The sequence below is a fragment of the Nostoc sp. genome, assembly GCF_036919895.1.
GTDB lineage: Bacteria > Cyanobacteriota > Cyanobacteriia > Cyanobacteriales > Nostocaceae > Nostoc.
The window spans coordinates 57,672-115,342 of sequence record NZ_JBALBW010000004.1; the positions used below are offsets into that span (position 1 = coordinate 57,672).

General features: G+C 42.2%; 39 protein-coding genes and 1 pseudogene. 12 read left to right on the plus strand and 28 right to left on the minus strand.

Annotation, left to right across the window (positions count from 1 at the left end):
- Positions 1–1,231: 1,231 nt before the first annotated feature.
- The 3 genes from V7K55_RS00425 to V7K55_RS00435 all read right to left on the minus strand — a co-directional run bounded on the left by V7K55_RS00425 (position 1,232) and on the right by V7K55_RS00435 (position 3,893).
- Entirely contained in the window at positions 1,232–1,465 is a 234-nt protein-coding gene (locus V7K55_RS00425; RefSeq protein ID WP_334827055.1) for a hypothetical protein, read from the minus strand.
- A 150-nt stretch (positions 1,466–1,615) separates the two neighbouring features.
- Positions 1,616–2,434 carry a type 1 glutamine amidotransferase gene (locus tag V7K55_RS00430; protein WP_334827057.1) on the minus strand — a complete coding sequence of 273 codons (819 nt, stop codon included), beginning with the start codon at positions 2,432–2,434 and terminating at the stop codon, positions 1,616–1,618.
- A 121-nt stretch (positions 2,435–2,555) separates the two neighbouring features.
- Positions 2,556–3,893, minus strand: a complete 1,338-nt coding sequence (locus V7K55_RS00435) for a Mur ligase family protein (RefSeq protein WP_334827059.1) — start codon at positions 3,891–3,893, stop codon at positions 2,556–2,558.
- Between the two features lie 322 nt (positions 3,894–4,215).
- Between V7K55_RS00435 and V7K55_RS00440 the strand changes: the two genes are divergently transcribed.
- Together V7K55_RS00440 and V7K55_RS00445 are read left to right on the plus strand one after the other, a co-directional pair.
- The gene (locus V7K55_RS00440) at positions 4,216–4,803 is read left to right on the plus strand and encodes a thylakoid membrane photosystem I accumulation factor (protein WP_334827061.1); all 588 of its coding nucleotides are present in this window, start codon (positions 4,216–4,218) and stop codon (positions 4,801–4,803) included.
- 197 nt (positions 4,804–5,000) lie between these two features.
- Complete coding sequence (locus V7K55_RS00445; protein WP_334827063.1) at positions 5,001–5,609, plus strand: hypothetical protein; 609 nt, start codon at positions 5,001–5,003, stop codon at positions 5,607–5,609.
- Positions 5,610–5,613: 4 nt separating this feature from the next.
- On the opposite strand, the gene V7K55_RS00450 is transcribed toward V7K55_RS00445, so the two are convergent.
- The 7 genes from V7K55_RS00450 to xseB (V7K55_RS00480) form a co-directional block, all read right to left on the minus strand.
- On the minus strand, positions 5,614–10,668 hold the full coding sequence (locus V7K55_RS00450) for a PAS domain S-box protein (RefSeq protein WP_334827065.1): 5,055 nt from the start codon (positions 10,666–10,668) through the stop codon (positions 5,614–5,616).
- A gap of 350 nt (positions 10,669–11,018) precedes the next feature.
- Positions 11,019–11,165 carry a hypothetical protein gene (locus V7K55_RS00455; RefSeq protein WP_334827067.1) on the minus strand — a complete coding sequence of 49 codons (147 nt, stop codon included), beginning with the start codon at positions 11,163–11,165 and terminating at the stop codon, positions 11,019–11,021.
- A 90-nt stretch (positions 11,166–11,255) separates the two neighbouring features.
- The gene (gene bioF, locus V7K55_RS00460) at positions 11,256–12,425 is read right to left on the minus strand and encodes an 8-amino-7-oxononanoate synthase (RefSeq protein WP_334827069.1); all 1,170 of its coding nucleotides are present in this window, start codon (positions 12,423–12,425) and stop codon (positions 11,256–11,258) included.
- Between the two features lie 57 nt (positions 12,426–12,482).
- Positions 12,483–13,115 (minus strand): Holliday junction branch migration protein RuvA, encoded by a 633-nt coding sequence (gene ruvA / locus V7K55_RS00465; RefSeq protein WP_069069384.1) that lies wholly within the window; start codon positions 13,113–13,115, stop codon positions 12,483–12,485.
- Positions 13,115–13,873 (minus strand): sucrose-phosphate phosphatase, encoded by a 759-nt coding sequence (locus V7K55_RS00470; protein ID WP_334827071.1) that lies wholly within the window; start codon positions 13,871–13,873, stop codon positions 13,115–13,117. The genes ruvA and V7K55_RS00470 overlap by 1 nt, the downstream gene beginning before the upstream one ends.
- A 650-nt stretch (positions 13,874–14,523) precedes the next feature.
- Positions 14,524–18,045, minus strand: coding sequence for a leucine-rich repeat domain-containing protein (locus V7K55_RS00475; RefSeq protein ID WP_334827073.1), 3,522 nt, complete (start codon positions 18,043–18,045; stop codon positions 14,524–14,526).
- Positions 18,046–18,296: 251 nt separating this feature from the next.
- Positions 18,297–18,458: an exodeoxyribonuclease VII small subunit gene (xseB, locus tag V7K55_RS00480; protein WP_334827154.1), complete on the minus strand. Its 162-nt coding sequence runs from the start codon at positions 18,456–18,458 to the stop codon at positions 18,297–18,299.
- A 356-nt stretch (positions 18,459–18,814) separates the two neighbouring features.
- Here xseB (V7K55_RS00480) and V7K55_RS00485 point away from each other — a divergent pair, with 356 nt between their 5' ends.
- Complete coding sequence (locus V7K55_RS00485; protein WP_334827075.1) at positions 18,815–25,480, plus strand: ATP-binding sensor histidine kinase; 6,666 nt, start codon at positions 18,815–18,817, stop codon at positions 25,478–25,480.
- A 287-nt stretch (positions 25,481–25,767) separates the two neighbouring features.
- Here the strand turns inward: V7K55_RS00485 and V7K55_RS00490 are convergent, their stop codons facing one another.
- The 9 genes from V7K55_RS00490 to V7K55_RS00530 all read right to left on the minus strand — a co-directional run bounded on the left by V7K55_RS00490 (position 25,768) and on the right by V7K55_RS00530 (position 38,391).
- Positions 25,768–30,273, minus strand: coding sequence for a PAS domain-containing protein (locus V7K55_RS00490; protein ID WP_334827077.1), 4,506 nt, complete (start codon positions 30,271–30,273; stop codon positions 25,768–25,770).
- 375 nt (positions 30,274–30,648) lie between these two features.
- Entirely contained in the window at positions 30,649–31,122 is a 474-nt protein-coding gene (locus tag V7K55_RS00495) for a response regulator (RefSeq protein ID WP_334827079.1), read from the minus strand.
- Positions 31,119–33,377 (minus strand): ATP-binding protein, encoded by a 2,259-nt coding sequence (locus tag V7K55_RS00500; protein WP_334827081.1) that lies wholly within the window; start codon positions 33,375–33,377, stop codon positions 31,119–31,121. Before V7K55_RS00500 ends, V7K55_RS00495 begins: the two co-directional genes overlap by 4 nt.
- Positions 33,378–33,656: 279 nt before the next feature.
- A complete protein-coding gene (gene xseB / locus V7K55_RS00505) occupies positions 33,657–33,890 on the minus strand; it encodes an exodeoxyribonuclease VII small subunit (RefSeq protein WP_094328767.1) in 234 nt (77 codons plus the stop codon).
- Positions 33,883–35,151, minus strand: a complete 1,269-nt coding sequence (gene xseA, locus V7K55_RS00510; RefSeq protein WP_334827084.1) for an exodeoxyribonuclease VII large subunit — start codon at positions 35,149–35,151, stop codon at positions 33,883–33,885. The genes xseB (V7K55_RS00505) and xseA overlap by 8 nt, the downstream gene beginning before the upstream one ends.
- Positions 35,152–35,268: 117 nt before the next feature.
- Positions 35,269–36,243, minus strand: coding sequence for a hypothetical protein (locus tag V7K55_RS00515; protein WP_334827087.1), 975 nt, complete (start codon positions 36,241–36,243; stop codon positions 35,269–35,271).
- Between the two features lie 430 nt (positions 36,244–36,673).
- Positions 36,674–37,693 (minus strand): aldo/keto reductase, encoded by a 1,020-nt coding sequence (locus V7K55_RS00520; RefSeq protein WP_334827089.1) that lies wholly within the window; start codon positions 37,691–37,693, stop codon positions 36,674–36,676.
- 111 nt (positions 37,694–37,804) lie between these two features.
- Entirely contained in the window at positions 37,805–38,140 is a 336-nt protein-coding gene (gene petJ, locus V7K55_RS00525) for a cytochrome c6 PetJ (protein ID WP_334827091.1), read from the minus strand.
- 26 nt (positions 38,141–38,166) lie between these two features.
- Positions 38,167–38,391 carry a hypothetical protein gene (locus V7K55_RS00530; RefSeq protein ID WP_334827093.1) on the minus strand — a complete coding sequence of 75 codons (225 nt, stop codon included), beginning with the start codon at positions 38,389–38,391 and terminating at the stop codon, positions 38,167–38,169.
- Between the two features lie 199 nt (positions 38,392–38,590).
- Between V7K55_RS00530 and V7K55_RS00535 the strand changes: the two genes are divergently transcribed.
- The gene (locus V7K55_RS00535) at positions 38,591–39,397 is read left to right on the plus strand and encodes a histidine kinase (RefSeq protein ID WP_334827095.1); all 807 of its coding nucleotides are present in this window, start codon (positions 38,591–38,593) and stop codon (positions 39,395–39,397) included.
- A 170-nt stretch (positions 39,398–39,567) separates the two neighbouring features.
- Here V7K55_RS00535 and V7K55_RS00540 read toward each other — a convergent pair whose 3' ends face one another.
- The 4 genes from V7K55_RS00540 to V7K55_RS00555 all read right to left on the minus strand — a co-directional run bounded on the left by V7K55_RS00540 (position 39,568) and on the right by V7K55_RS00555 (position 43,055).
- Positions 39,568–39,759, minus strand: a complete 192-nt coding sequence (locus V7K55_RS00540) for a YqaE/Pmp3 family membrane protein (RefSeq protein WP_094341403.1) — start codon at positions 39,757–39,759, stop codon at positions 39,568–39,570.
- A gap of 127 nt (positions 39,760–39,886) precedes the next feature.
- Positions 39,887–40,285, minus strand: coding sequence for a phage holin family protein (locus tag V7K55_RS00545; protein WP_094328774.1), 399 nt, complete (start codon positions 40,283–40,285; stop codon positions 39,887–39,889).
- A 255-nt stretch (positions 40,286–40,540) separates the two neighbouring features.
- Positions 40,541–40,882, minus strand: coding sequence for a 2Fe-2S iron-sulfur cluster-binding protein (locus V7K55_RS00550; RefSeq protein WP_334827098.1), 342 nt, complete (start codon positions 40,880–40,882; stop codon positions 40,541–40,543).
- A gap of 13 nt (positions 40,883–40,895) precedes the next feature.
- Positions 40,896–43,055 (minus strand): Tex family protein, encoded by a 2,160-nt coding sequence (locus V7K55_RS00555; RefSeq protein WP_334827100.1) that lies wholly within the window; start codon positions 43,053–43,055, stop codon positions 40,896–40,898.
- Between the two features lie 562 nt (positions 43,056–43,617).
- Between V7K55_RS00555 and V7K55_RS00560 the strand changes: the two genes are divergently transcribed.
- The 8 genes from V7K55_RS00560 to V7K55_RS00595 all read left to right on the plus strand — a co-directional run bounded on the left by V7K55_RS00560 (position 43,618) and on the right by V7K55_RS00595 (position 51,560).
- Positions 43,618–43,833: a hypothetical protein gene (locus V7K55_RS00560; RefSeq protein ID WP_334827102.1), complete on the plus strand. Its 216-nt coding sequence runs from the start codon at positions 43,618–43,620 to the stop codon at positions 43,831–43,833.
- Between the two features lie 796 nt (positions 43,834–44,629).
- Positions 44,630–44,935, plus strand: a complete 306-nt coding sequence (locus tag V7K55_RS00565) for a hypothetical protein (protein WP_334827104.1) — start codon at positions 44,630–44,632, stop codon at positions 44,933–44,935.
- A gap of 204 nt (positions 44,936–45,139) precedes the next feature.
- The gene (locus V7K55_RS00570; protein ID WP_334827106.1) at positions 45,140–45,523 is read left to right on the plus strand and encodes an EamA family transporter; all 384 of its coding nucleotides are present in this window, start codon (positions 45,140–45,142) and stop codon (positions 45,521–45,523) included.
- Positions 45,524–45,558: 35 nt separating this feature from the next.
- On the plus strand, positions 45,559–45,915 hold the full coding sequence (locus V7K55_RS00575; protein ID WP_334827108.1) for an EamA family transporter: 357 nt from the start codon (positions 45,559–45,561) through the stop codon (positions 45,913–45,915).
- Positions 45,916–46,006: 91 nt separating this feature from the next.
- On the plus strand, positions 46,007–47,311 hold the full coding sequence (locus V7K55_RS00580) for an NAD(P)/FAD-dependent oxidoreductase (RefSeq protein WP_334827110.1): 1,305 nt from the start codon (positions 46,007–46,009) through the stop codon (positions 47,309–47,311).
- 45 nt (positions 47,312–47,356) lie between these two features.
- Positions 47,357–48,181: a glycosyltransferase family 2 protein gene (locus V7K55_RS00585; RefSeq protein ID WP_334827112.1), complete on the plus strand. Its 825-nt coding sequence runs from the start codon at positions 47,357–47,359 to the stop codon at positions 48,179–48,181.
- Positions 48,182–48,536: 355 nt separating this feature from the next.
- The gene (locus V7K55_RS00590; RefSeq protein WP_334827114.1) at positions 48,537–50,009 is read left to right on the plus strand and encodes a TldD/PmbA family protein; all 1,473 of its coding nucleotides are present in this window, start codon (positions 48,537–48,539) and stop codon (positions 50,007–50,009) included.
- Between the two features lie 210 nt (positions 50,010–50,219).
- A complete protein-coding gene (locus tag V7K55_RS00595; RefSeq protein WP_334827116.1) occupies positions 50,220–51,560 on the plus strand; it encodes a TldD/PmbA family protein in 1,341 nt (446 codons plus the stop codon).
- A gap of 183 nt (positions 51,561–51,743) precedes the next feature.
- Here V7K55_RS00595 and V7K55_RS00600 read toward each other — a convergent pair whose 3' ends face one another.
- From V7K55_RS00600 to V7K55_RS00620, 5 genes and pseudogenes are all read right to left on the minus strand, one after another.
- The gene (locus V7K55_RS00600) at positions 51,744–51,914 is read right to left on the minus strand and encodes a pentapeptide repeat-containing protein (protein ID WP_334827156.1); all 171 of its coding nucleotides are present in this window, start codon (positions 51,912–51,914) and stop codon (positions 51,744–51,746) included.
- Between the two features lie 165 nt (positions 51,915–52,079).
- The gene (locus tag V7K55_RS00605) at positions 52,080–52,286 is read right to left on the minus strand and encodes a phycobilisome linker polypeptide (protein ID WP_179064020.1); all 207 of its coding nucleotides are present in this window, start codon (positions 52,284–52,286) and stop codon (positions 52,080–52,082) included.
- A 224-nt stretch (positions 52,287–52,510) separates the two neighbouring features.
- Positions 52,511–52,999, minus strand: a complete 489-nt coding sequence (gene apcB, locus V7K55_RS00610; protein ID WP_069068902.1) for an allophycocyanin subunit beta — start codon at positions 52,997–52,999, stop codon at positions 52,511–52,513.
- A gap of 65 nt (positions 53,000–53,064) precedes the next feature.
- On the minus strand, positions 53,065–53,553 hold the full coding sequence (apcA, locus tag V7K55_RS00615) for an allophycocyanin subunit alpha (protein ID WP_094341663.1): 489 nt from the start codon (positions 53,551–53,553) through the stop codon (positions 53,065–53,067).
- Between the two features lie 363 nt (positions 53,554–53,916).
- Positions 53,917–57,228 (minus strand): annotated as a pseudogene (locus tag V7K55_RS00620) (phycobilisome rod-core linker polypeptide); the annotation flags it as partial.
- Positions 57,229–57,671 lie beyond the last annotated feature (443 nt).

Here is a 57,671-nt window from a genome sequence, read left to right on the forward strand (position 1 = left end):
AAACGCAAAAGTTTCAAGTCGATTTGCTCCCTCTGATAACTTAGATGCATCCCACCCCTGAATGTTTCTGATTCGGTGTTGTTTTGCTTTTTCTGCCTTTACAACTTTATCCGGATCGGATTACTTGGATCTAGAACACTTAATTGGTAGATGCACCTTGATCTTCAACTCCCCTAGTTGGCTAACACCCACTGGGGGTTTTTTTTGGCCAACAACAGTAACTTTTGATGCAGATATTCTCTACCAGAAAATAGCCCTTAATCCTAGAATACTTGATTAATAGATGGATGTACCTTGATTTTTAACTCCCCTAATTTCAGTTAATATCTACTAGAGTTTTTTTGGCGGATTTTTCTAGTAAATTTATCCTGAGCATGGTAGTTAAACCTAGAACATTTAATTGGTAGATGCACCCTGATAACTAGCTCCCCTGGTTGGCTAACACCCACTGGGGGTTTTTTTATGAAGGAAGGAAGTAAGCAGCAATTGTTTCTGAGGCATCAAATTTTTAAGGCAGCGCACTGGATTGTTTAATTGGTAGATGCACCCTGATAACTAGCTCCCCTAGTTGGCTAACACCCACTGAGGGTTTCTCTGGTAAACGCTAATTTATCCGGTAGATTGCTCTTTAAAAGTCTCTAGCTTTTAATCCTCATGGGGGCTACAACCTTCGGAATCGGCACTAATAGCCCAATGAGGATCGTTTAGAGATAGAACTTGGAAACGAGATTCTTAAGGATTTGAGCTTAAGTTTACACCAATGCCTGATAACTAACCCCTCTGCTTGGCTAACATCCGAGGTTTTTTTTGGTGATAAAACAGCAATAACTTCAACCTCTGTTAATTTATCCGGTAGCTACCCATTTGGTTTAGAAAAGATGATTGGTAGATGCACCCTGATAACTCACTCCCCTGGCAGACTAACATTCTCTGGGGGTTTTTTCTAGTTGCGTAGGCGTAACCCTTCATAGACATCGCCATCAACCCTGATTTTAATCGTTTTTCCCGGAAGATACTGGCTGCCCCTAGAAAAGATTACTGGTAGATGCACCCTGATAACTCACTCCCCTAGTAGACTAACATTCTCTGGGGGTTTTTTATTTTAAAAAATAATTAGCCTTTGTCCAAATTTATCCGGAATAAGGAGTTCAACCTGAGAACAGTTAATTGGTAGATGCACCCTGATAACTAACTCCCCTGGAAGACTAACACTCTCTGGGGGTTTTTTATTTTAAAAAATAATTAGCCTTTGTCCAAATTTATCCGGAATGTGGTGTTCAACCTGAGAACAGTTAATTGGTAGATGCACCCTGATAACTAACTCCCCTGGAAGACTAACATCCTCTGGGGGTTTTTTTTGGCTAAAGTTCAATAGCACTTCCTGCTCGCTCAATCCCTGAATCGCTTTCTTTTTATTGTGAGCTAGAGATGCCACACCAAAATGATTGCTATGATATTTAATCATATTCTTTATTTTTTTTCTATATTTTGGTGTTTTACCAATAAAGGCAGGAGGGAAACTGCCCTTTGTCTCCTAGCACGACCAAACGAGCCTTGGGTTTAAAACCCACTCCAAATCTCTGATTTGGTGTCCTACCCCCTGCTTCCTTCAAGGTTAAGCTCTTGCGGCAGCAACATTTGGTAAACTGACTTTCAACCGCTTAAACATCGCTTCTCGTGCTTGTACAGCAAGATTATCATCTAAGGGCTGCAATGCGATCGCTTCCCCGGACTTGAGCCGTAGTGCTGTTTGAATTAACCAATCGGCGACAAAAGGATTTTTCGGTAACAAAGGGCCGTGAGAATAAGTAGCGATCGCATTCTGATAAAATGCTCCCTCAGTTCCATCCTCTCCATTATTTCCCAAACCGTACACTACGCGCCCTAAAGCTTCCACTTTCCCCAACTTGGTACGTCCGCCGTGATTTTCAAAGCCTACCAAATATGGTGTGCTACCCGTCATCTCTTTTAAATCTTGCGCTAGACGTGAGGCTGTCACTTCAATTACCAAGTTTCCAATACAGCGCTTAGTATTTTCACCAGGATGGACGGAAACTAAATCGAGTATTCCTAAACCTTCAATTCGTTGTCCTAAGCCTGGTTCGTAATAATGTCCTAGTAGTTGCGGTGAACCACAAGTAAATACCCCTGGTGTACCATTTTCGATTTTTTCGCGCATTGCATCAGCTTTCGCACCTTGCAAATCACGCATGACAATTTCTTGCTGACGATCTTGTGCGCCACCACCAACTATGACATCTACAGTTTTAATATCTGCGGCTGTACTATTTTGATCTAGGGGTAAGATTTTAACGTCGTATCCCCGCCATTGAGCGCGACGTTCTATAGTAATTACATTACCGCGATCGCCATAAGTACTCATCAACGTCGGATAAAGCCAACCTATTGTTAATTCCAAATTTTGAGAACTCATATTTTTGGGGAATTGGGAATGGGGAATTGGGGACTGGGGACTGGGGACTGGGGATTGGGAATTGGGGACTGGGGATTGGGAAAACATCGTTACCCAATGACAAATGACAAATTTAAAGAATTTAAAGAATTTTCCGACCAGTCAGAACTTCTCGCACTTCTAGCATGGCTGAGTAGGTAGGTAGAATATGTAGAGTTTCATTCTCTGGTGTATGCTCTAATGCAGTTGCGATCGCTTGTCGCAAATCTTCTTCTACAATTAAATTTATGCTACTCTCAGGGGACTTTTGGCTGTAACGTAGACGTAGTGCTAGATCGTAGACGCGATCGCCACTCACTACTAAAGTCCCGCCGCGTTCGACTAATTTCTCGGTATCCACGTCCCAAATCCAGGATACATCAGTGCCATCGGGTGTGCGATCGTTCAGTACCAGTAGTGTGGTTTTATCTGTGCTTTGAGTTACTACGCGAATGGTTTCATTCGTTCCTACTGGGTTTTTTGATAACAATATCCGCACTCGTTTACCGTTAATTACTAAATCTTCCGCCCGGCCAAAGGCAGCTTGGAAGTTATTAATAGTATCTCTAATTGTTGCTTCATCAACTCCTAACTCAATAGCCGCAGTTGCAGCCGCTAAAGTATTATATTTGTTGTACAAACCAACCAGAATTTGCGACCATTCACTACTTTCTAGAGTTGGTTTACTTTTAGTAAAACCACACTTTGGACAAGTAAAATCTCCCAAATGGGACAAGTAAACACCCTTGTAATCTAGAGAATGTCCGCATTTTGGACAATAGATAGAATCGACAGCGTGAGGAATAGCTTCGAGATAATTTGCTGGTTCATTTAAGCCAAAGAATAACACCCGTTGCGGTAACTGCTGACCAAGGTTAGATAGAGTTGGGTCATCAGCATTGGGAATTACTACCGTTTCTACGGGTAGGGTAGAAATAACTTTTGTCCAACGTTTACTAATTGTATCTACTTCGCCGTACCGATCGAGTTGGTCGCGGAACAAGTTTAAACAGAGAATGATTCGCGGCTGGAGTGGCTTTAATACTCTTGGGACAATATTTTCATCAACTTCTAAAATGGCGTAATCAGTATTTAGCGTACCTAGTAAGTTGGTGCTTTCTAACAGCGCTGTCATCAAGCCATTTTCTAGATTTGCACCTGTAGAATTATGAGTAACGCGATAGCCCTTGCGTTCTAGGATTGTACATAAAAGCAGTGCTGTAGTGGTTTTGCCGTTAGTACCAGCAATTAAAATCACTCCGTTTTTAACTTGCTGACTCAATAATTCTAAAATTCGAGGTTCAATGCGACGAGCAATCGAGCCTGGTAATACACTAGCAGCACCCAGACGGAGCGATCGCACTATAAACGTCACACTTTTTGCCACTGACACCGCGAAACCCAATCGCAGCCTATCTATGAATTGAATTTTGTTTCCCACATCTGTACCCTAGTCTTCTGGCGTTGCTAATTGAAAGTATTTAATTGCAAATTTAATATGCGTGAGTTTAGCGAATCCTAGCTGAAAAAGCCAGCCTCTTAATTTTGAGGCAGGGGGCAGGGGAGGCAGGGGAAGCAGGGGAGAATTAAAATCTCGTTCATCCATATCGGAACTCCGTTCAACTCTATCATCCACTTACGAGAGATAATCTCAGTAGGCGTTATCTTAAAAATATATTGTCTGGGCGTAATTACATATCCAGCCCAGTTTGCCGAATTCAGCACAAACTCACGACAAGTAGTAGCTTGCAAGGTTCCTTTTGATGAATAGCACAAAGTTTCTTTTTTTACATAAACAAATTACTGGCTGGCAAAGGTGGTTGTCTAAATGCCTGTTGTTGCTTGCAAGTCTTTTCATTATAAGTACGCAACCTGCTTATGCTGGTCTCGATAATGATTTATATGATGGCAACATTTTCGTTGTTTATGCTGGTAATGGTTCATTAGTTCCTCCCAGACAGACACTAGCACAGACTTTAGCGGAACATAAACCCGTATTTTTGGCTTTTTATTTGGATGACAGCAGCGATTCTAAAAGATATGCCATTTCTATCTCACGGGTACAGGAATTCTACGGTCAAGTGGCAGAGATTATGCCTATCAATGTAGATACTATCCCATCTAAAAAAACCTACAACCCTACAGAACCAGGATATTACTATTCTGGGAGTGTTCCTCAAGTTGTGGTGTTTAATAAAGCAGGTGAGGTAGTTTTAAATAAAAAAGGTCAAGTACCTTATGAAGAAATAGACGACCAATTTCGCAAAATCTTTGATTTATTACCACGCACCGAAACAGCACAGTTAAAGCGACGAGCTTTTAATGAGTTCAGTAGTGAGTTAGCTAGATAACTTATGGGGTAGACCAAATTGGTCTGCCCTAATTTTTCGTGCTATCTGTTACTACATTTCTGCCGATGCCAAAGCATAATATGGAAATATCTGTGTTTACAGATTAGAAAGTTAATCGATAGTCTCTAGTCCTTGACTAATGACTAATGACTAATGACCAATGACCAATGACCAATGACTAACTAGAGTGGATTCTGATGTCAAAGGTTTACACCACTCAGGAGTTAATTCAAGTTTTGGCAGCCGAACGCCAAGCTTGCCTCAATGGAAAACGCCTAAAGTTAGAGATAACAGCCTCTGGTAATCCCGTAATTGACCAGTTTATTAGAACTGATGGGCTGCAACAATTCACAGCTTATCAAGATTTCAAAGCTGCGATTCACGATTATCAAAAAGAAAATCAAGTTTCAGGTATTATCTGGCGGGAGATGACAGTTAAAGCTAAAAAGTTGAACTATCCCGAAGTAAATACTGATTTAATAGCCCTCCCTAGTGACTTAGAGATATTAAAATCTGCTAAAAATCCCATTGTAGAATTTTGGTATGAAGTCTCGATGGAGATGGATTTATACTTGAGTTTCAATAATAGTAAACAATACCAGCAAATTCTTACATCTGATGTAGAAAGAATTGTTCAAAGAACAGAATGGGCAAGTTTATGTAAGTGGGAAAATTCTAACTTTTTGGAAATGATTTTGCAGCTAGGATGGGGTAAACCAGAAGAAGCTTACTATAAACGAGGAAGACCGGGATCGGGTAGTGAATATATCCATGCAGTTAATCCTGGGAATTGCCCTATTGGATAATTCGTCATTCAGAATTACGAATTATTTTGTCGATTGCTGTCGCTAATTCACTTGGATCTACGGGTTTAGGTAGGTGTTTTTGAAATCCTGCTGCCATTGCTTGGTTGTAATTAATTTCTCCAGCATAAGCTGTCAGTGCGATCGCGGGAATTTGTCCACCTTGCTCTGGTGGTAATTTTCTCACCTCGCGCAACAACATATAACCATCCATTAAGGGCATTCCAATGTCGCTTAGTAGGATATCTGGTTTTGATTGGGCTAATGTTTCCAGGGCTTCGGCTGCTGATTCAACTGCGGTTACAGTCGCGCCATATTGTTCTAGTGCAAAGCTAAAAAATTCTCGCACATCAGCTTGATCGTCTACAAGCAGGATTTGCACTCCCAAAAGCAATGTGTCGTCAGTACTGAGTTCTGCTTGAGAAGCTTCACCACTACTGACTCGCAACTCAGAATTTTTCAGCAAAGGTAGTCTAACTATAAAAGTTGCCCCTCGCCCTTCTCCCAAACTCTCTGCCTGAACTGTACCACCGTGAAGTTCTACTAGATGGCGGACAATTGCCAGTCCTAATCCCAGTCCACCAAATACTCTGGTTGTCTTGGCATCCGCTTGGCGGAAGTAATCAAAGACGTAGGGCAAAAATTCCGGGATGATTCCTTTACCTGTATCAATTACCCGGATTTGAGCATCTAACCCAACTTGATCTAGACGGACTTCTACAAGTCCTTCTGTAGGTGTGAATTTAACGGCATTGGAGAGGAGATTCCACATTACTTGTTGCAAGCGATCGCTATCGCCAAGAACTTTACCGATATCATTACTTAACACCGTTTTAATTTGAATTGATTTGGCTTCTGCTGCTAAACGCACCGTTTCTAGTGCAGATGCGATCGCTATTTTCAAATCCACTGCATAAAGATTTAACCTCACCTTACCTTGTAAAATCCGCGAAACATCAAGTAAATCTCCAATGAGTTGGGTTTGTAATTTGGCATTCCGCTCGATTGTTTCCAATGCCCGAATTTTCGTGGCTTCGTCGAAGTTGCGAGTTCTGAGTAACTTTGCCCACCCTAAAATCGGATTCAAGGGAGTTCGCAGTTCATGGGAAAGGACAGCAAGAAATTCGTCCTTAATGCGGTTGGCTGTCTCAGCTTGGGCCCTAGCAGTCTTTTCAGCTTCGTAAAGTTGAGCGCGAGCGATCGCTTGTGCACACTGCTGTCCCAGTGTCAACATAAATCCCCGGTCTTCTTCGTTAAATATTTGTCCAGTGGTAAAGCTTAATCCTAAAGCTCCAATTACTTTACCTTCTGCTACCAAGGGAATGGAAGCCCAGGCATTATTCCCCATAACAGTCACAACATCTGCTAAGTCGGGATATCTAGCAATCATGGCTGCTAAATTTTCTAAAAAAATCGGCTGCCCAGTTCTGACTGTTTCTGCTATTTGGTTAGGGGCTGTGATGGGGAAAGTTGTCCAAGTATTTACGAGCGTTTGGGGATAGCCAATTGCTTGCACAACTTTTAGGGTAGTATTTCCTTCAGTAAGTAAGACAACGGAACCACCAGTAGCTTCCAAGGCGGCAATCCCTTGGTTCACCACTACATCGGCTACCTGTTGGGGAGTTAAGGCTTCCGAGAAGGCAGCAGTTATTCTTTGTAAAAGGATGGTGCGATTGACAGACCTTTCAGCAGCCTGTTTTGCTTGTTGAGTTTCTTGGTAAAGTCTGGCGTTATCGATGGCTATGGCCGCTCGACGAGCAATATCTTCTGCTAAAGCCAAGTCTGTTTTTTGGTAGTAACGACCTGACTCGGCTGTGAAAAAAGAGATTGCTCCAAATAATTGCCCGCGAGAACGAACTGGAATCACCATTAGAGAACGAATACCCAGGCTTTGCAGCAATTGCAGATGTTCGTTGTCTTCAGACATCTCTAGAAGATGAGAGTCAGATAATTCGGGATAAAAGACAGATATTCCTAGCCTTAGCTGCCGTACAAGCTGTTTGGCTCTGGTTTGGGGTCGATAACGCTGGCGAATTTCGTCTAAAATACTTAGTTTGGTGGCATCGGCAATTGCGATCGCAATTTGTTTACTTGACCAATCTTCCTGGAAGACATCTACAATACACCAATCAGCCAAGGTAGGAACTGCTAGATTAGCCACACTTTCCAAGGCGATTTCATAATCCAACGAGGCGGCTAATAAAGTGCTGGCTTCAACTAAAAACTGTTGTGTTGTTTCAACTCGTTTGCGATCGCTAATATCCTCAATAATGCCTAATGCATACTTTGGTTGTCCGTTGGTATCCCAAACTGCTGACGAAGTTAAGTTTACCCAAACTATAGAACCATCTTTGCGAATATAGCGCTTCTCTAAGGAATAACCACTAATCTCTTCTGCCAAAACTCGCAGAGCATTTTCCCCATCAGTTGCTAAGTCGTCAGGGTGAGTAATTTCTCGGAAGTTCATTTGCATTAATTCTTCATGGCTATACCCAGTAATCTCACAAAAGGCAGGATTTACCTGAATAAATTGCCCATCTAACGCTACCAGAGTAATACCCACAGTTGCTTGGTTGAACATTGCCCGAAACCTTTCTTCGCTTTCCCGCAACGCTACTTCTGTTTGCTTTGCTAATGTCACATCTGCCAAAATAATTCCAATTCCTACCGTTTCACCCATTGCGTTGTTGACTGGGTAATAGTTACCGAGCCAGTAGCCGTAACGTCTAGGTTGTTCCCTTGTATCACCACTGATTTCTACATTCAGCAGGGGTTCTCCTGTATCCAAAACGTGCTGTAACCTTGGCTCCAACTCAGCCGCCATTGCTGGCAACACTTCCCCAAATTTCTGTCCTAAATGTTCTTCTATAGTCAAACCGTTAATGTCAGCAAAAACTTGATTAATTCGGATATATCGCAGTTCCCGATCCAAAAAGCATACAGCAACAGGAGCGGCTTCTAGCAGCGCATCTAGAAGAGATAGAGACTCGGCATAATGGACTAAAGCTTGCTGGATATCTCGATAAAGTCGAGCATTTTCCACTGCTAAGGCTGCACGATGGCTAATATCTGTTGCTAAAGTTAAGTCAGTGCGATTGTAGCGACGGTTTGATTGCGTGCTGATAAAGCTGATAGTGCCGAGGACTCGCCCTTGTGCGATTAACGGCACTATCATCACAGACTTCATGCCCAATTGCCGGACAAGTTCTAAGTGTTCCTGATTCTGAGTTGTCGCTACTAATAGCGAGTCAGATATCTCTGAGATTAATTCGCTTTGCCCGGTTTGTAGGACTCTAGTAATTGCACTTGCACTCCTGTAATCCATAGCATACTCCTGAAGTTGACGCGCTAACTTCGTTTTGGATGGGTCTGCATGGGCAATGGGTAAGCGGCGAATGGAACCATCTTCATTTAAAATATCAACGCTACACCAATCAGCTAGCTTAGGAACTGATATTTTGGAAATTTGTTCTAAGGTTTCTTCGTAATCTAGCGAAGTAGAGAGGACACTACTAATTTGGGCGATATAGTGCAGTCTTTCTTCAGCCTGCTTGCGCTCTGTAATATCGAGAACAAAAAAAGCTCCTCTATCTACAGTCCCTTCAAAATGGCTACCACCTGCCAAAATCGGCAACCGTGAGCCGTCTTTACGGATATATTCTTTTTGATATGGTGGGCAAAAGAAACTATCTTGAAATTGAGTTAGTGCTTCCTTATCGAGTGACACATCCTCTGTAGGAGTTAAGTCTTGCCAGCTAAGTGTTCCAGCAAGTAATTCTGCACGGGTATAACCCAGCATATTGAGCAGGGCATCGTTCGCTTCTGTAATCCTACCGTCTCTATCCCAAAAGCCAATACCAATCATATTTGACTCAACTACGCTGCGAAACTTTGCTTCGCTTTCCCGCAAGGCTTTCTCAGTTTGTTTGAGTTGAGTAATATTAACAAAACTAGTGCCCACTCCTAACAATTGACCATCCGGTAAACACACTGGATAATAGCTAACAAGAGCATAACGATACACCCCAGGCGGATAGGTTTCACCATTGACTTCCTGATTAAGTAAGGGCTGCCTGGTTTGCATCACTTGCTCAAAAACAGGCTCAATTTGTGCTGCCCATTCCGGTAATACTTCCCGAAAGGTGCGGCCAATATGTTGAGTTTGGGGTATACCGTTGATGGCAGCTAGTGCTTCATTAGCATAAATATAGCGAAGTTCTGTATTGAGAAAAGCCAGTGCCACTGGTGAACTGGTAAGGCAAGCATTGAGTAATGCCAGAGATTCATCTTTTTGCTGAACGGCTTGCTGAAGTTCCTGATGTAACCTGGCTTTTTCTAGTTCTGTCTGCTTGCGCTCTGTAATATTCACAGCCGCACAAGTAATACCATGAATACTATTGTCTGGGTCTTTCAGTGGTTCAACCAGCAAATCATAGTAACGATCTTCTCCACAGGTTGTTACATAAACCTCTTCACGGGTTGAAACACCAGTCTCTATTACCTTCAGCTTAATTGCCTTCAATTGCTTTGCTACTACGGCTGAAAACAATTCATCATCAGACTTACCTAACATTTCCTCAGCAGTATTTAGACCTTGAGGATTATGAATCCACTGATATCGCAGATCTCGATCCTGTTGAAAGACTATGATATCCGAACTGCTTAACGCTAATCGAAATCGCTCTTCACTAACTCTTAGCTGTTGTAGATTTCTATCAGCCTGTCTTTTAGCAGTCTTTAATGCCTCACATCCGATACTAAAGAGTAATCCTTGTAATGCAAATAACCCAATTCGCACAGAATTAGATAGGTCAAAACTCAGATCGTAAGCTGGTGGGAGAAAAAAGTAATTGCTGACTAGCGCAGATAAGGAGGTTGCCAATAGCCCTGATTTCAAACCGCCATACCAAGCACTCACCACTACAGCGCTAAAAAACAGCAGGAAAGGAGTTCTACTCATGCTTAACCAGGGGTCTAGTATCAGCATTAGTACTAGTGCGATTATGATAATTAGTACAGTGACACTATAACGTAGTAAGTGAGAAGAATGAATATGAGGCATGAAAATGTTTTGGAACAACCAATACTTATTGCAAAGGCTCTATACAGCCTAAGCTAGTTTGCAAATTTTAGTAATTTATCTCCAGATAGATTTTTACTTAGTTGATAAAACTCCTTTTGTTAGAAGTTAATTACTCGATAATATAGTATTGAAAATAAATAATTTACCATTAATATTCTATATTTATATCCATAGCGTTGGTTTGCCAATCTATATAAATAATAAGTAGGGCGGTGTAATTAAACATAACTAGCTATGGCTGTCATTTGTCCTTTGTCATTTCTTATTAGTAAAGGTTTCAAGCATATTTACGTTTTGTAAGATAGTTTGGTTTATTTCCATCGACTTACTTACTCAATTCCAAAATCTGAAATTTCAAAGTATTTTATCTTACTTTTGCTGCCACACAACGCCCCGTTAGTTAGTTCGGCATCAACAGAACTATAGCGGTTCCCATTCAGATGCGGTACAAGATTAATCGCAAAGTGTAAGGGCACGGCACTGCCGTGCCCCTACGGGTGTACCTTACTCAACCCGCTATATATTCAATTAATCCCCCACCCTAGTGTCATCTATTTAACATTAAATTAGCTGTAATTAACATCTTTCAGGACTGCTACCAATTTTTCAATATGTGCTACTTCATGAGTTGCCATCACGGATATTCTGATCCGACTTGTGGGCACTGTGGGGGGACGAATTGCTGGGGCAAAAATGCCAGCATCTCTTAGCTGTTTTCCAGCTTTGAGGGCATCTGTGGCATTAGGCAATTGAAAACATAATATGGGTGATTCAGAAGGCAGTAATTTTAAGTTAGGTAACTGTTGCAGCAAAGTTTTCAAGTAATGTATATTTCCCCACAATTGGGCACGGCGTTGCGGTTCTTGTTGCACGATCTTGATTGCTGCTAAGGCTGCTGCTGTATCAGCAGGTGAAAGCCCAGTGGTATAAATCCAACTGGGTGCGCGGTTCCGCAAAAAGTCAATTAAGGCGGTACTTCCTGCTACATACCCGCCTAAACTACCTAAAGCTTTACTCAAAGTGCCAACTTGAATTAATTGCTTTCCTGTACACCCAAAATGCTCAACACACCCAGCGCCAGTTTTTCCGAGTACGCCGGTAGCATGAGCTTCATCGACTAGCAGCATACAGTTAAATTCATCAGCGATCGCCAATAGTGCAGTCATTGGACATAAATCGCCATCCATACTGAAGACGCTATCAGTAAGAATCAAACAGCGTCGGTAATTTTGCCGCTGTTGACTCAACTGAGTTTTTAGGACTTCCATATCACAGTGCGGGTATTCCACAAATGCTGCACCGCTGAGAATCGCTCCATTTTTCAGACTGGAATGATTGTATTGGTCAGAGAAAATTAGATCGCGCTTGGCCACAAGGGCGGTAATTGCACCCAAATTAGCTAGATACCCGGAACTAAATACCAAAGCATCTTCTGTTTGTTTGGTAGATGCGATCGCTTCCTCTAACTCCCTGTGTAATTCTCGATGCCCACTGAGTAATCTAGAACCAGTACTACCAGTCCCAAATTTTGCGATCGCAGCCGTCGCCGCTGCCATCAACCTCTCATCTCCAGCTAATCCCAAATAGTCATTGCTGGCAAAATTAATTACCTCTTGCCCAGCTAAAACCACCGTTGCACCCGGACGACCATTGATAGGTTGTACCGAACGATACCAGTCCGCCCGATGAATTGTTGCTAAGGACTGTTTTAGCCAGGCATAAGGATCGGTTGGCATAGAGGCAGGGGGAGAATAAGAAATAACTAATAACTAATGACCAATGACAAATGACAATTAAACTTGTTCGCTGCTGAGATGAGCGATCGCTTGTTTAATCCAATCTTCCACATAAGCATCTTTGGGTAGTCCGATGTCTTCGCTGACCACATGCAGGGCGTGACTGACCTCATGGGCAGTATATCCTAAAGCGAAGAGGGTCATTTGTACCTCTTCGAGAATTCCTGGTGCTGGCCCGCCTGTGGCGACGAAGAACCCGGCTGATTTGCGCCACTCGACTAATTTGCTTTTCAGTTCCAAACAGATGCGCTCTGCGATTTTTTTACCGACACCTGGAGCCTGAATTAAGATTTGTGTATTGCCAGCGATAATTGCTTGGACTAAATCTGGTAGTTCCAGAGTGTCCAAGAGGGCGATCGCTAAAGCTGCACCAATCCCTGTGACAGTCAGCAAGTGGCGAAATAAATCGCGTTCGGATGGCGAAGCAAAGCCATATAAAAACGGCACTTCTTCGCGAATTTGCAAATGGGTAAAAATTTGCGCCACTCCTCCCGACTCTGGTAACTGGTTTGCTAGGCGTTGGGGAACTTGCAAATCATACCCCAAGCCGTTGACTTCCAGAGTCAGAATCACGCGATTAGCGCCAATTGTTTGGATACCAGCGACTATACCTTTTAAATAACTAATCATTACAAGAGACCAAAATAATTTAAGCCTTCAATAATTCCACCTGCACAAAAACATGAAGCCAGGTAGCGGTAGTCAGAGGGATGCTCATTGTGCCATTGGAGTAACTCTTTTCGGGCATTCCCGACAATGATTCCCCGTTCGTTGCCTAGAGCAAATAAAGCAATATCATTACCCGAATCACCACAGACAACTGTTTGTTCTGCTGCAAATTTCCACTTTTGGCGTAAAAACTGCATTGCCTGACCTTTATCGCTGCTATAAGGTACAATGTCAAGGTCTATTCCGCTACTGTAGATTAACTTTACATTTAATTTAGATTTCTGCAACTCTGCTTCAAGTTGTGGTAGAACATTTGCAGATGCATCTTGCTCTAGAAAAAAGCTCACTTTGAAGGCACGCTGTTCTGAATCTGGTTGCCGAACTAACTCACGGTATTTTCGGGTAATAGATAATACAGTTTCCCGTTCCCATCCCGGAGAGAGGATTTCTGACCAATCTGAGTCTGGAGTATCAGTACCATCAAGGTAAATTTCTGTACCTACAGAAAGGACGAGGGCATCTGGTTCTAAGAGATTTTTTTGAGCTTTGAGTTCTTTGTAAAGTACAGGCGATCGCCCGGTAGAATAAACAATTTTAGTGCCGTATTCTTGGCGATGTCTCTTCAGCAGTTGATTTAGTTCTGGTAAAGCGCTGTCATCCCCCACGGTGCGATATACGAGGGTGTCATCTAAGTCAGTTACAAAAAGAAATTTAGCCATAACCACCTCTTTTGTTAGTTTTACCATCAAAAAGTTTATGTCCTTTTTGCACTTATCTAGCAACGCCCCACAACTGCTCATCATATTGATCTGCTCAGTTCTTGCGCTGTAATGCGTCCAATGAAACACGAAAAAGCTCATTTACCTGAAAATAGCTGTAATTGGCTTGTAGTAAGGACTTCAGCTTTTACTACAAACCTTTAATTATTCACGCCTACTTACTTAGTAGGTTGGTTGTATTATTTCGGGGAACCCATTTGTTATTTCGGGGAACTCATTTGTTATTTCGGAGAACCCATTTGTTATTTTGGGGAACCCATTTGTTATTTCGGAGAACCCATTTGTTATTTCGGAGAACCCATTTGTTATTTCGGAGAACCCATTTGTTATTTCGGAGAACCCATTTGTTATTTTGGGGAACCCATTTGTTATTTCGGAGAACCCATTTGTTATTTCGGAGAACCCATTTGTTATTTCGGAGAACCCATTTGTTATTTCGGCGATCGCTAGTTCAATTCTCATCAAATCAAAGGCGGGCATCATTTCAAGCTATGCGAGCGCCTAAAAGTTATCGATGAATAGCGATCGCTTATTTGTTCTTTAATTGTTGTAAAGCTTGAATTTGCGATCGCCCCTAGAGTGAGCAAAGTCTATTTACCAGAGGGAAGCTTTAGTTCTATGCCTAATTTGCTCCCTATTTCCAGAATATTCTTTGTAAAATCTGTCATACTTGCGATCGGGGCAGCGACTAGAGTAGCAGCAGCTAGTAAAGCTACTAGACGCTTTTTGAGTTTGGGTAAATTGCGTTCTTTTTCTGGCTTTTGAATTTCTACTTCTACATCATCAATATCGATGATAATGTCGTCGTGGGTTTCTGGCGGAAATTGGGCAGCACTTTGGCGTAAGTTGCCGATCAGTTGCATTAGTTCTGCTACGCTTGCGCCGCTTGTTTGGTTGAAGTTAGAGGCTTGCTGACTGGCGTTGTCTTTGACTTGGTTGGCAAGGTTGGCGATGTTTGCGCCTTGAAGGTTGTTTGTGAATTGAGGATTTTCTGACATAGCATTTGCCTCGGCTTTATTGTTATTATTAATTTTAATTTCTCTGCTGACAGCTAGTTTAGCAATATCTCGCATATCTTCATAAGCAGTCCTATCATCTAAATCATTATCTGTTTTTTGTGATTTTCGACGCGATTCTACTGATTCATAGCCATCTAAAAGTTGACGCAAATCGAGTTTTAATTTTAGTTTGCCAATGGTGATTGTACTTTCACCCATTGATTCTTGTCCGAGTAGTTCTTGGTAGTCAAGGGGTGGATGTTTGGGATGGTTGGGGACGGGAACCCATTCGGTGATTTCGAGATTGGGGAGACTTTTGTGGATTTTTTGGAAGACATCGCGGAGGATGCCAAGAAATAAGCGGCGGGTTTCTTGGCGTTCGCTAATAGTGATAAAGATTTTTTTGTCTTCGGGATCGGCTTTGATTCGAGCGATGTTGTAGATTTCGTTGTTTTCTTGATATTGCAGCATTACGCCACTGCGCCAATAGATTTGCTTATGAATTTTTTCGTGGGTGTTGACGATGAAGCGGGAGATGATGCTTTCGGGGAGAACTTTGTAATGGTATTGAAATTCAAGGGTTTCGCCTTCTAGTTCTGTTTCGTCTGGTTGGTCTTTGGGCAAAAGTCCTGCAATCAGAAATTGTGGTGGGTTACAATCTAATGCAAAGCAAAGCTCAAATTCTTTCATCAGCCCGATCAGATAGTGGTGGCGCTCGGTGGGGTAACGCTCTGGATTGAGGATGCCGGTGAGATCGGCGGGGGTGAAAATGCCTTTAGTTTTAGTTTTGAGGTTTTCATCGCTTAGGAGCGCGTAAATGCCTTCTGTAACCCAGTTGGGTTTGAGGACGTTAGTATCTTTGAGGATGGGATGATCGCGGAAGTTGAGAACTAAACCGAGTCGATGGAGGAGATCAATAAGTTGATCTTGGTTTTGTTCTTCAGAAATCTTGTTTTCGTGGCAGATACCGATGTAGCGGTTGTAGCTGATGAAGTCTTGGGGCATGGATTCGAGTTGTTGTTTAACCTCAAACCATGTCAGGGGTAAAAGGTCGTAGACTTCTTTGAGGTTGCCAACTTGCTGCAAAATTGCGGTGCGAAGTTCATCAATGCCGATATTTTCTTGGCATGAGGTTTCAATAATCGCTTGGATGTTAGGATATTTTTCGCGTAATGCCTTGCGGTTGATGTCGAGAGGTTGTTCGTCTTTTTTGTTGCCAACGATAATCACGGGGGACTGTCCGCCGAAGCTTTCGATTAGTTTCAGCCAATATTCGATGCGGTTTTCTTCTTCGCTAGTGCGACAATTACAAACTAGTAGATAGAGGCTGCGCTTAGTCAGAAAAAACTGATGGGTGGCATGATAAATTTCCTGTCCGCCAAAGTCCCAAACATTGAGGCGAATGTCTTGGCTATTGATCGGCACGTTCCAAGTTTCTACATTGAGTCCGTCGGTTTGGGATTGATTTTTATCATATTTATTGCGGATTAGTCGCTCGATCAGGGATGTTTTACCGACGCTGCCTTGTCCGATGAGCAATAGTTTGGCTTCATTGAGTTGACGCACTTCACCGCTACGGAGTAATTGCAAGTAATTGAAAATGTCTTTAACTGAACCAACTCTATCAAAAGATCCTAAAATCTCTGGTGAAATATGAAGCGGATTTCCCCGTAAATCTAGTGTTTCCAATTTCGGCAAACTTTCGATCGCCTCTGGAATCTGGGTTATTTGGTTGCTACGGAGGTCAAGCTGCGTCAGATTGGTTAATTGAGCGATCGCCTCTGGTATCTGGGTTATTTGGTTGCTACGGAGGTCAAGCTGCGTCAGATTGGTTAATTGAGCGATCGCCTCTGGAATCTGGGTTATTTGGTTGCTACGGAGGTCAAGCTGCGTCAGATTGGTTAATTTAGCGATCGCCTCTGGTATCTGGGTTATTTGGTTGTCACTGAGGTCAAGCTGCGTCAGATTGGTTAAATTAGCGATCGCCTCTGGAATCTCGGTTATTTGGTTGTTACTGAGCATAAGCTCCGTCAGATTGGTTAAATTCGCAATCGCCTCTGGAATCTCGATGATTTTGTTGTTATAGAGGTAAAGGGTGGTTAGATTGGTTAATTTAGCGATTGCCTCTGGAATCTCTGTTATTTGGTTGGATCTGAGGTCAAGCTCCGTCAGATTGGTCAATTTAGCGATCGTAGCGATTGCCTCTGGAACCTTGGTTATTTGGTTGTGACGGAGGTAAAGGGTAGTCAGATTGGTTAATTTAGCGATCGCCTCTGGAATCTCAGTTATTTTGTTGTCACTGAGGATAAGCTCCGTCAAGTTGGTTAATTTAGCGATCGCCTCTGGAATCTGGGTTATTTGGTTGGAAATCAGGCCAAGCTTAGTCAGATTGCTTAAATTAGTGATCGCCTCTGGAATCTGGGTTACTTGGTTGCCATAGAGTACAAGCTTAGTCAGATTGGTTAAATTAGCGATCGCCTCTGGAATCTCGCTTATTTGGTTGTTACGGAGGTCAAGCCCAGTCAGATTGGTTAAATTAGCGATTGCCTCTGGAACCTTGGTTATTTGGTTGTGACCGAGGTCAAGCCCAGTCAAATTAGTCAAATTAGTGATCGCCTCTGGAATCTCGCTTATTTGGTTGTCACTGAGGTCAAGCTCCGTCAGATTGGTTAATTTAGCGAGCGCCTCTGGAATCTCACTTATTTTGTTGAAACCCAAGTCAAGCTCCGTCAGATTGGTTAATTTAGCGAGCGCATCAGGTATTTCAGTTAGCTCTACTCGAATTAAGATAAGTTCTTCTAAATATAGTATTTGCGTTACCACATCGGGAATGCTCTCTAAAGGATTGCCACTAATATCCAACTTACGCAAATTAGGCAAACCCAATAGTTCAAGTGGAAGCGTTTTTAAATTGTTGCCTAAAACCTTTTCGAGATAGCGGTTTCCTACTCGTTCATAATCTTCAACCTTCTTTCCCAAAATCAAAGACTCAAGCTGCTGCAACTTACCAATTTCCACAGGTAACTCAGTCAACTCTTGCCCCGACAAGTCTAACTCTTGCCAACCCTCAGCCACGGCGCGATCTATCAGTACCAACAACTCATCCTGCGTCATAATTCCAAGGAGAAGGGTAAAGGGAAAGAAGATTGATGAAGATTATCTTAACTGATTAGCGAAAAATGCTAAATTATCACTTGTTGGCGATGTCTACGACGGGCTACGCCAACGCATATATCTAAATCTGGTTTCTAGCTATCTCTGTTATGATACCCACGATCAACTTTTAGCATTGCTTACAAAACAAGCGATCCATCCCTGACAGGACACCAGGGGGCAATCACGCTATCTAATAAATTTGAATATTTCTACTCATCATTCAAAGTTTCAATTAATAAATCTACTTGCTGCTGTCGCTGCTGCAAAAAACTTTCGCACTGACGCAAATACTCTACAGCCTTAGCAAATTGGTCAAAAACCTCTTCCAATTCCAACTCACCCGCCTCAATGCCAGCGATAATTCCCTCTATTTAAATAACCTTCGCCTCATAATTCCAACCTTCCTCAGAATTAGAAGCACTCTTACGTTTAACCATCAACCTCTCTGTGTTCTCCGCGCCTCTGCGGTTCGTTAATCTTTTATTTCCACAATCAGCGATCGGTATAGCGGTTCCCACTCAGGTGCGGTAAAAAATTATATCGCAAGGTGTAGGGGCACGGCATGCCGTGCCCCCCTACGGGTGTACCTCACGTGAACGAGAACCGCTATAACTTGCAGTTTCTCATACAAGCGATACATCCAAAACGTAAATAATTGCCAAAATTTGTTACACAAGATGTCCTGTAGGGAATTCTAAATTGACTAGAGAAACTCCCCGCAAAAGCTATGAGCGCAAAAGTAGATATAACTGTAACACTGACAGGCTACCAAATTAGAGAGCAACTATACTCAGGTTCGCGCACACTCGTGTATCGAGCCGTCAGAGAAGCAGATAACCAAGCAGTTGTAATCAAGCTTTTAAAACGGGAATATCCCAGCTTCAGCGAACTCATCCAGTTTCGCAACCAATATGCCCTTGCCAAAAACTTAGATATTCCTGGAATTATTCAGCCCTATAGCCTAGAACCCTATAATAATGGCTATGCTTTGGTGATGGAAGATTTTGGTGGCATATCACTACGGCAATTTACTAAAGAACAGCCACAAAACTTAGAGCAATTCCTAATTATAGCCCTACAACTGACAGATATTCTCCACCAGTTACATCAACAACGGGTGATTCATAAAGACATTAAACCCGCTAACATCCTAATTAACCCAGACACCAAGCTGTTAAAGCTGATAGATTTCAGCATCTCCTCCTTATTACCGAGAGAAACCACTGAAATTCAAAATCCTAATGTCCTCGAAGGGACTCTGGCTTATCTGTCACCAGAACAAACGGGACGGATGAATCGGGGGATTGACTATCGCAGTGATTTTTATTCATTGGGAGTAAGTTTTTTTGAGCTACTGACAGGAAAACTGCCTTTTGATTCTCAAGATCCGATGGAGTTAGTGCATTGTCATATTGCAAAACTTCCTCCTAATGTGTGCGATATCAACTCTGAGATCCCTTTGGTTGTGGGAGAAATTATTCACAAGTTAATGGCGAAGAATGCCGAGGATCGCTACCAGAGTGCGTTGGGACTAAAACATGATTTGCATCTGTGCAGAGAACAACTGAAAGAAATCGCTAAGATTGAGCATTTCTCCATTGGAGGGCGAGATATAAGCGATCGCTTTGCAATCCCAGAAAAACTCTATGGCAGGGAGCAAGAAGTTAAAATCTTACTAGAAGGATTCGAGCGAGTTGCCAATGGAGCCTCGGAGTTCATGTTAGTGGCGGGATTCTCCGGCATTGGTAAAACGGCAGTGGTGAATGAAGTACATAAGCCCATTGTCCGGCAACGAGGCTACTTTATCAAAGGCAAATACGACCAGTTCAACCGCAACATTCCCCTCAGTGCCTTTGTCCAAGCCTTCCGTGACTTGATGGGGCAGTTATTAGGCGAAAGTGACAGCCAGTTAAAAGAATGGAAGAAGAAGATTCTGACAGCTTTAGGGGAAAATGCCCAAGTAATTATTGAGGTAATTCCTGAGTTAGAGCAGATTATTGGGCAACAATCCCCAGTGGTGGAACTCTCAGGTAGTGCTTCCCAGAACCGTTTTAATCTGTTGTTCCAAAAATTTATTCAAGTATTCACCACAGTCACACATCCCTTGGTGATGTTTTTGGATGATTTACAGTGGGCAGATTCAGCATCACTGAACTTGATTCAGGTGTTGATTGGCCAGAGAGAAAGCGGCTTTATGTTATTGATTGGTGCATATCGTGATAATGAGGTGTCGCCGGCTCATCCCTTGATATTGACGTTAGAAGAAATCAAGAAAGCTGGCACTACGGTAAATACAATCGCACTATCTCCCTTAAGTCAAGAAAGTTTAAATTTGCTGGTTAAGGATACATTGCAATGTCCAGCTGCGATCGCAGAACCTTTAACCCAGCTAGTCTATCAAAAAACCCAAGGAAATCCATTTTTCAGCACACAGTTTCTCAAGGCACTATATGAAGAGGGAGGCATTGAGTTTGATCCTCAAGTTGGACATTGGCAGTGTGATATTAGTTATGTGCAATCGCTCTCTCTTAGAGATGATGTAGTAGAGTTCATGGCAATGCAGTTAGAGAAGTTGCCAGTTGCCACTCAAAATGTCCTAAAACTCGCAGCGTGTATTGGTAACTCTTTTGATTTAGCAATGCTGGCAATTGTCTCGGAAAAGTCTCAAACTGTAACTGCTACTGACTTATGGAAAGCCCTTCAAGAAGGGTTAGTGATTCCCAGTAATGATATTTACAAGTTTTATCAGTCAAAATCAGACTTGTTGATTGAGGAGAATGGACAGATTCAAGCAGCACTAACTGATGAAAAAGTGATTGTTTTCTATAAGTTTCTGCACGATCGCGTCCAGCAAGCTGCTTATTCGCTGATTCCCGATAATCAAAAGCAACTGATGCACTTAAAAATTGGGCGATTGCTTTTAGGTGTCATGAACGAGACGGAAAAAGAGGAAAAAATCTTTGAGATTGTGAATCAATTAAATAAAGGAGCCGATTTAATTGTCTTAGCAACTGAACGGGAGAGATTAGCAAAGCTAAATCTAGCTGCTGCCCAAAAAGCAAAATCTGCAACTGCTTACGTCGCAGCAATTGAATACGCCACCAAAGGAATAGAACTTCTCACAGCAAGTTGTTGGCAGCAACACTATGATTTGACGTTGGCTCTCTATAATTTAGCCGCCGAATTAACCTGTTTGAGTGGTTACTTTCGGCAAATGGAGCAGATAGTTGATGAGGTAGTGCAAAATGCTCGTCAATTACTAGACAAAGTGAAGGTCTATGAAGTGAGAATTTTGGCTGATGTAGCCCAAAGTAATCAGCCCAAAGCTATTAAAACTGCTCTTTCTATTTTAAAATTATTTGGAATGTCGTTTCCAGAGCAGCCGACTAACGCAGATATTACTGAAAGTTTACAACAAACTCAAGATGTATTAAAAGAAAAACATTTAGAATATTTGTTAGAACTGCCTGAGATGAAAGACCTGAAAGCTTTGGCAGAGATCAGAATTTTAGCGACTGTAACAGCAGCAGTCTATCAAGCGGTTCCAGAATTACTGCCATTAATCGTGTGCAAGCAGGTTAGGTTATCAGTTGCTTATGGGAATGCGGCGGTATCAGCACAGGCTTATGCTTGGTATGGAGTAATTCTGTGTGGTATTGGAGAAATAGATTTAGGCGATCGCATTAGCGAACTGGCAATGGGATTATTATCACGCTTCGAGAGTAGAGAATTTAAAGCCAGTACGATAAACATGGTTTATCCCTTTGTGAAGCCTTGGAAATATCATATTCAAGATTCACTCGCTCCTTTGCTCGACGGATACCATAGCGGTTTGGATATGGGCACTTTAGAATATGCTGCCTACTGTGCCTACAATTATTGTTCGCTGTCCTATTTTCTGGGAAAAGATTTGTCAATCCTAGAACCAGAAATGAAGGTTTACAGTCAGGTATTGGCTCAACTTAAACAGGAAGTTGCTCACAATTATCTCAGAGTTTTTTACCAATCCGTCTTAAATTTCCTGGGAGAGAGTAAGTGTCCTTGGGAAATTAAAGGTGTAGTATATGACGAAGAAATCATGTTGCCCAAGCATCAACAGGCTAACGACCTTTATGCAATGGGAACACTATATATAAATAAACTAATTCTTTGTTACTTCTTCAATGAGTGGGAGCAAGCCATAAAAGTAGCAGTTAATGCCAAACAATATTTGAATGGTGTATCCGGTTGTTTCATGATTCCGGTGTTTCACTTTTACGATTCATTAACTCATCTGGCGATGTTACCCAACGCCCAAGGTAGGGAAGATAATAGTTTGCCCCAAGAAGTTATTGATAATCAAAAGAAGCTGAAAGAATGGTCAAACCATGCACCTAAAAATCATTTACACAAATTTTATTTGGTTGAAGCAGAACAGTATCGGGTGTTGGGGCAGATGTATGAAGCAATGGATTACTACGATCGCGCGATCGCTTCTGCCAAAGCAAATGCATATATTCAAGAAGAAGCACTAAGCAACGAACTAGCAGCCAAATTCTACCTCCAATGGGGCAAACAAAAACTTGCCCAAGCATATATGCAAGAAGCGTATTACTGCTACGCTCATTGGGGAGCTAAAGCCAAAATCACCGATTTAGAACATCGCTATCCTCAGCTTTTGGCTGCAATTGTGCAACAACGGCAACCGTCACTTACACCATCTGATACAATTTTTGCCTCAGCTTTTCATTCTACTGAAACCTCTAGCTCAAGCAGTATTACAGAATCGCTCGATCTGCTAACTGTTCTCAAAGCCTCTCAAACTCTTTCTGGTGAAATTCAATTAGAAAAACTCCTAGCCGCCTTGCTTCGGATAGTGATTGAAAATGCTGGGGCAGAAAAATGCGTGTTAATGCTGCTGTGGGGCAATTCACTACACGATACCACGGGCGAACGCTTGGTGATTAAAGGGACTGTCACCGCTAATACTCAACCCATCGTTCTGCAAAGAACTCCAGTCGAGGAAAGCGAGGATATTCCTCTGAGACTGATTTATCACGTTAAACATTCCTTAAAACCTGTGGTGTTAGCGGATGCGACTACTCATCCAACCTTTGCCAGCGATACTTACATTTTGAACCAACAGCCAAAAAGCATTTTATGTAGTCCGATTCTCTACCGGGGTAAATTCGCAGGTATCCTCTATTTGGAGAATAACTTGACGACAGGGGCATTTACTAGCGATCGCGTCGAGATGCTTAACCTGTTATGTACTCAAGCCGCTATTTCTCTAGAAAATGCTCGGCTCTATGAGCAGTCCCAACAAACACTAGCAGAACTGCGTACCAGTGAAGCCCGCTTCCAGAAGGTGGTTGACAATGTTCCAGGGATGGTATTTAGGTTCTGTCTGGCTACAGATCGCTCTTTCTCAACACCTTACGTTAGTTCGGGTTGCTATGACCTGTATGAGGTCGATCCAAAGGCAGTCATGGCAGGGGTACAGAATATTTCCCTCATGACGCATCCAGACGATCGCTCTAGAGTTGAACGGTTAGTTTTGAATTCTGCTCGAATGTTAACGCCTTTTAGACTGGAGTGGCGAATTGTGACTGCTTCAGGCAAAATCAAATGGATTCAATGTGCATCTAGACCAGAACTGCAAGCCGATGGCTCGGTTGTGTGGGATGGGGTAGTAACTGATATTAGCGATGTCTACGACGAGCTTTGCTTACGCAAACTGGCAGAAGCCGCACTTCAAGAGAAAGAGCAGTTTCTGAGCAGCATCTACAACGGAGCCGAAATGAGCATTTTTGTTGTGGATGTGTCGGAAGATAGTCGCTTCTATTATGCCGGATGGAATGCTCTTTCAGAACGAGCGTCTGGAATTAGTAGTGCTGATGCCGTAGGCAAAACGCCCGATGAAGTGCTTGATCCAGCACAGGCTGAAATTATCCAACAACAGCTTACTGAGTGCGCTAGAACCGAAATGCCCCTTTCTCATGAGCAGTGCCTAACCTTTGATGGGCAGGAAAGCTGGTGGATGATCAATTTCAACCCACTCAAGAATAATGAGGGACGGATTTACCGGATTATTGGCACAAGCTTTGAGATTAGCGATCGCAAACGTGCTGAAGCTGCTCTGCAAACTTCTGAGAAAAATCTCCGCACTATTTTTAATAACGTTAATAATGCCATCCTTGTTCATGACTTGAATGGTGTGGTTTTAAATGCTAACGATTCGGCCTTAAAACTCTATGAACTAGACAAAGAAGAAATTACAGGAATCTCTGTCTTGAAACACTGTTCTGCACCTGATAATCCCTTTCACCTTGCTCCAGACTTTTGGGCAAGGGCATTAACTGGAGAAACCGTTAACTTTGAGTGGAAAAGTAAAAAATTCAGGGATGGTACAGTCTTTGATACTGATATCACACTTACTAAAATTATTCTGGATGGTGAAACGGTAATTCTTGGTAATATCCACGATGTTAGCGAACAGCAAGCTGCACTTCGTGAACGCAAACGCGCTGAAGCTCAATTGAATCAGCGCACAGTAGAACTAGAGCAAACCCTGCAAGAACTCCAGCACGCCCAAATGCAGATGATCCAATCCGAGAAAATGTCAGGATTGGGTCAATTAGTGGCAGGTGTCGCCCATGAAATCAACAACCCAGTCAACTTTATTTTCGGCAATCTTAGCCATGCGAATGAATACACCAAAAATATTCTCAGACTCCTGGAACTTTATCAGAAACATTACCCAACTCCCCATTCTGAGATTGAAGAAGAAAGTGAGGCGATGGACTTGGAGTTTCTGCTAGAAGACTTACCCAAACTTATTTATTCGATGCGAGTTGGAGCAGAACGCATTCAAAAAATTGTTGTCTCTCTACGCACTTTCTCCCGCATGGATGAAGCCGATATGAAAGAAGTCAACATTCATGAGGGTATTGATAGCACACTGATGATTTTGCAACATCGGCTGAAAGCGAAATCTGATTCTCTTGGCATTGAGATTGTCAAAGATTATGGGGAGTTACCGTTAGTCGAGTGCTATGCCGGACAACTCAACCAAGTGTTTATGAATCTTTTGAGCAATGCTATTGATGCCCTAGAAGAAGCAAACACTCAAAACCAACTCTTAAATCCTACCATTACGATTTGCACTGCCCTGGTAGAAAGCAAACAAGTTGCCATTAAAATCACAGATAATGGCCTCGGAATTCCTGCTCATATCAAGCAAAAATTGTTCGATCCATTCTTTACGACAAAACCTGTCGGCAAAGGCACAGGAATGGGACTTTCCATTAGTTATCAGATTGTCGCTGAAAAACACAAAGGCACATTGCAGTGTGTTTCCGAACTGGGGCAGGGAGCTACATTCATTATTATGATTCCAATTTGCCAATCTTGATTTGTGATTTGTCATTTGTCATAAGCTGTCGCGCCTACAAATTGCCTCATAATCTTTTAGGTAAAACCTACCTGTAAACCCTCTCCTCTGCACCTCTGCTCCCCTGCTCCCCTGCTGTCTCAATGTGCAAATTAAAAACACAACAGCTTATCATGTCCGCTTGATTGCTTATTAGACCCGAAGAACCCCACCCCGCCAAAGCTATGCTTTGTCTCCCCTCCCCGCTTGCGGGGAGGGGATTAAGGGGTGGGGTTCTTTTTTTAATTTATGCAAGAAGTCTAATGGTTTCATTTCGTCTGTGCGAGTGCCACCACAGCTTGCACTAACTCTTCTGGATCGAGGGGCTTGGTAACGTGCCGTTGATAGCCACTGGCTATGGCTCGTTCAGAATCATCAACTCTGGCGTAGGCAGTCAAAGCGATCGCGGGAATCTCTCCCCCTTTTTCGGGCGTTAAAGTGCGGATCTGTTGAATCAGGGAATAACCATCGACTTCGGGCATCCCAATATCACTGACTAAGACATCGGGTTGAAAAGATTCTAGGTTTGCTAAAACTTCTGCCGCAGAGGCAACAGTCAAGACTGTAGCTCCGTATTCAGCAAGTAATACTGTTAATAGCTCACGGGCATCGGGATCATCATCGACTGTCAAGACTCGAATTCCGGTGAGTTCAAGTGCTGGTTGTGACAACTCATCTATCTGCTTGATTTCCGGTTCAATATTCAGCAGTGGTAACTGGACTGTAAAAGTGGCTCCAAAGCCAACACCCGGACTATCAGCCGCGATCGTGCCGCCGTGGGCCTCAACCAATTGCCGAACGATCGCTAACCCCAATCCTAACCCGCCATACTTGCGAGTAATTGAGACATCTTCTTGACGGAATGATTCAAAAATATACGGCAGAAAGTCAAGGCTAATGCCTCTGCCAGTATCACTGACGATAATGTGTGCCCGATCGTCAACTCCCTCTAGTCGGATTTCTACCCGTCCTCCCTTGGGGGTAAACTTGATCGCGTTGGAAAGTAAATTCCAAACGATCTGTTGAAGGCGGTTGGAATCTCCAAAGACTTGCCCAATATTCGGTAGTATTGGATGCAACGTAATTGATTTGGAAAGGGCTGCTGTATTTACTGTGTCGATCGCAGACTCAATCACAAATGCCAAATTCACAGGAGCCGCATCTATGCTAAGTTTGCCGCGCAAAATCTTGGCTACATCGAGCAAGTCATCAATCAGTTGAGTTTGCAGTTTCGCGTTACGTTCGATGGTGGCTAAAGCTTCAGCCGTTTTGGCTTCACTAAATTTGCGGGTTTGCAGCAGTTTTGTCCAGCCGAGAATCGGGTTAAGAGGCGATCGCAATTCATGGGAGAGAACGGCAAGAAACTCATCTTTAATCCGATTGGCGCGTTCGGCTTCTGCTCTGGCTAGTTTCTCCTGTTCCAACAGTTGCTCCCGTTCTTGCTCGGCAAGTTTGCGATCAGTAATGTCAAGGGCCGCTAGAATTGCGTAGAGAGGTCTTTGCTCTGCACTTGTCGGGTCAACGAAAGTCCGTTTGCGAACGCTTAACCACCGCACGCTGCCATCTGGCCAAACCACGCGATGGTCGCGTGCAAATAGACTAGAAGCAGCAGGATCTGAAAGATAATCGATTAATTGAGCAAGTTCGGCCTGTTCTTCTGGATGAAATGTGGCGTGGATCTGCTCGCGGGAAACAACTAGTTCATCGACGGGTAAACCGTATAAAGCAGCTGCTTCTGGCGAAAGCTCGACTATATTCGATGTATAATCAAATCTAGCAAGGGCAAAATCGGCAATTTGCATCCCCAATTGCAAGCGCTCTTCCGATTCATACAAGTGTTGTTCAGCAAGTTTGCGATCGGTGATATCTTGCACGTTGCCCAACATCCGTACCGCGTTACCTACGGTATCATAAAATACTTTACCTTTAGCCACTAACCAGCGAATGCCATTCTGATGTAGGATACGGAAATCACTTTCATAATGCTCTTGTTGTTGCTGGATAGTACGAGTCACCGCTTCATTGGCTGAGGTGCGATCGTCTGGGTGCAAGCGGCTTAACCACTCTTCGTATGTAATTGACTCTGTGGTTGGGTCAAACCCCAACAGATTGCAGTACTCTTCAGAGACATGAGTGCTGTTGCGGATAATGTCCCAATCCCATAGTCCCGATCGCGTGGCTTTGTATGCTAGCTTTAATCGGGCTTCACTCTCCTGCAAGAGGAGTTCTGTCTTTTTGCGCTGGGTGATGTCTCGTGAAACCAACAAGACTCGTTCCATCTGGCCGGAGGCATCCAGAATCGGGCTAACGACCACTTCCCACCATTTGGGAGTGTTTCTGGTGGTTGGACAGTATCCGCGAAAAATGCTGATTTCGCCTACTTTAGCCGCAGTAAATGCCTGCTCTGCCTGTTGCCGATAGCTGCCTTCCCACAAACAAAGCCATTCAGTATTAATATAGGAATTTAAGTCGTCAATTTCCATCAAACACAGCCCGCCTGTATTCATGTACAGGAGCCGCCCATCGAGGCTTAATACTTTGATGCAGTCTGAACTGCTATCTAAAATGCGGTTCTTAAATTCTTCACTCTGGCGCAGGGCTTCTTCGGTTTGTTGGCGAGTGGTGATATCTCGCCAGGTGGCAACAAATCCATCTCCAAATTTAGCCACACGGATATCAAATGCTCTAACTAAGCGTTGTTGTCCGTAATCATCCTCATAAATTAGGCTGTCTTTAATCAGCGCTTTCCCTGTTTCTACTACCTGACAGTACTCATCAAACAATCCACTGTCACGATGCCCTGGTAGTAATTCACACAAACCCCGCCCAATCTGCTGCTCATAAGTCATTTGATTGTTGAGACAGGCCGCATCATTGACATATTCAGTCCGAAAATCGATAATCTGCCCCTGCTCGTTCCGGATCGCCCGGTATACTCCAAAGCAGTCCAGCATATTTTCAACCGATGTGCGGAAGCGTTCTTCGCTCTCTTGTAGCGCTGCGAAAGAGCGTTTGCGGTCGCTGATGTCTTCAGCAATACCTGCAAACCGATAAATCTCTCCCGCTTCATCTCGAAGGGGAAAGCAGCGATCGCGAACCCAACGAATACTACCATCAGGTAAGATAATCCGGTATTCTTCATCAAATTGACCCGCGACTGCTTTTTCTTCAAACGCCTTCTGGGTCGATTTTCGATCCTCTGGGTGAATGCGATCGACCCATGATTGTTGTCCTTGATACAATTCCTCTGGGTTCAATCCCCACAGTCTTTGATATGCAGGACTAACATAGCTGACTCGGTTTTCGTACACCTCTTTGATCCAGAACACCGCATCAATATTTTCTGCGAGTTGCCGAAAACGTTCTTCACTATCCCGCAGAACCTGGGCTGATCGTTTACGTTCGGTGATATCTAAATCGATACCCGCCATCTGAATCGGTTGTCCGTGTTGGTCGTAGAAAACCTTGCCCTGACTGAGTGTCCAGCGAATCTTACCGTTGGGATATGCTACCCGAAATTCAATGTCATAGTCTTCTCCGGTGGCGATCGCCCGCTTTACGGTTGCCAAAACGCGATCGCGATCGTCTTGGTGCAACCGGGCTGCAAACATCTCATAAGAGCCGTCAAACTCTCCTGGTTCCATGCCAAATAAGGCTTCCAGGTTATCCGACCAGGAAATTTTCCCTGTTTGGATGTTCCAGTTCCACGTTCCCATCCGAGAGGCTGACAGAGCCAATTGTAGCCGTTCTTCGCTTTGACGTAGTTCCGCTTCTACTTGTTGGCGTTCCTTTAGTTCGTGCTGGGCCTGCTGATACAACTCTGCTTGTCGCAAGGCGATACTCACCTGAATTGCCAGTTCTTTGAGCAAGTCAATCTCTAAGGGCTGCCAAAATCGAGGGGAGGCACAATGATGAGCAATCAGCAATCCCCAAAACTGGTTGTCTTGGAGAATTGGCACGACTAGATTAGCTTTGACTTGAAACTGTGCCAGCAATTCAAAGTAGCATAGGTCAATACTGCTATCCTGGATATCAGATATTGCGGTTACTTGCCCAGGGTAATAGCAATTCTTGATAAAAGCGGAATCGTAGCTGACAGCTTCTGATCGCTCCCATGCAAGGTAGTTCTCAGCCAGACAGGGATCGTGGATAGTCGAGGAGAGGAGCGATCGCCACTCTTCCCCAACTGATTCTGCAATTACTGTGCCATACCCGTCAGGTTTTAACCGAAAAATTAGGACGCGATCGGTGTGGAGAAACTGCCGGACTTTGGCTACGGTTGTCTGAAGAATTTCATCCAGATTCAGGGATTGGTGAATTTGCTGGGTAATGTGGGCGACCACGCGCTCTCGTTCAATCCGCTGTTGTAATTGGGTGCGTAGCCGCACTGTTTCAATCGCCCCATTCACTGCTATTTGCAGCCCTTCTGGGGTAATTTGCTCTTTGACAATATAATCTTGTGCGCCCGCTTTCATCGCCTGAACTGCGATCGCCTCATTGCCCTGCCCGGTGACGACAATCACAGGTAGGCAGGGCTGTTGGGTTGAGGGTTGCAATTTAGCGAGAAATTCCAGTCCGTCTAGATCGGGCAGTCGATAATCAAGTAAAATAGCATCTGGCTGGTGTTGCTGCCAAAGCTCTAGTCCTTGCCGTCCCAACGTTGCTTCCAAAAATGTATAAGAATACTCGCGATCGCGCTGCAAGTACCGCCGATAGAGTTCTCGATCCTCTGGGGAATCATCGACAATTAAGAGGGTGCGCTGTTGCTGAGACATCAGGAACTAATTGAGCGGATAGAGTTTAACCCACATTTTGCAGGTTAACATAGAAGAACTGGTATTTTTTAAATAGCGCTAAAATCCTCATTTATCTAAAGATTTTACCATCCCCTTTGTTTGATGACTCTGAGTCAAGAAACAAAGGGGATGATTTTCTTTTGAAGAGAGTGATGAAAGAGCAATTATAGCAATACCAAAAAATATAATACATACCTAAGTGCAATCGCCATTAGGCTAATTGCAAATAGAATTTTCAACTACAATAAATTATATTATTTTTAGTGTTTATCTGCCAGGAAAAAACTCATAAACGCTCAATATATTGTTGGAGTCATCAACGATTAAAAGAATGCGCGATCGCTGAACTCATGACTAATCATCTAAGTAATCAGGTAGCGTTGTCACTTCAAACCAATACTCCACAAGCATCTGAATATCTCGTTTCAGTTGAGCAAAATTAATTGGCTTAACAATATAGCTGTTGACACCATATTGATAGCATACTTGGATATCTTTGGGATTATTAGAGGTAGTAAACACCACCACCGGAATCCTTTTCAAATTGTCATCCAGTTTAATCCGGCGCAACACTTCTCGTCCATCGGTTCCGGGCAGGTTCAGGTCAAGAACAATCAAGCCAGGACGGCGGGCACTTTCACGATTTATATAGCTGCCAGTCCGATAAAGAAACGCCAAGGCTTGTTCTCCATTCACACACCGTTGAATAAGAATCGGAATGGAAGATCGCTTTAGAAACCGTTGCAGTGCCTCAAAGTCTTCGTTGCTGTCTTCCACAACTAAAAGCAGTGGCGTTTGCTGCACAGGGGAGGCTGAAATACTAGTCATTTGTTTGCCTCCACTGACAGGGTAAAGTAAAATGTACTACCCAGATTTGGGGTAGATTCCACCCAAATTCTCCCACCATGCCGTTCCACAATTTTGCGGGCAATGGTTAATCCTACTCCAGTCCCACCGCCAAATTCGTCCCGTCCATGTAAGCGGCGGAAGATTTCAAATATTTTGTCAAGATATTCTTGTGAGATACCAATGCCGTTATCACGAACGTAGAAAGTAACAGAAGTGGGAACAACTTTGCTTTCGCCATTTGCTTCAATGTAACCAATTTCAACCCACTTCTGGGGTTTATCATTGTACTTAACGGCGTTGCTCATCAGGTTGCTGAAGAGTTCGTTAATTTGAGCGCGATCGCCTTGAACGTTATTAAGGGGTTGAGGAATGCGAAACTCGACTTCGCTTTGTGGTCGAGCAATAGTCAAAGTTGCGATTACCTGCTGCACTACCTCATTCAGATTCACTGATTGTCGGCTTAGTTCAGCGCGTCCCAACCGGGAGAAATGCAGGAGTGAGTTGATCAGGTCTTCCATTCGCTGCGTTAGCCTTACCAGGGTTTGGAGTTTGGCAATTCCGTCGTCATCTAGTACATCTGCATAGTCTTCCATTAAGAAGTTGGCATAGTTGTGAATCCCTCGCAGAGGTTCTTTCAGGTCGTGGGAGGCAACGTAGGCAAAGGAATCGAGTTCTTCGTTACTCCGTTGTAATTCAAAATTCATCGATGCCATTTTGTCTGCTTGCCGCAACACAACACCCACAACCAGGCTTCGCAGTTCAATAACCGCTTCAACTTCACAGGGTTTCCAGGGTAGGGCAGATCCTTGTACCGTTTCTTGCCATAATTGAAAAGATTTGCGAGGAGATATGCGTAAACTGCCATCGGACGAAACTTCCACAGGTTTATTAGGGTTGCCGCCCCAATTCACCGTTTGAATTTCCTCTGGACGAAACCAGAGAATGTAATTGTGATGAACTCTAGAAATTTCCAGGGCTAACACCCCACTAGCGATCGCTTGAAATGACTCACCAGCAGGGTAATTTTTCGCCAGCGATCGCGTCTCAAACAAGTTATGAAAAAAGTGCGGTTTAATCCAATTAAGTAAAGCGTGAACCTCTTCCTCAGACGGCGTTTTCCCGACTCGAATATACTGGTTATCACTGCATATCACTGCTCCGGTAGCGCTAACCAGATTGAGTAATTGAGATTTCAGTTGCACCATCCCATCTCGGAAATACTCCGCCTGAGATAACTCTTCAACAAATTGAGTTTGCAATGATTTCAATTGCCTTTTGTAATCAATGTCTTCACTAGCTTCTTTGTTTACTAATTCCACAGACATCACCTGTCCAATGAACTCGCAGATAGTGCGGATATTGTAAGAAACATATTTGGGCGAAGAATGATGACAGGCAATCAATCCCCAAAGCTTTTGTTCGTGCATCAGAGAAATAGACATGGAGGCGGTCACGCCCATATTTTGCAGATACTCTAGATGAATTGGAGAAACACTCCGCAACACCGATAGACTAAGATCGAGCGGTTGATTTGTCAAAGGATTGTTCGCTGGAATTAAGCCGACAGGCTGGTAGCTGGCATCTGGAATCAGCCGCAGCCAGTTGAGGGTGTATAGCTGTCGGGCTTGCTTGGGAATGTCAGAGGGCGGATAGTGTAAGTCTAGATAGGGCGTTTCCAGACTGGTATCTTCAGCGATGACACTACCTGCGCCTTCGCGATCGAATTGATAGACCATGACGCGTTCAAAGCCAGTGATTCGCCGGACTTCTGTAACCACAATCTGACACATTTCCAGTAGCGTGGGTGCTTTTTGAATCCGGGTAATGGTTCCTCTTACCTGTTGATAGAAGTCAAAAAAGCCTGTTTTACTCCTAGCTTTTGTCTGCTCCAATTCTAGAATAATAGTAGTATCTAAACGATGTACAATCCCATCAAAATGAATTGATTTATTCAGACACTTGATAGACAAGTTTAGGGGATTGATGCTCTCAAAATCCTCTGCCAAACATTGTTGAATCAGCTTAATCTGCTTGGCATCAAGTAAATCTGATAGCGGCTTGCCCAGCAATTTTTCCGGTTGACGGCTAAGAACTTCCTGGGTATTGCTGCTTACCTGAATAATTTCCAGAGTGGGATCTTGCAAAACTAGTAAAACCCCGTGAGGCTGGATCAGACTCGGAATGTGGATCGGTTCGCGATCGCAGTTTTTCAAATCAATAGTCTCATCAGTCATTCTCAGCTTTTCAAACTCCTCATTATAATTATGAATTGGGGATTGGGGATTGCGAAGATTTAAATATGAGTGGAAACGGAGATTTACTAAAAATTAGGATTATTTATTTTTAACGAGTTTGGCTTTTTATAGCGGTTCTCGATTGAGTGAGGTACAAGAACCCCACCCCCAACCCCCTCCCCGCAAGCGATGAGGGGGCTATGATGTACTTCATGTGATTAGGAAACGCTATAATTATATTTAACTGACTAATTTAACTCACACTATCGACTCAGACTTTTACTCTTCGCTTAATGTTTCAATTAACAAATCTACCTGTTGCTGTCGCTGCTGCAAAAAACTTTCACACTGACGTAAATACTCCACAGCACTTGCAAATTGATCGAACACAGCTTCTAATTCTAACTCGCCCGCCTCAATGCGAGTAATAATTCCCTCTATTTCAGCAACCTTCGCCTCATAATTCCAACCTTCCATCGAATCAGAATTAGAAGCACTTTTACGTTTAATCATTAATCTCTCTGTGTCCTCTGCGCCTCTGCGGTTCGTTCACTTCCATAACCTTCACTTTAACCCCACCTTGCCCCAATTCAATCAACAAATCTTCTCCCACAGCCAACTCAGCTACCGAACGAGCGATCGCTCCATCTTCCCTTCTCACCACCGCATAACCACGCTGTAACACCGCTTTCGGGTCAAGACTAGCCAACTTTTGCCGCAATAATTCCAAATGCTGCGTTGCTTGCTGCGATCGCCCCGTCGTAATTTGCACCAAATGCTGACGCTTCCAAGCTAGTTTTTCCACCTCCTGCTGCACTTGCCGATCTAACCGCAAACGTCGCAAACGATTTCGCAATCCTTGCAGTTTATTCTCAGCATTTTCCCTAAACTCATGCACCACCTCATGTAAAGCGACAACTCGCTGGCGATGCTCAATATATAACTCTAAAAGTGCCGGTACAACCCTTTCCGCCGCCGCAGTTGGTGTATGCACACAGACATCTGCAACTAAATCCGCCAAAGATTCATCTCGTTGATGGCCGATCCCAGTTATTACCGGAATAGAACAACTAGCAAGCGATCGCACCACACGTTCATCATTAAAGCAAGCTAACTCTTCCACCGCGCCACCACCCCGCGATAAAATTAGCACTTCGGCGCGTCCATCTCTTTCCACGCGTTCAATTGCTTTGACGATAGATTCCGGCGCTTGCTCGCCTTGTACTGTCGCGGGAGAAAATAAAACGTGTAAACCTGGATACCTTTGTTTGAGGGTTTTTTGAATATCACCCCAAGCAGCAGCCGTTGGGGAAGTGACGACAGCGATCGTTTGGGGGTGGGTGGGGAGCGATCGCTTTCTTTGCGCGTCGAATAACCCCTCAGCCAGCAAGCGATTTTTGAGTTGTTGATAGCGCAACGCCTGTAAACCAACACCAGCAGGTAAAGTCTGCCAAACTGATAACTGATATTCTCCCCGTTGCGGATAGAGGCGAATACTACCCAAAATGATTATCTGCTCACCAGCAACGGGCATTTGGGCGAGTTTTGGCAATTGGCTATTCCATACTACACATTTAATTCCGGCAGTGCGATCGGGATCTTGCAGCGTGAAAAATAAACCACTGCGATGATGGTTAGCGCTGGAAACTTCGCCAGTTACCCAAACTTGCCGTAATTGTTCATCTTGCTCTAACAGCAAGCGGATATAGTCAGTTAATCCAGATACTGAAAGCGCTGTATCGAGAATCAGAGAGTCGGGAAGGTCGAGAGTCATCAAAGATGCCTGAAAGCATTTGTGCTGGAGAGATTCTAACATTTTAATGAAAACGGAAGTTTAGTCTATTCAAAGCCCCAAACATAATTTCTCCACGCTCTTCCCCAATCCCTTTTACTAAGCAAAGGCAATTTTCTGAACGGCTAATTGTCTCACTAACATCATTTCTCCGGTATTGATATCCACAGTAAATAGAGAATTCATTGGCTCACGATTGAGATTAGCAACTGCATATAATTTTCCTAATGGAGAAAAAGCTAAACTAAGCAAGTCACTTTCTAAAGCTTGATTATTGAAGTGCAATTCTGACAACTTGATAATTAGTGGTTTCCCAGTGATTAGTGAATTATTCCCCATATCTAACTGTACCAAATGCAGAGGATATCCTAGAGCAATACTTGTGGCATAAATTTTTCTATCAACTGGAGATTGAATGAGATTACTATAGCGTCGGTTTGGTAGCAGGTCAGGTAAAACTAGTTCGTCATAAGTTACTTTCCCTGTTTTGTCATCAATAGTTGCTAACTCAAACGGGGGAATACCTCCTCTAAGACTAACTATACCCAGAAGCTTGCCATCTTGAGTTTCTAGCAGACTTTCTAAAGTACTATTATCCTGTTTAAATCCCCACACTTTTAGAGATTTACGAATTCGACAAGACTTGTCACTATTAATAAATAATAAGCGATTGAAATCACCTGTTTGCGTGTGCGCTACACAGCTAATAATAAACGTCCCGTTAGATAAAGTCGTGAGACTTGTTAACCGCTCGTGAGGCTCCTGATAGAAGGCTTTAGGTACAGCTTGAGTAAGGATTTTTTGGTTCTCAACGATGTTAGTCGAGATGGCCGAGTGGAATAATTCTTTACCAGTTTGTATATCTAGAGATATTAGAGATATTTTAGGGGTCGTATGAGCTATATTTTTAACTTCGGAAGTATGCAATAATCTTCTTACTGGATTACAAATGTTTTTTGCCGTTTCATCAGCTACACCTCCGCTAACTGTATTTAATTTGTTGCTAGTTGCAAAGCTTACTCCATAAATTATGGAAGACGTATGCACAGCACTTTCTTGTCTGTTGGTATTCATATCGGTTAAAGAGTTATTTACAGTTTATTAACTTATATAAATTGCTTTGATAACAAGTCTCAGTCAATTTTTATAGTCGTATAATACAACAAGATTGCATTCTGTAATCAGAATGCAATTTAAAAGTTAATCAAACAGAATTTAGGGGACAGGAGTAAGAAGTATATTCTGAACGACTGGCGGATAGTACAAAAGTAGCGAGTCGGTGATAGCGCAGCGTTAGCGAGTATTCGAGCGTCGCGTCTGAAAGAATGGGTTTAATACCTCCACTAAATCAAAGATTTAGTGGTGACAGAGCAAGATGCAGTTTCGTCTTCAAGACGCTTGAGACTCGCTAGCAGTGATGGGTATCTGTAATTTGAATTAGGGAAAGCTGTTAGTCTTCATCCCTCGTCTGAAACACTGGTGTATATCAGCCTTTTTCTGATAATTATCGCCGATATTCGTCGCCACAATCGCCAATTAGCTGATACAAATCTCGTGATTGCCGAGATACGGCACTGATGCGATCGCGATCGTCAGCATCTAAACTAAAACTAAATACTTTGGCGTTATCTTCTATATGTTCAGATACACCAAGTCTTGCACCAACTATCACACCGCCCACCGTTGGCTGATCTAAAATGTAACGTACTGCTACGTTGGAAATGCTTACTTTATGCTTATTAGCAATTTCCTTCAAGATAGCTAGCAACTCTTGAAATAATTGCCAACCACCCCAAGCATCGATCGTATTTTTATATTTTTTCAAACTAGCAGTGGAAAGATCGAATCCTTGTGGTTCTGGTTTGCCCAAATAGTTTTCGGATAACAAACCGCCGCACAGTGTACCGTAAGTAAAAAGCTTTATGTCATGCTGTTGACAAAACTCCACCATATTAACTTCGGGACGGCGATCCACCAGGGAAAATTGCACTTGGTTAGAAACAATCTTGATACCTGCTTCAGTAATAATCTTCAGGTTTTCTGTGTCAAAATTTGTTAAACCTAGATGCTTAATTTTACCCTCAGTTTGAAGTTCTGCCATATATTTGAGGGCATCTAGGTAATTTTTATCCTGATATTCCCACCAGTGAAATTGCATCAAATCTAACGATTGCACATTCATCCTTCTCAGGGAAATATCAATATTTTCTTCAACTAGTTTTTTTGTCATTTTACCCGGACTAGGTACCCATTTTGTAAAGGCTTGCACCTGAGATAAAGCATCTTTCCCACGAGTATCAATTAGTTGACAGCGAAACTCACCAATAAAGTCTTCTGCGGGGCCATAATGATCTGCTAAATCCCAAGTGGTAAAGCCTGCATCTAAATATTTGAACATAGTCTCAATGGCGGCTTGAGGATTAATCTGTCCGTGTGAGCCAGAGACTTGCCACATCCCATTTAATATGCGGGAAATATTTAAATCAGGAGTGAATTGGAGACGGCTGGCTGCGGGTAAGTTCATTTTCAGTTTATGAGTGAAAAGTTAGGAATGGGAAGACTTAAGAATTACTAATAGATAAATCATAACTGATAATTCATAATTCCTAACTTCTAACTCCCAACTCTTAACTTTCTAACGCCAGCCTTTTTCAGCTTGTTCGAGAACATAAGCAGCAACGTCTTGAATTTGCTGTTCAGTGAGACGCTTTTTATAGGCTGACATATTATTTTTACCATTGGTAACTATGGATGTAATTGCCTCTATTGAATCCATACCATACTTTTTTAGGGCTTGCTTTTTGAGATTTTTTCCACGCCTGACTATGTTGCTACCGTTAATATGACAACCAGCACAATGAACGCTAAATATTTGTTCGCCGTTAACTGTGTCTGCCGCACTAGCAGGTAAAGTAAAAGTACTTATAAATAACAAAAATGTTACTAATACTAATCTGAGTATTTTTTTCAATTAACTTCTCCTGATTTTAACAATAACTATAGAGATTCAAAGTCAGTTGTAAATCCAGTAAAATTTGCACAATCTTCTTGAAATGATTCGGCATCGCTAACATCCTCAATTTTGTAGGACATGATGCGTGTACCATCTGGCATTTTTTTTGAACCGATTAATTCACCTTGATACTTTTGTGCGATCGCTTTAAATTCAGTACCATAAAGCTTCCAGGCATCGCCCGAACAAGTAATATTTACTCGCCACATATTTCACTCCTAATTACTACCACTAAATATTCATCATCTCACAAATGGTCAACATCCTACACATCACCTCTGTGGGGCTGCAATTTTCTATCTAAAGGAAGTGCCTAGCTCAATCAGGCTGCGCCATAATATGGGTGTATGAACATGTGAACATGTCTAGAAACTTTTATCCCAATTAGTTAAATTCCAAGAGTTGAAAATGCCTAACAATATCAAACAACAAATTCAAGCAGACTTGCAACAAGCTAAAGAAACTGGACAATTAAGAACCGACCGAATTCGAGAAATTGTTAAATCGGCAGTTTCTCAAGTAGGTTCTGAGTTTAAACATGGTTCTAGCGAACTTCGGAGCCTTGTTAGAGATGCAGTTTCTGCTGTAATTGAAAACTTCCAAGAAAAAGGTAGCGAACTCAAAGATGAAGTGACAGCTTCTATTGAAGGAGCGTTGGAAGGAATTAATAGTCAAAGACATGAAGCCATTGCTAAAACTCAGACAGATATCAAGCGGCTACAGGCTCAACTGGATGGTGAGGAAGAAGAACTCCAGCAAGAGGTTGATGTAATCTTGGCAGAGATTGAAGAGACGGGTAAGGAAAAATCTGCCAGTACTAAAACTGCTATTGATTCTGCTGTCAATGCTATTAAAGATAGTGAAGAAGCAGCATTGTTAAAGAAACGTTACGCGCAACTGCAAGCGCAGCTAGCAATTGTCCGAGCTAACTTAGCTGCACGCTATGGCGGACGTTCTCTGGAGGTTCAAGATTATCTAGATGAGGCGAAACACTGGTATGATAAAGCCCGTCCCCAAGCTGAAGCCGTAGTTGTACAGGTAGGAGAGAAGCGATCGCAGCTAGAAGATAAACTAGGAGAAGCTGGTACATCTCTCGCGAGAAAAGAGCGTCAAATCAAACAAACATTGCGAGAATTACTTTTAACAGCAGCTGATTTCTTCAAAGATAAGGATAAAGAACCTGCTGACAAAGAACGGGAAACTATTCATAAATAGACGAGACTGCTTCTTCAAAAAAACCGACACATATTTTTTCGTAGGGTGTGTTATGCCAAAGGCTAACGCACCTTTTAGTATGAAAAGTTTTGCTAGAAAGTAAAAGTGGTGGGTTACATCTCTAGCTGTAACCCACCACTTTTAAGGTTTCCTAAAATGAATCTTGCGTATTAGTAAGTACGTCCCTCTGGATTAAGTTGTTCTTCATGCTTGGCGATGACCCAAATCGCATGAATACTACCGGGTAGCCAACCTAAAACTGTCAGCAAGATGTTAATTAACAATGTTGGACCAACTCCAACTGTCAGGAAAACGCCTAAAGGAGGCACTAACAAGCCTAGAGCAAAACGAACTAGTTTCATGATTTTACAACTTTGTAATTTTGTTTAGTTACATTCTTCTGAAGATGCCGAATGAGGAAATTCACCTTCGGATATTTTTTTTGGAGTAGAGAAGTGATAAAATTACTACTTCTACTCCCTCTAATATTTATCTAGAAGGTAATTCATTTTGGCTTTTGACATCACTACCGCCAGTTAAAAGGCTTCTTTCAACAAAGTAGTTATTAATGAAAGTATTAGCAAAAGTTAGAATCACTGGCCCCAGAAGGAAACCAATAATCCCACTAACTGAGAAACCAGGAACTAGTACTGCTGCTAACCAAAAACACAAACCGTTGACAACGAGGGAAAATGTTCCAAATGATAAAAAGTTAAGCGGTAGGGAAAGACCAGACAGAACTGGTTTAACTGAACCGTTAATTAGACCAATTACGAAAGCGGCAATCAAAGCTGCCGGAAAATTTGCAATATTAACGCCTGGAACAACTAAATCAACAATCAACAGGCTCAAAGCTGTAGCTAGAGCAGTTAATAATGGTGTTAACATTTTTCTTACCTAATCACTAAAGATTTTTGTAACTTCTTATCTCATCTTCAACTATGTGCTAGATTTTAACCTCTCTTGCAAGATAGAATTTGGTTCTATCCTTAGACCGATTATTGAGAAAAATATAGCGGTTCCAATACTGCGTAGGTTTTACTTAAAAAAGCACTCCGAGTAGGTTGGGTTGAGGAACGAAACCCAACATTTTCACTACCTTTAAGCCAACCTACAAGTCTTCTTAACCGATTACTATTTCAATCACTCAGATTTTCCAGACTCAGGCTTATAGTAAAGGGCTGACTTATATAAGACTGGTTCTTGATGGGTTTCTAAAGTGCAATTAGACAAAGGGTAAGTTACACAAGTAACAACATAACCAGCCTGTATTTCACTTGGGCGCAGAAATTTTTGCTCGCTTTGATTAACTTCACCACTAATGAGTTTAGCGACACAGGCAGAACATTCGCCTTGTTTGCATCCAGATGGTAGACGGATGCCAGTATCTTCCGCTATATCCAGAATATATTGATCGTCTGGTACTTGAATGGTGCGATCTAACCCAAGTGTAGGATTGATGAATCGAACTTGATAAACTGCCATCTGCTGCTTAGAATTATTGTTTAACTGCTTTCATCGATAAACTAATGCGCTTGAGTTTCTCGTTGATTTCTAACACCTGGACTTTGACTACTTGCCCGACTTTGACAACTTTGTTGGGATCGTCTACAAATCTATCAGCAAGTTGGGATATATGCACTAAGCCATCTTGATGTACGCCAATATCAACAAAAGCCCCGAAGTTGGCGACATTCGTCACGATTCCCTCTAGTTCCATTCCCAGCTTTAAGTCCCTGATTTCTTTAATTCCTTCTCTGAAGGTGGCATACTTAAATTCAGCCCGGGGATCTCTACCTGGTTTTTCCAGTTCGCTGAGGATGTCGCGTAGTGTGGGTTCGCCGACGCTATCGGTAACATATTTTTTCAGGTTGGTCTTTTTGAGTTTTTCGGCAATTTGTGTCACCTGATTTAATGGCACATTTAGATCGGATGCGATCGCTTCTACTACAGAATAACTCTCTGGATGCACTGCTGTACTATCTAATGGGTTGTCACCGCCGCGAATCCGCAGAAAACCCGCCGCTTGTTCAAAAGCTTTTGGCCCCAGCTTGGGAACCTTCAAAAGTTGGCGGCGATTTTTAAAGGCTCCATTCTGATTACGATGAGCGACAATGTTATTGGCAACAGTTGCCGTAATCCCAGAGACGGAAGTCAGAAGTTCTTTAGATGCAGTATTCAAGTCTACGCCGACGTAGTTAACGCAGCTTTCTACAGTGTCATCTAATTTCTTTTTCAACAACTTCTGATCGACATCGTGCTGATATTGTCCCACACCAATAGATTTGGGATCGATTTTCACCAGTTCTGCCAAAGGGTCTTGCAAACGGCGACCAATGCTAATGGCACCGCGCACGGTAATATCTAAATCGGGAAACTCTTCTAGCGCTACACTACTTGCAGAATATATAGATGCACCAGATTCATTCACCATCACTTTAACTGGTTTGCGTTCTATTGTTTGCAATACTTGCGTCACAAACTCCTCTGTCTCGCGGGAGGCTGTACCGTTACCAATGGCGATTAACTCAATCTTATATTTCTCAATCAGATTTTTGACAGTTTGTGCAGCTTTCGTGCGTTGTTCAGCAGCTTGGTGGGGGAAAACCGCTTGGTATTCCAGAAATTTCCCCGTTTGGTCGAGGACTGCAACTTTGCACCCAGTTCTAAATCCAGGGTCTATCGCCAAGGTTGGTTTCATTCCGGCTGGTGCAGATAGCAGCAACTCTCGCAGATTAGTTTCAAATGTCTTGATTGATTCTATGTCTGCGTAGACTTTTTTATCAGAAATTACCTCTCCCATTAGAGATACTTTCATCAAACGATTGAATGCATCCTTCAGCATCGCCTGATAAAAATCCCGAATTGTCCGTACTTTGGTTTTAATTTCTTTCGACTCCAGATAGTAAAGTACAGTATCCTCATCAAAAGCAATTTCAAAACTTAATATTTTTTCAGTTTCACCCCGACACAACGCCAGCATATTGTGGGGTGCAATATTTTTTACCCTAATTTTATAGTTACGGTACATCTCAAATTTGGTTGTCCCTTCAGGATAATCATCTTTGATGCGGGAGACAAATACCCCTTCATCTAGAAGATAATCGCGGATATATGCCCGTAGTTCAGCTTTTTCCGCAACTTCTTCGGCTAAAATATCAGCAGCACCTTTAAGGGCCTCTTCTGCTGTTTTTACTCCCTTGGCTTCAGAAATATACTTAGCCGCTTCTTCCTCCAGTGAAGCTGTTACAGCATTTTTGAGATTTAGTGACTTGATGAACTCCGCCAGTGGTTCGAGTCCTTTTTCTCTGGCGATAGTGGCGCGGGTGCGTCGTTTTGGGCGATAGGGTAAGTATAAATCCTCAAGTTCGGTTTTTTGTAAGCAGGATGAGATTTTGGCTTTGAGTTCATCTGTAAGTTTACCTTGTTGGGCGATCGCACTTAAAATCGCAGATTTTCGTTCTTCTAGTTCTGTTAAATAAGTATATCGATCGGACAGTTCACGTAGTTGCACTTCATTCATCTCATCGGTGCGCTCTTTACGATAACGTGCAATAAAGGGAATTGTTGCACCCTCCGCCAAAAGTTCCAGCGCGTTTTGCACCTGATGGGGTTTGAGGTTTATTTCAGTTGCCAGTAGTTGAGGAATATTCAGCATTAGGTGTCTAAAATGAAAAAATGAAAATGCTACTTCTAAAGGTAATACGCTAGATCCTTATCTTGGCGCAAGATCAAAGTTTTAAGCTAATTTACCAAATGATTTCTCGCAAGAGGGTAATTTGCGAAATAGACAAAACTCACCTACGCAATTTTTAAAATCTATCAATCCACATAGATAAGCAAAGTTAGTATAAAAATTTACGCCATGATGATTACTTGAGAGAGTACTAGGGACTTACATCACCACAATAAATTGTCTAATTTTACACTTAAACGGAGCTGCATCTAGCCTCTCTTCACCTACTCTTAAAGCTAGCTAGACGCACAGCCAGCGAAAAGGATTTATTCACAAAGCTTTTGTCTGCTTCATCTATAGGAAGAATTATTCCGATTGGTGCAATATCCAACTTTGCGTAATCTTGATTTTCTATAATATTTATTTCGATAGACTGTTGTGACTAAAACCTTATTGGATGTAGAATTAACCACAATTCCAAAAACAATTTCGATTTGTTTTACAAGCAAAACAACTTTTAACTTTTAGCTCAGAGGTTAGTAATATGCCTTTGTTTTTCTTGATACCACTGTGTACTGCTTTAGCCACTGGCTACTTATTTAAAAAGAGTAATGATGAAATTTCATATCTTGCAGGTGTGTTTGCAGCCATTAGCTTGATATTAAGTTTAGTGTTAGCACCCTGGCAGATTCAGTTTGGATTGTTAATCATGGTCTTGATCATGACCAACAGACTTTTGCAGCAGAATCAGTCCAAATAAACTGAAACTACAGGATAAACAACCTAGAGAAATTAAATAATATCAACCTCTTAGCTTGGCACTTCTAGAGCCTGATACCAAATGCCTACTTCTATGAGTTTATTAGCCAGAAAGTGCTTCATAAATCTACAAATTCTTGAAAACAAAAATTCACATCCAGAAAGCTTTCGATTTTGTGAAGTTTCTGTTTAAGTATATTTTCATTAAATGAATTTTTGATGAAGTACAGCGATAAATATGCAACACGCTATTCTCGTGGTATTCTAGTAAGTAATTGTATGTAGCAGTAGATTTTGAGGTAAAACTCTAGTTAAAATTACATATAGTTAAGAACAATTCAGCAACACTAATATTACAATAATGGAAAGACATTTCAAATCTGCTTAAACCAACGTAAACAGCGAGTTGATTGCCAAACGTTAGTTGACATTAGCTATTAGTCTCAAATACTCCATTTAGACATTTACTAAAATACCTCAGAACCCTGTAAAGCTCACTACCATAGACTGGATTCATCTGTCTATGATTTTCGCAGCCAAGCAGATTTTTGTTAATCGTTTTGTTGCCATGTCTAAAAAGAGTACCTGTACACACTCAACTTGAGTAAAAATTTTTATTAATCGGCTTAGTTACCAGCCGAGGTCACAGATTGTGACCTAGAGGAATTCTATGGTATATCAATAAGTCAATTAAACTTTTCTGGATAAAATGAATAACATTTATCAATCTAGTTAAGTTAATTTATTGAAAAGTTAAGTCGTGTCTTTAATAAAATTTCTACAGCAGGATGCAACTGATGAAAATTAATGAATGGATTAATCAAAAATTATGGCAATCCAGTTTTATTAGTTTAGCTCCATCTGTTGAACATACGCGTCTAATGCAAGTTCAAGCTCGGATGTCGCGCATTGCTAAAACTTGTCTAGAGCGATTTTGTGATGAAGTCTCGAACCTGCACCATGTCTGCATTCACTATGACATAAATGTTGCGATCGCACTAAAAGTAGTATTGAAGCATAACTGGCTAAGATGGAAGATTTCTGTAATTCTCGCTCATATCAAAATTGGATATAATCCAGTAACCCTCCTACAAGCTGCATAGTATTTAGTTGCTAACTCTTAGACATTAGCTTCGATGGTCATTTTGATATTAGTCACGTCAACATAGCCCTCCTAGTTTTATTGTCTATTTACTGAAGTGAAAGTCGAATTATACAGAAGGTGTAGCCGAAATCAGAAGCGTTCAAAATAACGAGATGTTTACTGTCAGGTTCATACCTACTATCTCGATTGAGGCAAATGTACTATGAAATCTATGTCGCAAATTTCAAACTTTAAAATAATTCCTTATTTTATCTTGTTTGTCAGTATTTTATTTAGTATTTCTGGGCAACTGCTGATGAAAAATACCATGAGTCATGCAGAAGAAGGACTATTTAATTGGGAATTTATTCAAAAGTTAGTATTAGCTGTTAGTGTTTATTGCTTGGGAGTAGTAAATTGGATATTGGCTCTACGTTCTGTAAAATTGAGTGTTGCTTATCCACTGACTAGCTTAAATTATGTCGGTATACTGTTTGGCTCATACTATTTTTTTAATGAGGTAATTACACTAACTCGAATAGCAGGAGTAATCACTATTTTTATGGGTGTTCTTTTAGTGGTTCTTCCAGTTAAAAAATCTATATAAAAACCAAAAGTAAATCTTATAAAAAATATTGACAAATGAACATTATTACTTGGCTACTTTTAATGATTGTAGTTTTATTTGGAACAACAGCTAACGTATCACTAAAATATGGACTGCACATTTCTAGCCCTACTGAAGGAGGAAGTGCGTCTATCCTAAATCTCTTATTGTCTCGTTATTTTTTGATTTGGTTTATCTGCTATACATTTATGACTATATTGTGGCTTTATGTATTGCGGACAATTCCTCTGAGTCAAGCATTTCCAGTTCTAGGATTAATGTATGCACTTGTACCGATTGCCTCTCACTATCTTCTGAAAGAGCAGGTTATCTTTAGCCAATGGTTAGGAATTTCCATAATCATTACTGGTGTAATTCTGGTTGTAAACTAATAGCTAAAAAATCAATGATTGAGGTGATTAATTTTAAAAACCTCATGAAGATAAATTTCAAAAAAATCGCTAAAAATATAAATTTAAATTTATGAATATAGGTATCGTTGGCGGAGGTATAACTGGGCTAGTATTAGCCCAACGTCTTGCACATCAAGGACATAGAGTAACTGTATTCGATAGTAATCAGCAGCTTGGTGGACTTACCACCTATCATGATTATGGGTTATTTACTTGGGATCGTTTTTATCACGTCATCCTCCCTTCTGATACTCATTTAATAAATTTCCTCAGAGATATTGGTCTTGGAGATAAGCTACGTTGGCATCGAAGTTTAACAGGGTTTTACGACAATCAAAAATTCTATTCTATCAGTAACACCATAGAATTTTTGCGTTTTCCTCTGTTTGGACTTATAGGTAAAATCAGATTAGCTTTTACTCTTCTATATGGTTCACGCCTGAATGACTGGAGGCGCTTAGAGAAGATTTTAGTGGAAGATTGGCTATTAAAACTCGGTGGTAAAAGTACATACGAAAAGCTTTGGAAACCGTTGCTTCTATCCAAATTAGGAGAGAACTATAAACGGATATCAGCAGTTTTTATTTGGGCTTATATCAAACGACTATTTTCAGCGCGGGATTCTTCATTAAATAAAGAACAACTTGGTTATGTCTCAGGTGGCTACAAAACTGTTTTCGACCATATAGAAAAATTAATTTCCGCGGCTGGAGGCCATATCCGCACAGGGGTTGCAGTAGAATACATCGCACCTCATCCAGGGGGTGGAATGTGGGTAGAATCTCAGGGTAAAAAAGAACATTTTGATAAAGTCATTTTTACTGGGCCAGTTAATATTTTGCAGCAAGTTGCTGCCAATGAACTGGTAAAAGTTTCAGACACTGGTGAAACAGTAGAATACCTGGGTGTAATTTGCATGGTGCTGATTACTCGCAAGGCTTTAGTTCCTTATTACGTAGTAAATATTGCCGATAGAAATATTCCTTTTACCGGAGTCATCGGTATGAGTAACTTAGTTTCTTTGCAGGAGACAGCAGGATATCACATGACATTCCTACCAAAATACATCCTTTCCACTGACCCGTTGCTGAAACAGCCAGATGATGAATTGCGCCAAGTATTTTTCCAGGGTATACGTTTGATGTTCCCAGAACTCAAATCAGATGAAATTGTAGCGGCACATATAAATCGAGCTATTAAAGTGCAGCCACTACAAGTTTTAGATTATTCAAGCCTTGTTCCAAAAGTGAGTACCGAAAACGATGATTTTTTCGTCGTGAATACCTCACAGTTGGTCAATGATAGTGTCAACAACAATGCAGTTGTGCGACAAGTCGATGAATTTCTCAAGAAATCAACATTACTGAATTCTTGAGATTTGAGTAATTGTATTTTATTTTAAAAATCACACGAGGTCTTTATGAGTCTTTTTGTTCTTTTACCCGCATACAACGAGCAAGAATCAATCCGCCCTTTATTCAAAAGGTTTCAGACATTACAGCAAATCTCTAATATGGAGATAAAACTAATTCTTGTTGATGATGGTAGTAGTGATGCAACTGCTGATACTGCTTTAGAGGAAGCTGAATCACTGGGGGTATTACTTAATTTAGTCCAACATCCCAAGAATGCTGGTTTAGGTGAAGCAATTAAAACAGGTTTCACAACTTTCTTAGAAAATTCTAAAGAAGGTGATTTTTTAGCCGCAATGGATTGCGACAACACTCAACCACCAGAACTCTTAATCAAGATGTATGACACAATGATAGCTGGTAGCTATGATATTGCGATCGCATCTAGATACCGAAAAGGCTCTAAAGTCATAGGCTTATCAAAATTTAGAGAGATAATGAGTTATGGAGCAAGCTGGCTGTTCAGAATTGCCGCCCGTGTACCAGGTGTCAGAGACTATACTTGTGGTTACAGGTTATATAACCGTAATTTTGTTAGTAAACTGGATATGTATTATGGCGACAATCTATTCACTGAAAGTGGATTTGCTTGCATGATAGATTTACTGCTAAAAGCCAAAGTACTCAGACCTAAAATTGCGGAAATTCCAATGGTTTTGAGATATGACCAAAAGCCAAGTGCCAGCAAAATGAAAATTCTGAAAACTATTACTCGAACATTGAAGCTCCTGTTTAAGAATCTCACATCCACAGGAGAAACTGCCAATTTAGGTCAGACTTTCAATGAGCCAGGAATAGCAAGAATTCCACTCAAAATGGCAAATCGTAAATAAATCTGAGAGTTATAGTCTGGATTAAATTAAGCATTTGTAGCCAACAAGATTACATATTTAGTAGGAGTGAGTCGATAGTTAGAGCATCTTCTGCCTCGTGACTCTCTTCGTTGAAAAGAGTACTAATTAAATCAATATTAGGTGCATCTCATTTTACACCGACACCCTCAAGGGTGCGAACTTTCCAAATCTCAGCCCGCCTTTGCGGGCTTTTTTATTGACAAGCCTTTTAAAGGAGGGTTAGGGAAATCCACACTGCTTTTCTACCAACTGTAGCTTTCACTGATTTGTTAGACTGAACAGACCAGGATTTTTCAGTCAAATCTCTGAACTACGCCAGCAGACGAGGCTACCCATGCTTACAAGTACGCTACTTCTCTCGAATCAACTTCCCACCTTACAATATTCCTCCACACCAGAGCGTTTCGATGAAACCTGGGAAGCCCCCCTGGCTACCCTCCTGGGATTAGGACGCGCTGCGGGCGCTGACTTTATCGAATTATTTTTAGAGCGTCGCAACTATATTAGTTGTCTTGCAGAAGAAGACTCCATCACTAGTATTTCACCAAGTCTGTCTACAGGTGCGGGAGTCAGAGTATTTCGCGGCAAAGCCGATTGCTACGTCAGCACTAATGACCTTTCATTTTCTGGTTTGAAAGCAGCTTTAGAAAAAGGTCTGTCTATTCTGGGATTGCAATTACCGACTCCTAAAGCTTTCATTCCAGAAATTAACCTAGAATTACTGAGAGATTACGCCACCAAAAGAGGTAAAGATGCATGGCTACCAGTGTGTAGCTCCATCCGCGAAATGGGAGAAGTCCTTCTGGATGGGACTGCCAATTTGAAGCAAAAAGCTAGCCACGTCCAATCGCGCCGTGCTACTTATTTTCGGGATTGGCAAGAAGTTTTAATCGCCGCTAGTGATGGGACTTTTGCCCGTGACATCCGCCTCACCCAGTCAGTAGGATTTAACCTATTGTGTGCTGATGGTGCTAATCGTACCTCAATTGGCGATCGCGCAGGTAATACTAGCGATGCTAATTTCTTGAGAACTTGGGATTCTCAACAAGCCGCCGAAAAAATAGCAGAATCTGCTGGAAAAATGCTCTACGCCGATTACGTAGAATCAGGTAGTTACCCGATTATTATGGCCAATCACTTTGGCGGCGTAATCTTCCACGAAGCCTGCGGACACCTCCTAGAAACTACTCAAATTGAACGCAATACCACTCCTTTTGCTGACAAAAAAGGCGAAAAAATTGCCCACGAAAGTTTGACAGCTTGGGATGAAGGGCGTTCTGAAAATGCCTTCGGGACAATTGACATGGATGACGAGGGTATGCCCGCCCAAAGAACCCTATTAATTGAAAAAGGCGTTCTCAAAAACTTCTTAGCTGATAGAACAGGTTCTGCACGCACTGGGCACCCCAGAACTGGAAGTGGCCGCAGGCAAAATTATACCTTTGCTGCTGCTAGCCGGATGCGTAATACTTATATTGACTCTGGCGAATATAGCACTGATGAATTATTTGCCTCTGTTGATAAAGGTATTTACTGTAAAAAGATGGGTGGTGGTAGTGTTGGTGCTACAGGTCAATTTAACTTTAGTGTTGATGAAGCTTATTTGATTGAAAATGGCAAAATCACCAAACCTTTAAAGGGAGCAATTTTGATTGGTGAAGCAAAGGAAATTATGAACAAAATTTCTATGTGTTCCCAAGATTTGGAAATTGCCCCAGGTTTTTGTGGCTCTGTGAGTGGAAGTATTTACACCACAGTCGGACAACCCCACATCAAGGTTGATTCTATTACCGTTGGTGGACGATAGGAATTTTAGATTTTAGATTTTGGATTGCAATGTTCAAAATCCAAAATGCTCAAGTTACTGTATGATTTCGTGGGTTAAATCTAAAATCTAAAACTGTTGAACTGTTGCTTCAATCAGACCTCTACGAAACAAATACAAGCAATAACATCCAAAATCTAATATTCAAAATAGAATCATTTCCAATCTAAAATCAAAAATCAAAAATTGACTATGCCGAACATCAATGAGATTGCAAATTCTGCCAAAGATAATGCTGGTAAGCTTGGTATTAAGAAATTCGACATTTATGGCTCAACAGTAGATGATACTAGCGTGCAAGTAGACCAAGGTGAGCCAAAACAAGTCAAAGCCTCAAATCGCTCTGGTGTGACTGTTCGGGTTTGGAATGAAGATAATACAATGGGTGTCACCAGCACCACAGATGTAGATTCCAAAGGACTGGAATTAGCTTTGAAAACTGCTTATGAAGCCAGTTTCTTTGGTGTTAAAGAAAATGTTCCTGATTTTAGTCCCGAAGCTACCGTTCCTATTCCGAATAAACATCAAGATAAAACAGCCCAAGCACCTGTTGCTGAACTAATAGAAAAATTGTTGGTAGCGGAAAAAGAATTACTGGCAGCCCATCCAGCAATTAAAGGTGTGCCTTATAATGGATTGTCGCAAAGAGATATTGACAGGTTTTATCTAAATAGCGACGGTGCAGTTAGAACTGAATCTCACTCCTTAGCATCAGTTTATCTTTACAGCAAAACTGAAGAAGAAGGAAAAAAACCTCGCAGTGCAGGTGCTTATAGAATCAATCAAAGTTTAGATAATCTAGACATCAATGGTTGTATAAAAGAAACCGCCGATAAAACTATCAGCCACTTGAACTATGAAAAAATCAAGACTGGTAAATATCGAGTTGTTTTCTCAGCAGAAGCTTTCTTAAGTTTGTTGGGTGCTTTTTCTAACTTGTTCAACGCCCAAAGTATTTTGGACAATCAAAGCCTATCAACTCCTGATGATTTAGGTAAGCAAATTGCCTCTCCTCTGCTTTCAGTTTACGACGATGCACTACACCCAGCTAACGTAGGAGCAGAAACTTTTGATGGTGAAGGAACTCCAACTCGTCAGATTTCACTGATTGAAAATGGCATTTTAGCAAGCTTTCTCCACAGTGCAGGTACTGCCAAAAGGTTGAACGCGCAGCCCACAGGTAATGCTAGTATTGGTGCAAAAGTCAGCGTTAGTCCCAATTTTTATCACGTTTTCACAACAGCAACTCCTGAAGAAGAGTTAAGTTTAGAAACTGCTGAAAATGTGATTTTTATCGATGATTTACAAGCTCTCCATGCGGGAGTTAAATCCTTGCAGGGTTCTTTTTCTTTGCCATTTGATGGTTGGCTAGTGAATAAGGGTGTCAGGACGAGTATTGAGTCTGCAACTGTTGCCGGCGATTTCTTGGAACTCTTAAAGTCAATTATTTATGTAGAGAAAGAGGGTGAGTTAACCCCAGGGGGAGTTTGCCCAAAAATCTGGGTTGATGAACTGTCTATTACTGGTGAGTAAAACTTCGTAAGTGCAGGGTTAGGAGTTGAATCTAACTCTTAACTCATCACTTTGAAATCATAACTCACCATTCGTATTCACCACCGACGCTAATGGCAGTATTAAACACATCAGCACCGCTTAAATCAATACAGCACCTCCGGCTATTATGAAGCACAATTTTACCCATATCCCTTTCCTATCCTAACTTTTGAGACTGTGTGCGTACCTCATAGCAGTCGCAAGTGCTGTATTAGCGATAACTGCGCCATTTACATCACTATTATATAAACGGGCATTGCTCAAATTAACGTTGGTGAGATTAGTCTTATTTAAGATAGTATCGCTGACGAATGCTTTTGTCAGAGGAGTTATTTTTTAGGCTTAACTGAACAGTATTGCCATAGCTCTAGATTCATAAACTTTGCGATAGTCTCTATATGACTAATTAACAGATTTTTTATACTATCAATTCTCAACAAAAAAAGAGGTCTTTACCGACCTCTTACCAATTCCCTAAAATAATATTCTATTTACAGATTACGACAAGCCAGTATTAGCGCCTTGCTTACCAGTTGCCAGTTCTACTTTAATGATTGTGCCACCTGCTTTTTGAATACGTTGTTGTTCGCGGAACCAATTTTCATAAGGAACCAGCTTAGTGAAGTAAGTATTTTGCAGTTCGCGTTGGGTACGAATTCGGGTTTGGCTGGGAACTAGAGCAGTAATTTTAAAAAAACGGGCCATGTTTTGAAAATCTCCTGTATACTTTGTGAAAACTTTTTTTTATCTCAAAATCTTGAGTGCAAATCTTTTAATGATTCCAAGGCTGGAAATCAAACATCAATACTAGACCACCAACACTCATCTCTGATAATTTACCAAGATAAGCAATATAACGTTCTAGCACTCACGGCTGATTTCCAGACCTTAATAAAGCCGCACCTAAATTCTTAAGCGCAAACTAGCTCTTAGCTTAAGCCAGAAGAGATATAGTCTAAGTAAACACCCATTTCCTTACCAGCATCGGAACCAACCAAACTAGCGGTTACTTCCTTGATTGCTTGGATAGCTTGCACGGTAGCACCAACGGGAACTCCTAAAGAGTTGTAGGTTTCCTTCAAGCCATTTAATACGCGCTCATCCAAAATGGAAGGATCGCCAGCTAACATAGCGTAGGTGGCATAGCGGAGGTAGTAGTCCAAATCGCGGATGCAAGCAGCATAACGGCGAGTTGTGTACATGTTGCCGCCGGGACGGGTGATGTCAGAGTATAGCAAAGATTTTGCTACAGCTTCTTTAACGATCGCAGCAGCGTTAGCGCTGATGGTGCTAGCAGCACGTACTCGCAGTTCGCCAGTAGCGAAGTAGCCTTTTAGCTTCTCTAAAGCAGAAGAGTCGAGGTATTTACCTTGAACGTCTGCGGAGTTAATGACAGCGGTAATTGCGTCTTGAGCCATGTTGTTAATTCCTTATTTCCAACCGTATTGCAATACTTCTGTTTCAGTAGGTAAACAGCTTTACCCTATCCTAGAAGAGCGCCAACTAGGTAGTCGAAGTAGCTACCAGCTTCACTAGCATCATCACCAGACAGCAATGTACCAGCTACATTCTTCAGCCCACGGATACCTTCAGCAACACCATCAATAGGGGTTCCCAAGGACTTGTATAGTTCACGGGCACCGATAACACCAATTTCTTCGATAGGTGTAACATCACCAGCAACGATACCGTAGGTAACGAGGCGGAGGTAGTAATCTAGGTCACGCAGACAAGTAGCAGTCAATTCTTGACCGTAAGCGTTTCCACCAGGAGACACTACATCAGGACGCTTTTGGAACAGTTGATCGCCAGCTTGCTTAACAAGACGTTCACGATTTTCTGACAAAATTTGAGCAATCCGTACACGGCGCTCACCACTTGCAACGAAGGATTTGATCCGATCTAACTCACCAGGGCTGAGGTAGCGGGCTTCTGCATCAGCATTCACGATAGCTTTCGTGACAATACTCATTAATGGATTCCTCCAATACGAATGAAACCAGGATTTGATTAAACTGGTGCGACTTTAAATTCGGTTTACTGAGTTTGTTTTCTTGTTCTTTTAGACACAACAGTTTCATAACTGCTACGGCTAATAAATTACGAGTTTGCTTGAGTCCACACAAGTACACAAGCTTTCAAACTCAGTTACCTTCCGCAAAACATTTTCCGGCATTCTGTTGAGCATTTATGACTGCTCTTAATACTTTGTAATATTACCTTTCAGAATTCCCTGTTTTAGCAGTAATCTGAGAGCGATATTACGAAAGGTTACGAAGGTTACAGGGTAAAGATCGCAGAAAATAATCTGTACCCTGTAACCTATTACCTACTCAGCCACCTTTACACTGCCAAGGTAGTTACCTGCTGGCAGAGATGGGAAGCGGTTGTAAGGGACAACATCTTCACCGAAGTAGCGGCTATATTCTTGGCTCTCGACTATTGCTTCTACAGCAGCCGACAAACCACTATCAGCTAGCAACTGGTTACACTGGCGAATTTCTTCCTGAGTTGCGGGTGTACGCCCCAACAGATGACGGAAGAGGAACTCAATGACCTTGGCATGAGGATAAGGTGACAAGAAGCGCTGACGATAGATTTCGGAACTAGCTAGTTCGCGCACAAACTCGCGCACAGAAATTTCACCATTCTGGAGCTTGCTATCTAGGTCAGTACGGCGGAAATTATCAGGAACTTCACCGCTAAATACATCCAATACCTGGCAGTAAATGGCGTTGATTGCCTGTTGTGTTTCGGATTGGTTTGCGCTTTCCGTTAGACGGTAAATGCGTGCATGTTTACGCACACTTAGTTCCACGGGTTGTCCACTACCATCGTTGTAGGAACGACCCAGTTCAGCAAAGGCGGGCTTGCTCTTGTTGATACCGTTTGTTTGGGCTGCTATATCTGCGATCGCCTGGGACAAAAGCTCGGTAGTAGTCGATCCGACGCGCGGCTGTACTGGCTTAAAGCTAGGCACAACTACGTCATCGTTTTGCTTGGTAAGCTGGTTGTAAAGCTTTTCGGTATTCGGGAAGTTTGCCGCCGGTAGGGTTGGGAAGCGACGGTAAGGAACCGTATCTTCACCGAAGACCTGGTTGTATTCCACACTATCTACCAAAGCACCAATAAAGGCACGAATCCCTTGAGTAGCCAGAATCTGGTTATACTTGCGGATTTCTGCTTGGTCTAATGGCGCACGTCCTAAGAAGTGTTTGGTTCCTAACTCAATCACCTTGGTGTTGGGGTAAGGTGTGTAGAATTCTTTCAGATAGAGGTTAGAGTAACCCAAACCTTCAATAAATTCCTTCACACTAATTTCGCCATTCCCCAGCTTGCTTTCCCACACCGTAAATTCATTTTTGGCGATGTAGGGTGCAATATCCCGCTCAAATATCTGACGATACGCAGCACTGATCAAAGTTTGCACTGCAACTTTATCACTGGTATTCGCCACCAATTTGAAGATTTTGGTTTGTTCGCGTTGCTTGCTAACGCCTTGATTAATGCGGAATTGAATATCTGGTTCTGATCGATTTTCTGTGACTGTACCCAATGTCACAAAGGTTGGCGTTACTTCCTTCTGAACTTTGGCCGCAACATCTTCACGAATACTACCAACGCGCAATTGTCGCCCTGATACACCACCAGGAGTCAGATACCGTTCGTAAGGAATTGTATCTTCACCAAATGCTTCGTTGTATTCTACGCTGTTAATAATGGCATCAACTACCGCGTAAAAGCCCTGTTTGGCAGCAAGATCAAAGTACTTGTTGATTTCTTGACGGCCATAAGTCGGACGACCCAACAAGCGGCGGTGAATATACTCGATCGCTTTACAAACATAGAGCGATGACCAGTACAGATTGCGGAATACATCCGACTTAGCCAAAGCACGGATAAACTCTCGTACAGAGATGTCGCCGTTTTCCAGCTTAATTTCCAATACCTTCGGGCGCTGACCTTCGTATAAATCACGACCAAAAACTTGCAAGTAAGCAGCTTTGATCAGTGCTTGCGTCGAGCTTTCGGAGTATCTGACGCTAGAGTTTTTGGCAGCTTTTTTACCTCTAGTACCAGGCAGTTGATCTAATTTGAACACCTTGGGGCCTAGAGTACCAGGAGCCTCACCCCGCGCGTTGGGATTACTATTTTGGTTATTAATCCCTGCCCCTTGGTGAATCAGGATACGCTTGGTATCTTTGCCAAAAGGAGCCGGACGGGTGCTGGGGTTGCGAGTTTCTTTCGGGAAAATCGCCCCAAACTGAATTTCCAAGGGGTCATTACCAGAACCGTAAGGATGTTGGTCTGGTAGCGGCTGTTCGTAAGCCGCAAATGTGGTGATGAACTGAGGTATTTTGCGGAAAGGCGCACTGTAATTAAACAGGTCTTGCTGCGGGCCCCAGTTGCGACATTCTTGTGCTTCTTGACCAAGACCCCGAAGGTAGGGTACTGTTTCTTCACCAAAATAGTCGCCGTATTCAGCAGAATCTACTAAGGCGTCGACTAAGGCTGCCAGACCACCGTTAGAAATAATCGAGAAGTATTTTTGTACTTCTTCGCGGCTACTTGGCCCCCGTCCTAGAATGTGACGGAAAGCTAGTTCGATAACTCGGCTGTTAATAAAAGGCTGGTAAAACTGTTTTTGGTAAAGGGGAGATTTAGCTAGACGGCGGACAAACTCTTTTACGGAGATGTCGCCATTTTTTACCTTGGATTCTAGGTCAGATATAGACAAGCTATAAGCACGGGTAATATCGCGTTCAAAAAGTTGCCGATATGCCGCTTTGATTACCTCATTTTTTTCGCTAGCTGACAACCCAGTTTTCATCACAAACTTGGGACGGCGTTCTGCTGCATTAAAGTAAATTTGCGGCAGTGCTAACCCTTGTTGGTCGCTAGAGGGGCGTTGGCGAACTTTATTTGAAGGTGTGGCTGCTTTGAATTCGGTTAACAAAACATCCATGTACTGAGACACAATTTCTGTAGCCTCAGCATCGTTGCGGAAAAAAGAAAGTGACCCAGCTTTGATTTCTTGCAAAGCTACTAGCGTTGCTTCACCAGAGCAGGCATTTTCAATTATTTCCCGCAAACCCCGTGTGTTCACCGCTATGATGTTGGGGTCGCCAGCAACGATCGCATAAGTAGCGTAGCGCAAGAACCAGGATAAATCCCGCAAGCTCTTGGCCATGTTGCTCGGGCCATATCGAGCAATGTTAATTGGTCTGAAACCTGCGGGTACAGGGCCACTGGGGGATGAGTTAAATATCGATCGTAAATTTTCTAGAAACCCACCACGACTTTCAACGTAGGTTACAGTTCCTAGTTGCATCCCTTGTTGAACATTAGCACCAGCACTAACAGGTACTATTTCTATTTCTCTGGGCTTTTCTAAAAAAGCCATTGGCGAACCACCGACAAAAATCCGGTTGGCAGCGCGAGACACAATAATCTCGGCATTATCGGTAAGCGTCTGAGAAATTTCTAAACGCTTTGCACCAGATGCAAAATAGCTTGCCAGTTCATTTAATTCACCACTTCCCAAAAAGCGGTCTTGCTGCTCGGCTTGGATAATTGTCGCTACAGCTAGGGTTTGATATAGTTGCGGACGCGCAACTGAGCTTCCACCACTTGCCTTAACACTCATCGGATTTGTAAAACTCCCATCATAATCATTTATGTGTTAAGTCTGGGTCGTTTTGAGGCTTGACACATCGGTGTCTCTGTGCTTTATAAGCTTGAGAGTACTGCCTGCAAAACTGCCAGTAAATTAACCCGGTTAGCTTTTAGATTAGAACGTTTTGCGTTCTCAAGGCTGGTTTATTAAGAAGTGTGTAGAACCTGTAGCTTAGATACATGCAGTCTTAAGAGTACATACTCTTGTTTGGCTGAGATCAAATCTAAGTTTTGTAACTAGGAAATAGGCTAGGCATGGTCTACTGATGCCGAAAACCTTTATTTTGATGTTTATGACAGTATCTATTTTACGATTATTGCAACTGTTACAAAATCTTAGTTGAAACCAAATTTCCTTCAGTCAGTAGCGATCGCTGGACAGTAGTCATTCGTCGATGTTAAGTTGTTTTTGTT

Bases quoted from the DNA above. Each gene is read 5' to 3' on its own strand.
- V7K55_RS00570 (WP_334827106.1), top strand. From the start codon at position 45,140: ATGAAATCTATGTCGCAAATTTCAAACTTTAAAATAATTCCTTATTTT.
- V7K55_RS00605 (WP_179064020.1), bottom strand. From the start codon at position 52,286: ATGGCCCGTTTTTTTAAAATTACTGCTCTAGTTCCCAGCCAAACCCGA.
- apcA (WP_094341663.1), bottom strand. From the start codon at position 53,553: ATGAGTATTGTCACGAAAGCTATCGTGAATGCTGATGCAGAAGCCCGC.
- V7K55_RS00515 (WP_334827087.1), bottom strand. From the start codon at position 36,243: ATGAATACCAACAGACAAGAAAGTGCTGTGCATACGTCTTCCATAATT.
- V7K55_RS00490 (WP_334827077.1), bottom strand. From the start codon at position 30,273: ATGTCTCAGCAACAGCGCACCCTCTTAATTGTCGATGATTCCCCAGAG.
- xseA (WP_334827084.1), bottom strand. From the start codon at position 35,151: ATGACTCTCGACCTTCCCGACTCTCTGATTCTCGATACAGCGCTTTCA.
- V7K55_RS00425 (WP_334827055.1), bottom strand. From the start codon at position 1,465: ATGATTAAATATCATAGCAATCATTTTGGTGTGGCATCTCTAGCTCAC.
- V7K55_RS00520 (WP_334827089.1), bottom strand. From the start codon at position 37,693: ATGAACTTACCCGCAGCCAGCCGTCTCCAATTCACTCCTGATTTAAAT.
- V7K55_RS00500 (WP_334827081.1), bottom strand. From the start codon at position 33,377: ATGACTGATGAGACTATTGATTTGAAAAACTGCGATCGCGAACCGATC.
- V7K55_RS00560 (WP_334827102.1), top strand. From the start codon at position 43,618: ATGCCTTTGTTTTTCTTGATACCACTGTGTACTGCTTTAGCCACTGGC.
- bioF (WP_334827069.1), bottom strand. From the start codon at position 12,425: ATGCCAACCGATCCTTATGCCTGGCTAAAACAGTCCTTAGCAACAATT.
- V7K55_RS00475 (WP_334827073.1), bottom strand. From the start codon at position 18,045: ATGACGCAGGATGAGTTGTTGGTACTGATAGATCGCGCCGTGGCTGAG.
- V7K55_RS00470 (WP_334827071.1), bottom strand. From the start codon at position 13,873: ATGGCTAAATTTCTTTTTGTAACTGACTTAGATGACACCCTCGTATAT.
- apcB (WP_069068902.1), bottom strand. From the start codon at position 52,999: ATGGCTCAAGACGCAATTACCGCTGTCATTAACTCCGCAGACGTTCAA.
- V7K55_RS00550 (WP_334827098.1), bottom strand. From the start codon at position 40,882: ATGGCAGTTTATCAAGTTCGATTCATCAATCCTACACTTGGGTTAGAT.
- V7K55_RS00450 (WP_334827065.1), bottom strand. From the start codon at position 10,668: ATGCCTCATATTCATTCTTCTCACTTACTACGTTATAGTGTCACTGTA.
- V7K55_RS00545 (WP_094328774.1), bottom strand. From the start codon at position 40,285: ATGTTAACACCATTATTAACTGCTCTAGCTACAGCTTTGAGCCTGTTG.
- V7K55_RS00590 (WP_334827114.1), top strand. From the start codon at position 48,537: ATGCTTACAAGTACGCTACTTCTCTCGAATCAACTTCCCACCTTACAA.
- V7K55_RS00485 (WP_334827075.1), top strand. From the start codon at position 18,815: ATGAGCGCAAAAGTAGATATAACTGTAACACTGACAGGCTACCAAATT.
- xseB (WP_094328767.1), bottom strand. From the start codon at position 33,890: ATGATTAAACGTAAAAGTGCTTCTAATTCTGATTCGATGGAAGGTTGG.
- V7K55_RS00540 (WP_094341403.1), bottom strand. From the start codon at position 39,759: ATGAAACTAGTTCGTTTTGCTCTAGGCTTGTTAGTGCCTCCTTTAGGC.
- V7K55_RS00440 (WP_334827061.1), top strand. From the start codon at position 4,216: ATGAATAGCACAAAGTTTCTTTTTTTACATAAACAAATTACTGGCTGG.
- V7K55_RS00585 (WP_334827112.1), top strand. From the start codon at position 47,357: ATGAGTCTTTTTGTTCTTTTACCCGCATACAACGAGCAAGAATCAATC.
- V7K55_RS00595 (WP_334827116.1), top strand. From the start codon at position 50,220: ATGCCGAACATCAATGAGATTGCAAATTCTGCCAAAGATAATGCTGGT.
- V7K55_RS00575 (WP_334827108.1), top strand. From the start codon at position 45,559: ATGAACATTATTACTTGGCTACTTTTAATGATTGTAGTTTTATTTGGA.
- V7K55_RS00430 (WP_334827057.1), bottom strand. From the start codon at position 2,434: ATGAGTTCTCAAAATTTGGAATTAACAATAGGTTGGCTTTATCCGACG.
- V7K55_RS00495 (WP_334827079.1), bottom strand. From the start codon at position 31,122: ATGACTAGTATTTCAGCCTCCCCTGTGCAGCAAACGCCACTGCTTTTA.
- V7K55_RS00530 (WP_334827093.1), bottom strand. From the start codon at position 38,391: ATGTGGCGAGTAAATATTACTTGTTCGGGCGATGCCTGGAAGCTTTAT.
- V7K55_RS00445 (WP_334827063.1), top strand. From the start codon at position 5,001: ATGTCAAAGGTTTACACCACTCAGGAGTTAATTCAAGTTTTGGCAGCC.
- V7K55_RS00535 (WP_334827095.1), top strand. From the start codon at position 38,591: ATGCCTAACAATATCAAACAACAAATTCAAGCAGACTTGCAACAAGCT.
- ruvA (WP_069069384.1), bottom strand. From the start codon at position 13,115: ATGATTAGTTATTTAAAAGGTATAGTCGCTGGTATCCAAACAATTGGC.
- V7K55_RS00555 (WP_334827100.1), bottom strand. From the start codon at position 43,055: ATGCTGAATATTCCTCAACTACTGGCAACTGAAATAAACCTCAAACCC.
- V7K55_RS00565 (WP_334827104.1), top strand. From the start codon at position 44,630: ATGAAAATTAATGAATGGATTAATCAAAAATTATGGCAATCCAGTTTT.
- V7K55_RS00580 (WP_334827110.1), top strand. From the start codon at position 46,007: ATGAATATAGGTATCGTTGGCGGAGGTATAACTGGGCTAGTATTAGCC.